This is a genomic window from Capnocytophaga sp. H4358 (assembly GCF_002302515.1).
GTDB lineage: Bacteria > Bacteroidota > Bacteroidia > Flavobacteriales > Flavobacteriaceae > Capnocytophaga > Capnocytophaga canis.
Genome location: NZ_CP022380.1, coordinates 1,925,686 through 1,983,356, shown reverse-complemented (window position 1 = coordinate 1,983,356; position 57,671 = coordinate 1,925,686). Strand labels below are relative to the sequence as shown.

At 35.4% G+C, this 57,671-nt stretch carries 47 protein-coding genes, 3 tRNA genes and 2 pseudogenes (2 of these 52 only partly in view); 27 read left to right on the top strand and 25 right to left on the bottom strand.

Features of this window, described 5'->3' with window-relative positions; translation table 11 throughout:
- The 3 genes from CGC49_RS08410 to CGC49_RS08400 form a co-directional block, all read left to right on the top strand.
- Positions 1-675 carry the 3' portion of a Gfo/Idh/MocA family oxidoreductase gene (locus CGC49_RS08410; protein WP_095912368.1) on the top strand. The gene continues 363 nt to the left of window position 1, outside the view, so the window shows 675 of its 1,038 coding nt (coding positions 364-1,038); its start codon lies off the left edge, out of view; its stop codon occupies positions 673-675.
- Between the two features lie 197 nt (positions 676-872).
- Positions 873-1,697, top strand: coding sequence for a thymidylate synthase (locus CGC49_RS08405; protein WP_042345479.1), 825 nt, complete (start codon positions 873-875; stop codon positions 1,695-1,697).
- A 43-nt stretch (positions 1,698-1,740) separates the two neighbouring features.
- Positions 1,741-4,956: an exodeoxyribonuclease V subunit beta gene (locus CGC49_RS08400; RefSeq protein ID WP_095912367.1), complete on the top strand. Its 3,216-nt coding sequence runs from the start codon at positions 1,741-1,743 to the stop codon at positions 4,954-4,956.
- Positions 4,957-4,969: 13 nt separating this feature from the next.
- Here the strand turns inward: CGC49_RS08400 and ftsY are convergent, their stop codons facing one another.
- The 4 genes from ftsY to CGC49_RS08380 form a co-directional block, all read right to left on the bottom strand.
- On the bottom strand, positions 4,970-5,926 hold the full coding sequence (ftsY, locus tag CGC49_RS08395; protein ID WP_042010304.1) for a signal recognition particle-docking protein FtsY: 957 nt from the start codon (positions 5,924-5,926) through the stop codon (positions 4,970-4,972).
- Between the two features lie 362 nt (positions 5,927-6,288).
- Positions 6,289-7,050, bottom strand: a complete 762-nt coding sequence (locus CGC49_RS08390; RefSeq protein ID WP_095912366.1) for a polysaccharide deacetylase family protein — start codon at positions 7,048-7,050, stop codon at positions 6,289-6,291.
- A gap of 20 nt (positions 7,051-7,070) precedes the next feature.
- Entirely contained in the window at positions 7,071-7,781 is a 711-nt protein-coding gene (locus CGC49_RS08385; protein WP_095912365.1) for a glycosyltransferase, read from the bottom strand.
- Positions 7,782-7,786: 5 nt separating this feature from the next.
- Positions 7,787-8,950: a glycosyltransferase family 87 protein gene (locus CGC49_RS08380; protein ID WP_095912364.1), complete on the bottom strand. Its 1,164-nt coding sequence runs from the start codon at positions 8,948-8,950 to the stop codon at positions 7,787-7,789.
- Positions 8,951-9,068: 118 nt separating this feature from the next.
- On the opposite strand from CGC49_RS08380, the gene CGC49_RS08375 reads away from it, so the two are divergent.
- From CGC49_RS08375 to CGC49_RS08355, 5 genes are all read left to right on the top strand, one after another.
- A complete protein-coding gene (locus tag CGC49_RS08375; protein WP_095912363.1) occupies positions 9,069-11,558 on the top strand; it encodes a zinc-dependent metalloprotease in 2,490 nt (829 codons plus the stop codon).
- Between the two features lie 143 nt (positions 11,559-11,701).
- Complete coding sequence (locus CGC49_RS08370) at positions 11,702-12,316, top strand: outer membrane beta-barrel protein (protein ID WP_095894089.1); 615 nt, start codon at positions 11,702-11,704, stop codon at positions 12,314-12,316.
- Between the two features lie 17 nt (positions 12,317-12,333).
- The gene (locus CGC49_RS08365; protein WP_095912362.1) at positions 12,334-12,942 is read left to right on the top strand and encodes a hypothetical protein; all 609 of its coding nucleotides are present in this window, start codon (positions 12,334-12,336) and stop codon (positions 12,940-12,942) included.
- A 120-nt stretch (positions 12,943-13,062) separates the two neighbouring features.
- Positions 13,063-14,880 (top strand): GNAT family N-acyltransferase, encoded by a 1,818-nt coding sequence (locus tag CGC49_RS08360; protein ID WP_095912361.1) that lies wholly within the window; start codon positions 13,063-13,065, stop codon positions 14,878-14,880.
- Positions 14,881-14,890: 10 nt separating this feature from the next.
- Positions 14,891-16,267, top strand: coding sequence for a leucine-rich repeat domain-containing protein (locus CGC49_RS08355; protein WP_095894087.1), 1,377 nt, complete (start codon positions 14,891-14,893; stop codon positions 16,265-16,267).
- A gap of 47 nt (positions 16,268-16,314) precedes the next feature.
- On the opposite strand, the gene CGC49_RS08350 is transcribed toward CGC49_RS08355, so the two are convergent.
- From CGC49_RS08350 to CGC49_RS08340, 3 genes are all read right to left on the bottom strand, one after another.
- A complete protein-coding gene (locus tag CGC49_RS08350) occupies positions 16,315-16,854 on the bottom strand; it encodes a hypothetical protein (protein WP_157909024.1) in 540 nt (179 codons plus the stop codon).
- A 303-nt stretch (positions 16,855-17,157) separates the two neighbouring features.
- Complete coding sequence (locus tag CGC49_RS08345) at positions 17,158-19,563, bottom strand: prolyl oligopeptidase family serine peptidase (protein WP_095912737.1); 2,406 nt, start codon at positions 19,561-19,563, stop codon at positions 17,158-17,160.
- Between the two features lie 8 nt (positions 19,564-19,571).
- Positions 19,572-20,750 (bottom strand): aminopeptidase C, encoded by a 1,179-nt coding sequence (locus tag CGC49_RS08340; protein ID WP_095894085.1) that lies wholly within the window; start codon positions 20,748-20,750, stop codon positions 19,572-19,574.
- Between the two features lie 309 nt (positions 20,751-21,059).
- On the opposite strand from CGC49_RS08340, the gene htpG reads away from it, so the two are divergent.
- On the top strand, positions 21,060-22,943 hold the full coding sequence (gene htpG, locus CGC49_RS08335) for a molecular chaperone HtpG (RefSeq protein ID WP_095912359.1): 1,884 nt from the start codon (positions 21,060-21,062) through the stop codon (positions 22,941-22,943).
- 460 nt (positions 22,944-23,403) lie between these two features.
- On the opposite strand, the gene CGC49_RS08330 is transcribed toward htpG, so the two are convergent.
- The 5 genes from CGC49_RS08330 to CGC49_RS08310 form a co-directional block, all read right to left on the bottom strand.
- Positions 23,404-24,000: a DUF2911 domain-containing protein gene (locus tag CGC49_RS08330; RefSeq protein WP_231559960.1), complete on the bottom strand. Its 597-nt coding sequence runs from the start codon at positions 23,998-24,000 to the stop codon at positions 23,404-23,406.
- Between the two features lie 36 nt (positions 24,001-24,036).
- Positions 24,037-24,744, bottom strand: a complete 708-nt coding sequence (locus CGC49_RS08325) for a porin family protein (RefSeq protein WP_042010191.1) — start codon at positions 24,742-24,744, stop codon at positions 24,037-24,039.
- Between the two features lie 11 nt (positions 24,745-24,755).
- Positions 24,756-25,493: a bifunctional demethylmenaquinone methyltransferase/2-methoxy-6-polyprenyl-1,4-benzoquinol methylase UbiE gene (gene ubiE / locus CGC49_RS08320; protein WP_042010190.1), complete on the bottom strand. Its 738-nt coding sequence runs from the start codon at positions 25,491-25,493 to the stop codon at positions 24,756-24,758.
- Positions 25,494-25,836: 343 nt separating this feature from the next.
- Positions 25,837-26,442, bottom strand: a complete 606-nt coding sequence (locus tag CGC49_RS08315) for a hypothetical protein (RefSeq protein WP_095912358.1) — start codon at positions 26,440-26,442, stop codon at positions 25,837-25,839.
- A gap of 243 nt (positions 26,443-26,685) precedes the next feature.
- Positions 26,686-29,220 carry a putative LPS assembly protein LptD gene (locus CGC49_RS08310; RefSeq protein ID WP_369801120.1) on the bottom strand — a complete coding sequence of 845 codons (2,535 nt, stop codon included), beginning with the start codon at positions 29,218-29,220 and terminating at the stop codon, positions 26,686-26,688.
- 309 nt (positions 29,221-29,529) lie between these two features.
- Between CGC49_RS08310 and CGC49_RS08305 the strand changes: the two genes are divergently transcribed.
- Positions 29,530-30,048, top strand: coding sequence for a hypothetical protein (locus tag CGC49_RS08305; RefSeq protein ID WP_095894081.1), 519 nt, complete (start codon positions 29,530-29,532; stop codon positions 30,046-30,048).
- A 170-nt stretch (positions 30,049-30,218) separates the two neighbouring features.
- Here the strand turns inward: CGC49_RS08305 and CGC49_RS08300 are convergent, their stop codons facing one another.
- A complete protein-coding gene (locus CGC49_RS08300) occupies positions 30,219-31,466 on the bottom strand; it encodes a TMEM43 family protein (RefSeq protein WP_095912357.1) in 1,248 nt (415 codons plus the stop codon).
- Between the two features lie 143 nt (positions 31,467-31,609).
- Here CGC49_RS08300 and CGC49_RS08295 point away from each other — a divergent pair, with 143 nt between their 5' ends.
- On the top strand, positions 31,610-31,849 hold the full coding sequence (locus tag CGC49_RS08295) for a hypothetical protein (RefSeq protein WP_095912356.1): 240 nt from the start codon (positions 31,610-31,612) through the stop codon (positions 31,847-31,849).
- A 100-nt stretch (positions 31,850-31,949) separates the two neighbouring features.
- Here CGC49_RS08295 and CGC49_RS11220 read toward each other — a convergent pair whose 3' ends face one another.
- Positions 31,950-32,135 carry a hypothetical protein gene (locus CGC49_RS11220; RefSeq protein WP_157909023.1) on the bottom strand — a complete coding sequence of 62 codons (186 nt, stop codon included), beginning with the start codon at positions 32,133-32,135 and terminating at the stop codon, positions 31,950-31,952.
- Between the two features lie 80 nt (positions 32,136-32,215).
- On the opposite strand from CGC49_RS11220, the gene CGC49_RS11215 reads away from it, so the two are divergent.
- Both CGC49_RS11215 and CGC49_RS08290 read left to right on the top strand, forming a co-directional pair.
- Positions 32,216-32,392, top strand: a complete 177-nt coding sequence (locus CGC49_RS11215; RefSeq protein ID WP_157909022.1) for a hypothetical protein — start codon at positions 32,216-32,218, stop codon at positions 32,390-32,392.
- Between the two features lie 16 nt (positions 32,393-32,408).
- On the top strand, positions 32,409-32,681 hold the full coding sequence (locus CGC49_RS08290) for a hypothetical protein (RefSeq protein ID WP_095894078.1): 273 nt from the start codon (positions 32,409-32,411) through the stop codon (positions 32,679-32,681).
- Positions 32,682-32,956: 275 nt separating this feature from the next.
- On the opposite strand, the gene CGC49_RS08285 is transcribed toward CGC49_RS08290, so the two are convergent.
- The 3 genes from CGC49_RS08285 to CGC49_RS08275 form a co-directional block, all read right to left on the bottom strand.
- Positions 32,957-33,030 (bottom strand) — tRNA-Arg (locus CGC49_RS08285).
- A 61-nt stretch (positions 33,031-33,091) separates the two neighbouring features.
- Positions 33,092-33,166: transfer RNA gene (locus tag CGC49_RS08280), tRNA-Pro, on the bottom strand.
- A 22-nt stretch (positions 33,167-33,188) separates the two neighbouring features.
- Positions 33,189-33,272, bottom strand: a tRNA-Ser gene (locus CGC49_RS08275).
- A gap of 207 nt (positions 33,273-33,479) precedes the next feature.
- Between CGC49_RS08275 and CGC49_RS08270 the strand changes: the two genes are divergently transcribed.
- Positions 33,480-34,571 carry a CapA family protein gene (locus CGC49_RS08270; RefSeq protein WP_042347523.1) on the top strand — a complete coding sequence of 364 codons (1,092 nt, stop codon included), beginning with the start codon at positions 33,480-33,482 and terminating at the stop codon, positions 34,569-34,571.
- A gap of 217 nt (positions 34,572-34,788) precedes the next feature.
- On the opposite strand, the gene yajC is transcribed toward CGC49_RS08270, so the two are convergent.
- The 3 genes from yajC to CGC49_RS08255 all read right to left on the bottom strand — a co-directional run bounded on the left by yajC (position 34,789) and on the right by CGC49_RS08255 (position 36,668).
- Entirely contained in the window at positions 34,789-35,082 is a 294-nt protein-coding gene (gene yajC, locus CGC49_RS08265) for a preprotein translocase subunit YajC (protein WP_042007899.1), read from the bottom strand.
- A 31-nt stretch (positions 35,083-35,113) separates the two neighbouring features.
- Positions 35,114-36,058: a transcription antitermination factor NusB gene (gene nusB / locus CGC49_RS08260; protein WP_095894077.1), complete on the bottom strand. Its 945-nt coding sequence runs from the start codon at positions 36,056-36,058 to the stop codon at positions 35,114-35,116.
- Positions 36,059-36,287: 229 nt separating this feature from the next.
- Positions 36,288-36,668, bottom strand: coding sequence for a DUF1573 domain-containing protein (locus CGC49_RS08255; RefSeq protein ID WP_042007894.1), 381 nt, complete (start codon positions 36,666-36,668; stop codon positions 36,288-36,290).
- A gap of 260 nt (positions 36,669-36,928) precedes the next feature.
- Here CGC49_RS08255 and CGC49_RS08250 point away from each other — a divergent pair, with 260 nt between their 5' ends.
- The 3 genes from CGC49_RS08250 to CGC49_RS08240 all read left to right on the top strand — a co-directional run bounded on the left by CGC49_RS08250 (position 36,929) and on the right by CGC49_RS08240 (position 44,111).
- Complete coding sequence (locus CGC49_RS08250) at positions 36,929-39,559, top strand: valine--tRNA ligase (RefSeq protein WP_095912355.1); 2,631 nt, start codon at positions 36,929-36,931, stop codon at positions 39,557-39,559.
- Positions 39,560-39,896: 337 nt separating this feature from the next.
- Positions 39,897-42,953, top strand: a complete 3,057-nt coding sequence (locus tag CGC49_RS08245; protein WP_232745171.1) for a type ISP restriction/modification enzyme — start codon at positions 39,897-39,899, stop codon at positions 42,951-42,953.
- Positions 42,954-43,385: 432 nt separating this feature from the next.
- Entirely contained in the window at positions 43,386-44,111 is a 726-nt protein-coding gene (locus CGC49_RS08240) for a DUF6261 family protein (protein ID WP_095912354.1), read from the top strand.
- 130 nt (positions 44,112-44,241) lie between these two features.
- Here CGC49_RS08240 and CGC49_RS08235 read toward each other — a convergent pair whose 3' ends face one another.
- A complete protein-coding gene (locus CGC49_RS08235; RefSeq protein ID WP_095912353.1) occupies positions 44,242-44,970 on the bottom strand; it encodes a biotin--[acetyl-CoA-carboxylase] ligase in 729 nt (242 codons plus the stop codon).
- Positions 44,971-45,057: 87 nt separating this feature from the next.
- Positions 45,058-46,035, bottom strand: coding sequence for a pyruvate dehydrogenase complex E1 component subunit beta (locus tag CGC49_RS08230; protein WP_042007884.1), 978 nt, complete (start codon positions 46,033-46,035; stop codon positions 45,058-45,060).
- 299 nt (positions 46,036-46,334) lie between these two features.
- Between CGC49_RS08230 and hemC the strand changes: the two genes are divergently transcribed.
- The 8 genes and pseudogenes from hemC to CGC49_RS08190 all read left to right on the top strand — a co-directional run bounded on the left by hemC (position 46,335) and on the right by CGC49_RS08190 (position 52,628).
- On the top strand, positions 46,335-47,252 hold the full coding sequence (hemC, locus tag CGC49_RS08225) for a hydroxymethylbilane synthase (protein WP_095912352.1): 918 nt from the start codon (positions 46,335-46,337) through the stop codon (positions 47,250-47,252).
- 33 nt (positions 47,253-47,285) lie between these two features.
- Positions 47,286-48,317, top strand: a complete 1,032-nt coding sequence (locus tag CGC49_RS08220) for a hypothetical protein (RefSeq protein ID WP_095912351.1) — start codon at positions 47,286-47,288, stop codon at positions 48,315-48,317.
- Between the two features lie 84 nt (positions 48,318-48,401).
- Positions 48,402-48,635 carry a 50S ribosomal protein L28 gene (gene rpmB / locus CGC49_RS08215; RefSeq protein ID WP_042007881.1) on the top strand — a complete coding sequence of 78 codons (234 nt, stop codon included), beginning with the start codon at positions 48,402-48,404 and terminating at the stop codon, positions 48,633-48,635.
- 36 nt (positions 48,636-48,671) lie between these two features.
- Positions 48,672-48,854 carry a 50S ribosomal protein L33 gene (gene rpmG / locus CGC49_RS08210; protein WP_042007879.1) on the top strand — a complete coding sequence of 61 codons (183 nt, stop codon included), beginning with the start codon at positions 48,672-48,674 and terminating at the stop codon, positions 48,852-48,854.
- Positions 48,855-48,863: 9 nt separating this feature from the next.
- Positions 48,864-49,016: a DUF4295 domain-containing protein gene (locus CGC49_RS08205; RefSeq protein ID WP_064504531.1), complete on the top strand. Its 153-nt coding sequence runs from the start codon at positions 48,864-48,866 to the stop codon at positions 49,014-49,016.
- A 215-nt stretch (positions 49,017-49,231) separates the two neighbouring features.
- Positions 49,232-50,176: a ribosome small subunit-dependent GTPase A gene (gene rsgA, locus CGC49_RS08200; RefSeq protein WP_042007877.1), complete on the top strand. Its 945-nt coding sequence runs from the start codon at positions 49,232-49,234 to the stop codon at positions 50,174-50,176.
- Positions 50,177-50,665: 489 nt separating this feature from the next.
- Complete coding sequence (locus CGC49_RS08195; protein WP_095912350.1) at positions 50,666-51,319, top strand: IS1 family transposase; 654 nt, start codon at positions 50,666-50,668, stop codon at positions 51,317-51,319.
- 107 nt (positions 51,320-51,426) lie between these two features.
- Positions 51,427-52,628, top strand: a pseudogene (locus CGC49_RS08190) (IS256 family transposase).
- Positions 52,629-53,218: 590 nt separating this feature from the next.
- Here CGC49_RS08190 and CGC49_RS08185 read toward each other — a convergent pair.
- The 3 genes and pseudogenes from CGC49_RS08185 to CGC49_RS08175 all read right to left on the bottom strand — a co-directional run.
- Positions 53,219-54,202: a BF3164 family lipoprotein gene (locus CGC49_RS08185; RefSeq protein WP_095912349.1), complete on the bottom strand. Its 984-nt coding sequence runs from the start codon at positions 54,200-54,202 to the stop codon at positions 53,219-53,221.
- Positions 54,203-54,545: 343 nt separating this feature from the next.
- Positions 54,546-55,607, bottom strand: coding sequence for a 6-bladed beta-propeller (locus tag CGC49_RS08180; RefSeq protein ID WP_095912348.1), 1,062 nt, complete (start codon positions 55,605-55,607; stop codon positions 54,546-54,548).
- A 139-nt stretch (positions 55,608-55,746) separates the two neighbouring features.
- A pseudogene (locus CGC49_RS08175) lies at positions 55,747-55,998 on the bottom strand (NVEALA domain-containing protein); the annotation flags it as partial.
- 544 nt (positions 55,999-56,542) lie between these two features.
- On the opposite strand from CGC49_RS08175, the gene CGC49_RS08170 reads away from it, so the two are divergent.
- Positions 56,543-57,400, top strand: coding sequence for a hypothetical protein (locus CGC49_RS08170; RefSeq protein ID WP_042007871.1), 858 nt, complete (start codon positions 56,543-56,545; stop codon positions 57,398-57,400).
- Positions 57,393-57,671 carry the start of a peptidylprolyl isomerase gene (locus tag CGC49_RS08165; protein ID WP_095912346.1) on the top strand. Its footprint extends 1,089 nt past the window's final position, so the window shows 279 of its 1,368 coding nt (coding positions 1-279); its start codon is at positions 57,393-57,395; its stop codon lies off the right edge, out of view. Before CGC49_RS08170 ends, CGC49_RS08165 begins: the two co-directional genes overlap by 8 nt.

Below are 57,671 nucleotides of genomic sequence, written 5' to 3'. Positions count from 1 at the left end.
CAAAACAGGCGTTATGATGGAGATTATCTTAAGGTTAAAGAAATTATTGAAAGTGGAGCTTTAGGAACCATTAAAGAAGTAGAAATCCGATTCGATCGTTTTCGCACCTCAATCAGTGAAAAAAATCATAAAGAAGCTCCCATAGCAGGAGCAGGAGCTCTGCATGATTTGGGAACTCATCTTATTGATCAAGCATTGCAACTATTTGGTTATCCAAAGTTTATATATGCTGATTTAGGATTCCTACGCGAAAAAACACAAACGAATGATTATTTTGAACTCATTCTATTTTATGAAAACGAACTTCGTGTACGCCTAAAATCTTCAACCATATCAAAGGAAAAAGGCTGGGAATATATCGTACACGGTGATCGAGGCAGTTTTTTACAACAACGATTTGACGCTCAAGAGGATATGCTTTCAAAGGGAATTACTCCAACTACCGAAAATTGGCTTCCTAAAGTGCAATATCCGAACGGCATATTACACACCTCTACCGTTTACGAGCAGACCGTAGCTCAACACGGAAACTACATGGATTTTTATCAAAATGTATATGAATCAATGGTTTATGGAAAATCAAATCCTGTTCCTGCTAACCAAGCTGTGCAAACCATGTCTCTGATTGACAAGGCTATTGAAAGTTTTTCTCAAGGAAGGAAAATATCGCTATAGAGATGATTCTATAACATATTCGTTTTAGATGTTAAAAATCATGAACAACCGTTGATGATAACCATTGAGAGGCTTAGCGAAATTGAAAGCCTCTGTTTCGATAAAATAGTATTAATATAACTTTTAAAAACCTCTCGCTATGAAGTGGTTTTTTGTATCTTTGCGGTTCTAAATTTTCTATTTATAAAATTAATAAAATGCAACAATATCACGATTTATTACGACATATTTTAGAACACGGACATAAAAAAGAAGACCGCACTGGAACGGGAACCATTAGCGTATTCGGCTACCAAATGCGGTTCGATTTAAGCAAGGGATTTCCCGTTGTTACCACCAAAAAACTACATTTAAAATCTATCATTCACGAGCTTCTTTGGTTTTTAAAAGGCGATACCAATATTAAGTATTTATCTGACAATGGTGTTCGCATCTGGAACGAGTGGGCTGATGAAAATGGTGACTTAGGTCCTGTGTATGGACATCAGTGGCGTAACTGGAACAACGAAGATATTGACCAAATTAAGCAAGTAATCGAAACCATCAAGAAAAACCCTGATAGTCGTCGTATTATTGTGGCGGCTTGGAATCCTTCTGTATTGCCCGACACTTCAAAATCCTTTTGTGAGAATGTTGCCAACGGAAAGGCCGCTTTACCTCCGTGCCACGCCTTTTTTCAATTCTATGTGGCAGACGGAAAACTTTCCTGTCAGCTTTATCAACGTAGTGCTGACGTGTTTTTAGGAGTACCTTTCAACATAGCTTCGTATGCCTTATTAACAATAATGGTAGCTCAAGTTTGTAAACTGGAAGTTGGCGAGTTTGTACACACTTTTGGAGATGTTCACATTTATAACAATCATCTTGAACAAGTAAAATTACAACTGAGTCGTGAGCCACGTCCTTTACCCATAATGAAGCTCAATCCAGAGGTAACCGACTTATTTTCTTTTAAATATGAAGACTTTACACTAGAAGGTTACGACCCTTATCCTGCCATAAAAGGAGAAGTTTCGGTGTAGATACTTAACAATCAATACATAAACCATTTCAAAAAACATAGCGATGCAATCTTCATATACCATTTACAATGCCTCGGCGGGTTCTGGAAAAACTTATGGTTTGGTAAAGGCCTATTTGAAAATCATTTTAAGCGATGAAAAAATAGACTCTTTTCGTCGCTTATTGGCTATCACATTTACCAATAAAGCTGTTTTTGAAATGAAGGATCGGGTAATTGAAATGCTTACCGAATTTTCAGATATAAAAAGCCTTACCGAAGCTAATTCGATGTTTGAAGAGCTTAGGCAAGAATTGAAAATTGCTCCCGAGAAATTGCGTTCGCGTTCCGAGTCTGTCTTGAAACACATACTCCATAATTATGCTGCTTTCAACATCAGCACTATTGATGGATTCAATCATCAATTGATACGTAACTTTGCCTTCGATTTACAATTAAATCAATTTTTTGAGGTACAGTTAGATCAAAAAACCATACTGCGTACGGCGGTTGACAATCTGATGAACAGGGCTGGAGAAGATGCTGAAATTACCCAATTACTTATTGATTTTTCAGAAGACAAAATGAAAGAAGACAAGAATTGGGACACCACCAAAGAACTACTGGAAGTAGCAGAGATGCTCACCAAAGAAAATCACTACACAGCTCTTAAAGAACTGAAAGAGAAGACACTATCTGACTTCATAGCTCTAAAAAAAATACTACAACAAAAACTATCACAAAGCATAGAAACCATACGGCAAATCACCACTGATTTTTTTACACTATTGAATGAAAACGATTTAGATGAAAATATTTTCTCTGGAAAATACATGTTTAACTTTTTCAAAAAAATACAAAACGATCCTAAAAGGGAACCTGTTTGGGGTGCAAACTGGCAATTAAATTTGGAAACAAAACCTTTATACGCTGAATCAAATAAGAAAGGATTAAATACAGCTCTAATTGACAGCCTACAACCTGAATTTGTACGACAGTTCAAAACTGTACAACAACAATTTGGAGAATATAATTTTGTAAAAAATGCACTGCAGTATGTAGTTCCTTTGGCTTTGCTAAATCGTATTCAAAATGAAATAGAATTAATTAAACAGGAAGAAAATATTCTTCCGATTTGGGAGTTTAACTCGGTGATTTCCAACGAAATTACAAAACAAACTATTCCATTTATCTATGAGCGTATTGGTGAGCGTTTCCAGCACTATTTTATTGACGAGTTTCAAGATACATCAGAATTGCAGTGGAATAACCTTAAAGAGTTGATATCCAATGTAGTATCAAGCGAAGATATGAATCAACAACAAGGCTCTGTATTGTTAGTGGGAGATGCCAAACAATCAATTTATCGATGGCGAGGAAGTAAAGCTGAGCAATTTATGGATTTATATCTCAATAAAAAACAGCCTTTTACGATAGGGGGGATTGTCGTAAATTTAGAGGAAAATTACCGAAGTTTAGAAACTATTATTGATTTCAATAATAAATTCTTCAAATTTACTTCCACCTTTTTTGAGTCTGAAGAATATCAAAATTTGTATGCTAATGCCACCCAAAATTACCCCGAATACAAAAGAAATAATCAAAATTTCCCTATTGGATATGTAGATATTCGATTTGTAGATGTTGAACAAGAGGAAGAAAACTACGAAGAGGAAAATATAGCCGATGAATTGGGATATACTCCAAGAGAACTGACTTATTGCAAAGAGGTTTGGGAAACAGTCAAACATGCCAATGAATCGGGAGCCAAAGACGAAGATATCACTATTTTAGTTCGTAAAAAGCGTGAGGGATTGGCATTAGCCTCCTATCTTTCTGCACAAGGAAAAAAAATTATTTCTCCTGATTCCCTTTTGTTGAAAAATGTGCCATCAATTCGTTTTCTGATTTCGCTACTACGAGCAGTACAAAATCCTGATAGCAAAGAGTTAAAAATCAATATGTTATTCGATTTTATCAGTGTAAAAAATACAGCTGATGTACACAACTTCATTACCGAATATATTGACCAACCTATCGATTCTTTTTTTGAAAAATATGGCTTTTCATTGGCTCAATTCAATGGTTATTCCCTTTACGAAGGTATGGCATTAGCAGTCAATCGTTTTGATTTAGCTAACGATTCAGATGCTTACATAGCGAGTTTCCTGGACATCATTTTTGAGTTTAAAAACACCAACAAAGGTGGAATTTCCGATTTTCTTTTGTACTGGGAAGAAAATCAAGACGCTTTAAGTATTAGTTCTCCGGAAGGATTAGATGCTATTTCGATAATGACGGTGCATAAAAGTAAAGGATTATCAGCTCCGGTGATTATCTATGCCTTTGCCGATAGCGAGTTAGTGGATACGAAAAAAGACACGCTTTGGTATCCAGTAGATGCGGAAAATTTTGGTGGTTTTTCACATTTGTTAGTGCGATTCAATAAAGGAATAATCAATTTTGAAACTCAAAGCCAAGAGATTATCAATCAACATAACGAACAAAATAAATTAGACCAAATCAATGTGCTGTATGTGGCAATGACTCGCCCTGAATCCTTCCTTTATGTGATAACAGCTTTACCAGAATCACCTAAAAAGCAAACCTATGGTACACTTCTAAAGGAATTTGCTGGATTACACATTTCCCTTCTGAACCAAAACGAGAAAATACAATGTAACGTTAATGAAAATCAGTCGCATTACACCTTCGGCAGCCCTATTTTCCCACAAAGAAAAAAACTAAAGCAAATTGGCTCAGATGGCTTCATTAAATTTCAGAAGGATTGGAAAACTCCTAACTATAAAATTGCTACTGGAGCTTCTCTTTTGTGGGATACTACTCGAAAAGAGGCTATTGAGCGAGGAAATCTGATGCATAAACTATTAGCCGAAATCAAATATAAGAGTGATATTCAAAAAGTATTAGAAAAAAACCTACAAAATGGTACTATTTCACAAGTTCAACATGAATTGATTGAGAAGCAATTGATTGAGTTGTTACAACGAAAAGAAATACAACCCTATTTCACAGACAGATACAACTACTACATTGAAAGAGAGTTTGTCGATTCTAATGGTAACTATTTCCGTCCAGATCGCATTGCCTATTCTACCGAAGAAAAAATTGCTGTTATCATTGATTATAAGACAGGAAAACCTAATGAAAAAGACGTACAACAGATGTCCTATTATGCCAATAATTTATCCCTGTTAGGCTGGAACATCACCCAAAAGATATTGGTTTATTTGAACACGAGTGAAATCATTTTTGGATAAAGTTACACCTTTCTTAATCTTTAAAAAACGAATCTACGAATTCGTATTTATTGAAGACCTGCAAATGTTCTATGCCTTCCCCTACTCCAATGTACTTCACCGGAATTTGGAATTCGTCTGAAATTCCGATGACTACACCTCCTTTAGCGGTTCCATCTAATTTGGTAACAGCCAAAGCCGACACTTCGGTTGCTTTGGTAAATTGCTTGGCTTGTTCAAAAGCGTTTTGTCCTGTTGAGCCATCCAAAACAAGTAATACATCGTGTGGAGCGTCAGCAATGACTTTTTGCATTACTCGCTTCACTTTAGTCAATTCATTCATCAGATTGATTTTGTTGTGCAAACGTCCGGCCGTATCAATTATAACAACATCAACATCTTGTGCTACAGCCGATGCTAAAGTATCGTAAGCTACAGAAGCTGGGTCACTTCCTGTTTGTTGCTTAACAATTGGCACACCGACTCTGTCTGCCCACACTTGTAATTGGTCAATGGCGGCTGCACGAAATGTGTCTGCTGCACCAAGCATAACTTTATATCCTTTCTTCTTAAATTGATATGCCAACTTACCAATGGTAGTGGTTTTCCCCGCACCGTTGACCCCAACAACCATCATGACATACGGTTTTTTATCCACAGGAATAACAAAATCAGTATCTTCACCGCTGTTAGTCCCTGATAAAAGTCCAGCGATTTCTTCTCGAAGAATTCTATTCAACTCATTAGTTCCTAGGTATTTATCACGAGCTACTCGTTTTTCAATCCGTTCGATAACTTTCAAAGTGGTACTTACGCCGAGATCACTGCTAACTAAAACTCCTTCAAGCTCATCCAGCACATCGTCATCTACTTTGGATTTACCTGCAATTGCCCGACCTAATTTGTCAAAAAAACTTACTTTTGACTTTTCTAGTCCTTTATCAAGAGTTTCTTTTTTTTCCGAAGAAAATATTTTCTTAAAAAAATTCATTGCCATGGACTTCCTGTTTCTAGTTAAATTTTATTGCTTAATATTGTTGTTTTATCATACAAATCAGAATCAAACCCCTATTTTTTCACAGAATTTGCTAAATGTATGAAAGCTACATTCCTTATTTTGGGTGCTAAAATACGGAATAAATTGAAATGTAAAAATTTCTTAGTAATGTATTTCAAATCAAGAAATAAGACAAATCTGCATATCTGTCAAACACATTTTCTGATTTGGACTTTCCTCTCGTATAACTAACTGACATACAACATACATTCACTTCAAAAAAATGGAAATGATTAAAATACTCATATTGTACCTCAAAGAGTGTTCTGCAAAGTTATAAAATTATTTTGAAAATTTTATTTCAAATCTTGGTATAATCCAGTTTTCCAATTATTTTGATGGATGAATTTTAGTAGTTTTTCAAATCGGGAAATCATTTTTTCGCCTGAATTTCGCATTACATAATTCGGAAAATTAAATTCTTTCTGATGCAAATTGGTAAATTCCCAAGGATGAAAATACAATGTAGCGTAATTTCTGTACTTCATCGTTCTTTTTAAAAGAAAATGGTAAAACCACTGCGGAAAGTTGTGAAAAGAAAGCCAAAAAAGAGGAATACGAAATAGCGGACTCACAGCGGCAGGAATTTGCAGAAGTCCTTTTTCAATAAAAATGCGTTTTGATACGTGTAATTTATTGTATCTACCCGGTAGAATGGTCGGGTTTACGGACGAATTATAAATATATCCTGCTTTTTTCACCTCGTTTGCCTCTATTTCTGCCATTCTCGGCATACGAAGTCCTTTTATTTCAGTTTGAAATTGTTTTTCTAAGGCTTCTTTGGACATTTTGAGATGAGAAATTTCAAAATTAGAATGATAATAGGTGTGTGAAGCCAATTCGTGTCCTTCCATCAAAAGACGTTCTATTAAATCAGGACAATTCTGTGCAAAAACAACCGTTGAAAAAAATGTAGCCTTGGCGTTGTATTTTTTTAAAAGGTCTAAAATGGCGATTGTTCCTTCACGTGATATGGCTATTTGTCTTTGGAAATCAATGTTGTAGCCATATTCTTTTGGCATATCAAATTCTTCGATGTCGAATGAAAGATAAATCATTGTTTAAATTTTATTTTGTTTTATGAAACCAAAATCTTGAATAAACTCTTAATTTCTTTTGCTATCGTATTTGTTGAAAAATCTGTAAATTCGATGTTTTCATTTGGAGTTACGATGATTTCACCTATTTTTTTATTGTGTTTGATTAGTTTTAAAAGAAACTCGAAGTCCATAATGAATGAATTACATTCGGTACACAATAAAATAGAGGTTGCATCTCTTTTCATTGCTTTTAAACCCGCTTGTGAGTCGGTTATTTTACCTTTGGAAAGTATCCAAATTATTTTTTTGACTCCTTGCGAAATTATTTTTCGTTTCCAAGGCAATTTTTTGTTGTATGACTCATCTCTTTTAGCTATACAAATGTCATTATCGCTTTTTTGGAGGTTTTCAATAATGCTGTATAAAGCATTTCTTCCGAATGGGAAATCAATATCGTAAAACACCACCAAAGGAGCTGTACTTTGCTTGATTCCTTCCTTAATGGCTCCTCCTTTTCCTCGATTTTGCTCCAAATTTAGAAAATTCACGCAGTGAGGAAAATCGCTGAGCAGGGCTATTATATAACTTTTGTAATTATCCTTGGTTGAGCCATCATTTACCAGAGTGATTGAGAAGTTTTGCAATCGATTTTCTCGCAATAAAGCTGTAATATTTTCTCGCAATAACTCAAAAATATGATTCGCCGTATTGTAAAACGGAATCACAATATCAATTTGTTTGTTCTGCATCGTTTTTAGTTTTTAGGTTCGAGCATTTCGATGGTTTTGTATTCAAAAAAACACATTTCCCAAATCATTACTAACCAAACAATTGCTACAGGAATTGCCCGTAGCGAATATTTAATAATATAAGGTTCTTTTAGGGGTTTAAATATGTCTGTAGGTGAGAGTGATGCTAGTATTGTAAGGGACAAAAGGCTTATTTTTAACCATTTGTTTTGGTTCGGACTTGCTACAAACCATATTCCAATACCTACATAAGCTATTATATAAGTACTATTTTCTGTTCCTGTGCTAAACAGACATAAAAACATACTTACAGAGGCTAAAAACATCAACCGAAAATCTTTATTTTCATACTGATTAAAACGTAAATAAGGCAACGTGAATAGTACTAATCCGGTTACAATTACCACTAAATTATTATTAAAAACCCCCGTTCGTTGCAGAAATCCTAATAAGGATAGATTTTGAAGGTTGTATTGTAAAGCATTCATATTCGAATTGTTCTTGACTGCCAATCGTTCAAACCATTCTTGATACTGAGAGATAACATATTGCGGTGAGGAATAAAGCATTGGTAAACAAAATAAAATTACCAACCAAAGTAGTCCCGACCCTATGAATCGTATCTTATCTTTTGAAAAGAAGAAAAAAGCAAGTCCTACAATGCCATAAATTTTTGTTAGAATCCCTATAACAATCAGCAATGTAGCCCAATGGCTTTTCCCTTTTTCTATGAAAACAAATGCTCCTACTAAAATGGCTATTATACTGATATTGAATTGTTGCATTGCTGCTGCGGTATATAAATCGTGAGCTGCAATAAGTAATATTCCTATTATTTGCCATTGTTTCAAAGGCAGTTGACGTATCGCCCAATACAGAAAGAGTACGTTGCTCATAATCCAAAGTGAACAACCTAACCAATTAGGCAAAACAGCGAACGGAGCAATTATAGCGCTAAACAAAATTCCATAATGATTTACATCAAAGTACTCTGTTGGATATTCAGCGTAAAGCGATAGTTTTCCAATGGTGTGACGGAAGACTCCTTCAAAAATCAAATAGTTATTATACTTCCCTCGTATAAAAACATTCTGAATTACGGTAGCAAGAGCCAAACCGAACCACAGCAATGTAACGAAGCGAAAATCTCTAAACAACCGTAGCATCATTTTTTTTTGCAAATATAACTATTTCTGTGAAAAAAGTAATTTATTTTGAAAAACAACGCACATAGGTCTCGTAAAATCATTATCTTTGCCCTTATTGATTTTTATTTATCTAAATTATATGCGTAAATTAACATTATACTTTTCGACATTGCTTTTATTACTCTCTGTAAATGAAGTAAATGCACAGCTTTTCAAAAGCAAGAAGAAAAAAGCCCAAATTGAGGCTGAGGCAAAGAAAAAAGCCGAAGCCGCCAAACCTAAGGGATTTGATGCTATTATCCCAAAAACGGCAAAAACTACACAAGGATTGTTTACCATTCATAAGGTAAACGACAAGTATTTTTATCAGATTCCCGATTCGCTTTTAGGGAAAGAAATGCTGATGGTTACTCGTATTTCCAAAACAGCAACGGGCATCGGTTTTGGAGGAGAAGAAGCTAACAATCAAGTAATTAGATGGGAAAAGAAAGATAAAAAAATATTGGTGAGAATGGTCTCACACAGCATCATTGCTAATGATAGTTTGCCTATTTATGAGGCAGTTATCAACTCGAACGTCGAACCTATTTTAGCCAGTTTCGATATTAAAACACGAGGAAAAGACAGCATTTCATCAGTGATTGAAGTCAATGAGCTTTTTGACAAAGACACCAAACCTTTTGGACTTTCGGAACGCTATCGAAAACAATACAAAATTGGCGGAATAGACACTAAACGAAGTTTTATCGAGCGAATAAAAACATTCCCAAAAAATATTGAAGTGCGTAGTATAAAAACGTACAACGCTTCTGAGCCACCTGCTTATACCAGTCGCATTGCGGGAATTATCACTGTGGAAATCAACAATTCAATGATTTTACTTCCTGAAAATCCTATGAAACGCAGGTATTTCGATGAGCGTGTAGGTTGGTTTACAACCAGTCAAACCGATTACGGACTTCCTGTACAAAGAACAAAATCAGTAACTTATCTTGACAGATGGCGATTAGAGGTAAAAGATGAAGACATCGAAAAATTCAAACGAGGTGAACTTGTTGAACCTAAAAAACCTATCGTTTATTACATCGACCGAGCTACACCCAAAGAGTGGGCTCCGTACATAAAACAAGGTATCGAAGATTGGCAAAAAGCCTTTGAGGCTGCGGGATTCAAAAATGCCATCATCGCGAAAGACCCGCCAACAAAAGAAGAAGACCCTGATTGGGATCCTGACGATATGCGATACTCGGTGGTGCGTTATTTGGCGTCACCTATACCGAATGCTAACGGTCCGCATATTAGCGACCCACGCACGGGTGAAATTTTAAATGCCAATATCAACTGGTATCATAACGTAATGACGCTGCTTCGCAATTGGTTTTTTGTACAAACGGCAGCCATCAATCCTGATGCTCAAAAACCGGAATTTAAAACCGAAATTATGGGACGTTTGATTCGATTTGTGTCTTCACACGAAGTGGGTCACACTCTCGGATTGCCTCATAATATGGGAAGTAGCCACGCTTATCCTGTAGATTCGTTGCGTTCGGCTTCTTTCACCAAAAAACACGGAACAGCTCCTTCCATTATGGATTATGCCCGATTTAACTACATCGCTCAACCTGAGGATAAAGGCGTGGCTTTAATGCCTGAAATCGGGATTTATGACAAATATGCCATCGCTTGGGGATATCGCCCTATTTTGGATAAATCTGCAGAAGAAGAGAAAGAAACGCTGAATCAGTGGATTTTAAAACACGCTGGCGACCCGCTTTACCGCTTTGGGCATCAGCAAATGGGGCACATCGTTGACCCAAGTTCACAATCGGAAGATTTAGGAAACGATGCGATGAAAGCAAGTGCCTACGGAATTGCTAACCTTAAACGTATCGTGCCAAATTTGATAAAATGGACAACCAAAGAAGGAGAAACGTATGAGGATTTAAAAAGCCTTTACGGTCAGGTTTTAGGGCAATATCGTCTTTATATCGGACACGTTTCGGCTAACGTTGGAGGTGTTTATGAATATTACAAAACCGCTGACCAATCGGGCGAAGTGTATGTTTATGTTCCAAAAGATATTCAAAAAAGAGCCGTTCAATTCCTTAATAAAGAGGTATTTAAAACACCATCTTGGCTCATTGATAATGCCATCATCAAACGTATTGAATATGCAGGAACATTGGAACGTATTAAAAATACACAAGCTATTGGTTTATCACATTTGTTAGACATTGCACGATTACACAGAGTAATTGAAAATGAAGCTCTTAATGAAGATAAAGCATACAAAATTACCGAATTGATGAGTGACATCCGCAAGGGTGTATGGACAGAACTCACAACAGGAGCAAAAATTGATGCTTACCGCAGAAATTTACAACGTTCACACGTGGAAATTTTAGGAAAAATATTGCTCGAAACCAAAGCATTGCCTCCTGCTCCACCTAGTCCGTATTTTAAAGGAACGAGTGCTAATGCTCACACCTCAGACATTAAGGCGGCTGTTCGTGCCGAACTTTCACAAATTCGCACGATGGCTCGTTCAGCTTCTTCCTCAGATGCTATGACTCAAAACCACTTGAAAGACATCGTTGCTCGTATTGACAAGCTATTTGATACGAAATAAAATCTTTTCATTTTTTTCAAAAGGAATTATTAATCTCTAAAAAATTGGATTAATAATTCCTTTTTTTCTCTCATAAAATATGAATAATTAACCCAATAGAATACTTTTTCTTACATTTGCATTGTCAATTATTTAGATTTATTATGAATAAATTATTCAAATCTATAAAAAAAGTAGTAGTACCATTGTTTGTACTACTAAACATAAGTTTTCTATTTGCACAAGATAAGGATAATAAAATCCATTGGGGGATTAAAGGAGGTTTGAATTATTCAAGGTTAGCAGCCGTTTACCCTTTGCAAGATGGCCTTCAGGGTAAAGACGATATTTTCTTTGGAGGATTTGCGACCGTAAAAACATCTTTACCTGCTGTCAATTCATTTCTTTTTGAGCTAACTTACTCAGGTCAAGGAGTTTATTATGAAGATATGATTGAAAATCGATACATACATTACAACCTACCTCACCTCTCGATTGGTTACAAAGCTCGTTTCAAACTTCACGAACATATTTTCTATCAATTAGGATTTTCTACCGATTTCTTGTTACGAAAAAATGATATCACTTCGGAATTTCAAAATTTTGACACTACAGTTTCGCTATTCGGATTTGAATTTATCTTCAGCAAAAAAATAAGTGTTTTCTTAGATGGGAAAATAGGTCTCCGACGATCAAATATTAAAAATGATATTATTCCCTTTGAACGTAATGTAACGAATCGTGTGGTTCGTTTTGGAGTTTGCTACTACATTAAATAACTAAATATAAGTTAATTATGAAAAATATATTCTGTGTATTATTTTTCTTTCCGTTTGTGCTAATTGCTCAACAAGATAACAGCACACTGCGTTGGGGAGTTGAAGGAGGTCTAAATTTATCCATTTTTCGTAGTCAGACAGAAAATTTCCACAGTAGCACTGGGGTCAAACCTGATATGTACATGGGGTTTTTCGCTATCAATCAATTTCTGGAGGAGACCGATCTAAAACTTAGTGCTTCTTATTCTCGACAGGGGAGTTATATTCAGGAACAAAATACTACTAAACACACTATAACAATTGATTATATATCTTTCGGGAACGTATGGAAAGTAGGAGTATGGCGTAGTATTTACTTAGATGTGGGCTTAGTTCTTGACGTAGTAATCAATAATCCGTCAGTTCCTTTTCTGAATAGTAGTAACCTAAAAGGAAAAATTGGAGGAACATTTTTCTTAACAGATAAAATAGCGTTAGAACTCAGCGTCAAAGAATCGTTTTCAGGTATCCATAACCATCTTATGAAACAAATTCCTCCTTTTGATGGTTATATGAGCAATAGAGTTTTTCAGTTTGGCTTGATCTATTTTTTCAAACCCTATGAGCAAAAAGCTATCTTTAAATAGGTTGTCTAGAAAGGAAATCTTAAAGAAAAAGTCTGGCTTAATAAGTTTTTAACCTCATAACAATAGGTATTTCAAATATTTTTATATCTTTGTAGTTTGTGTACAAATTAAGCATAGCGTATGGGACTTGTAAATGCGAAAGAGGTTGCCAAGGCACTCAACATTGATAAATATGGCTTTGTAGGTACTTTTGCAGGGTGGTTACTGATGAAAATCCTTCGGTTATCAAAACTGAATAGGATTTATGATCGTAATAAACATTTGCAAGGAATTGATTTTTTAAATCGGCTATTGGATGAATTTGAAGTTCAGTATGACATGCCAGATGAAGATTTGCAAAACATTCCTAAAGAAGGAGCTTTCATAACTATATCCAATCATCCACTGGGAGCCATGGATGGAGTGTTGCTTTTGAAATTATTAGGAGAGAAACGCCCAGATTTTAAGGTAATGGCGAATTTTCTGTTGCAACGCATTGAGCCTCTGTCAAACTATGTAATGCCTGTAAATCCGTTTGAAAATCGTAAAGATGTAAAATCCAGCGTTTTAGGATTTAAACAATCGATTCAACATCTCAAAGAAGGAAAGCCTTTGGGTATATTTCCTGCTGGAGAAGTGTCTACTCAAAAAGAAGGTAAATTTATCGTTGATAAACAGTGGGAAGAAGTAGCTATGCGTTTGGCAAAAAAGGCACAAGTGCCTATCATCCCAATTTATTTCCATGCGAAAAACAGTAAATTGTTTTATTCACTCGCCAAAATCGACGATTCGCTTCGTACGGCAAAACTTCCGTCTGAAATGTTGAGCCAACGAAAAAGACCTATTCACGTACGGATTGGGAAGCCTATATCGGTAAAGACTCAAAACGAGCATACTGATTTAGAATCTTATACTGATTTTTTGCGTAAAAAAACCTATCTATTGGCGAATACATTTGACAAAACTAAGAAAAAGAATCCGCTTACATCCGTATTAAATAAGTCCAATAAATCGGCAGAAGCCCCTGAAGAAATAATAGAACCTATTGATATTCAATTGATTGAAAAAGAAATTTCTCTTATTACTGAAAAAGATCTACGACTTTTCAAGAGTAACAATTATGAGGTTTTTCTGGCTCCGTATGAAGACATTCCAAATATTATGACCGAAATTGGAAGGCTTCGCGAAGTTACCTTTCGAGAGGTTGGGGAAGGAACTAATGCATGTATTGACATCGACGATTTTGATGTTTACTATCACCATATGTTTTTATGGGATGCCGATGCTAAAAAGATTGCAGGAGCCTACCGAATGGGATTAGGTGCATACATATTCCCTAAATATGGAATTGATGGTTTTTACACTCATAATTTATTTCGTTTTGAACCTGAACTTTACGATATGATGAGTAAAACCATTGAAATGGGACGTGCTTTTGTCATTTCTGAATATCAACAGCGTCCGATGCCTTTGTTTTTACTGTGGAAAGGAATTGCTCACACAACGCTCCGCTATCCTGAACACCACTATTTGTTAGGAGGAGTGAGTATCAGTAATCAGTTCTCAAATTTCTCAAAATCACTCATGATTGAGTTCATGAAATCGAATTACTACGACCCTTATATCGCTCAGTATGTACGACCTAAAAAAGAATTTAAGGTTAAACTCAAAGATGCTGATAAGGATTTTATTTTCGACGAAACCAAGGCAGACCTAAATAAGTTTGACAAAATTATTGATGAATTGGAACCTGGAACATTGCGTTTGCCCGTACTTATCAAAAAATATATCAAACAAAATGCCCGTGTTGTAGCCTTCAACGTTGACCCAAAATTCAATAATGCCATAGACGGGCTAATGTATATCCGAATTGCAGATCTGCCTGAAAGCACCATGAAGCCTGTGATTGAAGAGTTTCAGATTGAAATTGAAGCAAAATTGAAAGAAAATATAACATAAAAAATTTAAAATGAGGGTTTTAAAGCACATTTTTACACTCTGTTTATCCTTTATCTCAATTGACAGTATCGCTCAATCTGAGAAGGAAATACTTGTCATTGAAAATAATATCTTAAAAAAATGTGATTGTGAAAAAATCCCTGCCAATGGACATGTAGTGATACCTTATTTCGTGAAAACCATTGCAAAAGAAGCTTTTAAAGGCTGTCACCGATTAAAATCTATTGAAATTCCAAATACGGTTGAAATTGTTGAGGAAAGAGCTTTTTTTGATTGTTATAACCTAAATAAAATAGACTTATCTCGAGTTTTTGAAATCAAAAAAAGTGCTTTTGCATATTGCACCAATTTGACTGAAATTACCTTAGGGGATGGATTGAAGTCTATTGAAGATAATGCCTTTGAATCATGTTTCAAATTACAGAGTATCACACTTCCCAACTCATTGACCACTTTGGGAAACGAGGCTTTTTCGCAATGTAAGGAACTCGCAAATGTAACTCTTTCAGAAAATCTCATACACCTTCCTTTTAAGGTTTTTTACGAATGTAAAAGTCTAAAAATAATTGAAATACCTAAAAAAACACTCCACATTAGAGCCAGTGCATTTGCTTTTTGCGAATCGTTGACTTCAGTTTATTTTTTGGGGAATTTAGAAAGTATTGGTAATGATGCTTTTGAACATTGTGTGTCACTCAAAGAGATAGAACTCCCTGATTCTGTGGTACATCTCGGAGCAAGTGCTTTCTTCAATTGCTCGGCATTAGAGTGGATAGGATTACCTGCCTACCTTACTCAAATTAAAAATGACACTTTTTCAGGATGTAATAGCTTGAAAGAGATACATTTCCCTTCGGGTATAGAAAAAATAGGAATGCATGCTTTTCGGAATTGTAGTAGTTTGATTTCCTTGGACTTGCCTATATCTCTAACAGATATTTTATTTGGTGCGTTTAATGAATGTACAAGTTTAAAAATTATAAAATTTGCTGAGAATGTGAATTATATAGGTATTTTTGCCTTTGCCAATTGTGTGAGTTTGGAAAAAGTAGAGCTACCCAAATCTGTTGTAAAAATTGAAGATAGAGTTTTTTACGATTGTAAGAACTTAGCTTCCGTAAAACTATCGAGTCACACAAATAGCATCGGTGTTCAGGCGTTCAGTGGATGTGAAAAGCTAAAAAAAATAGATCTTCCTGCTACGTTAAACTACATAGGTGTGGAAGCTTTTCGCAATTGTAGTTCGTTGGAAGAAATTATCTGTCGAGCAAGTACGCCTCCACAGGTAAATCTATCGTTGGGATATAAGGGTGTAGTAATTGTTCCAAAAAAAAGTCAAGAAGCCTATCTACAAGATGATATTTGGAAGCAAATGATTATCAAATAGTTGATTTTGATAAATCCCTATATACTTCATTATATGAATAAACCTATTTACAACGAAACAGAAATTCCCGCATAAGGCATAAATCCAGAAGCAAAAACACTTGAATCTTTATTGTAAAGTAAGTTATATCTCATCCCCAGTTCTGCATAGGCTTTTCCTCCTATCTGATGACGATATCCCACACTCACAAACAAGGCATTTTCACTCCTTTTAGCAATATTTTCTGTGATTTTCACTTTTGTCGAAGACATCAAATGTTGATAGGATGTTCCAAAAACAAATCCTTGATAAACATAACTTAAGTAAGGTCCCACACCAAGAGTCCGCATACTAACACTTTTGGTGTTACGAAACGTATAACTTACACTTGCGCTTAATTCTAAATTTTCGATAATTCTATAACCCACACGTGGGGCAATTTGAATATCTAATCTTTCAGAATCAATATTAGCTCCAATGTTTCCACCAATAATCCATTTTCCATCGGAATTGAAAGTTGATGAACTTGACTTTTGAGGAAGTAAAATATTCTGAGAATATCCCATTCCCATGATAAATATACCGAACAAGAAAAATATACTTCTCATAAAGCAAATGCTTTTAGGTTTAATAACACAAATGTATATATTTTTATTGAACAAACATCATTTCAATAAATTTTTAACAATGGTATACAAAAATAAAAATTGCCTAAAAAATTGTTTCTAAGTTATAACAAATCTACATTCGTGATTTGTCGCTAAAAATCAGCTGGTTGCAAAGCGACTATAAACCCTGAAGTTCATACTGATTATAGCGGATTTAATTCAAAACAATATCTTTTAGGCAATTTTACAGAAAACACTTATTGTTTACAAGTCAGAATAAGTATTTTTTCTTTTCAGCAAAAACTACTTTTTAGCTTTCAGATGTTTTTCTAAAAATTGATCTTGTTCCCAAAGGGTGTGCAATATGCTTTCTTTTGCTTGATATCCATGGCTTTCTAATGGCAGAAGTACCATACGTACTGGAGCTCCCAAGTTTTTAAGAGCTTGGAAATAACGTTCCGTTTGGAAAGTAAACGTTCCTGCATTGTTGTCTGCTGCACCATGAATTAACAAAAGAGGTTTTTTCATTTTGTGAGCGTTCATGAAGGGAGACATGGTGTTATACACCTCAGGAGCATCCCAATAATTTCGTTGCTCTGATTGAAAACCAAAAGGAGTCAGCGTACGGTTATAGGCTCCGCTTCGAGCTATTCCACAAACGAATAAATCAGAGTGTGTGAGTAAATTAGCCGTCATAAACGCTCCGTAAGAGTGTCCTCCCACAGCGACTCTTTTTCTGTCGATATAACCTAATTTATCCAATGCATCAATAGCAGCTTCTCCATTGGCTACTAACTGCTCAATAAAGGTGTCATTAGGTTCTTGCTTATCTTCACCTACAATCGGGAAAGCAGCATCATCCAATACGGCATACCCCTTTGTGACCCAATATATAAAGGAACCATAGTAAGGATACGTAAACTCATTAGGGTTTGCCGTACTTTGCCCTGCCGTGCTTTTACTTTTGTATTCACGCGGATACGCCCAGATGAGTAAAGGCAATTTTTCTTTCTTTTTGAAATCATAATTTTTAGGAAGATACAATGTACCACTCAAAGCAACTCCGTCTTTGCGTGTGTAGTTAATAACTTCTTTATGAATTCCTTTCAAGGATTCAAACGGATTTTTGAAGAAAGTAAGCTGTGTAGTTTTCCCTTTTTTATAATTCTTTACGAAATAATTTGGGTAATCCGTTGCCGATTGTAAACTTACCAACATATCTCCTTTTTTGACATCCAACACCTCAATAATATTCTCTTTTTGATTTTTTAGTTTCGAGGTATACAGTCGATTTTTTTTCAACGTTTTCAAATCTAATTCATCAAGGAAAGGAAATTGCCCCTCTTTGGTATGTCCTGCTCCTAACCAATAAGTTTTCCCATTTTGAATTTGAAGAACATATCTGTTCCATTGATTTTTAATAGTTTGAGGAGAACCCGGATCATTGTAAACATCCTGATAATTTCGATCAATAATAACCTTTTGTGTGTTATTTTTTAAATTTAATAATATTGCTTTTTGGTTACGGGTATCGTACCAAAGTTCATACACTAAAGTATTTTCTTCATCGCCCCAAATAATGGAATTGAAACGCTGTTTTAGTTTTATCAAAGAAACAGGTGATTGATTGAAAGGAGCTTCCCACTGAAAAACTTCATCGCGGAACTCAGCCTTTTGGTTTTGGTCTCCTCCGTCCAGAGCCTCAACAAAAAACAGCGTGTGTGGCTTATCAGAACGCCAACTCATAGAACGTTTTCCTTTATGGGTCGACGAAAATCCTTTTGGCATATTTTCAATCAAAGGCAAACTATTTACCAGTGCAACTTCTTTTCCTTGAACATCATAAACTTTTGATTCTCTGGGGAAACGATTAAATGGCACAATGTATGAAAACGGTTTTTTAAGCTCGGTTATCATTAAATAGTTCCCATCGGGAGAGAAACTTTCTGAAAGATACATTCCTGCACCTTTAAAAAGGCTTTCTTTTCCATTTAAATCTATCTTTTTCAATTCCGAAGTAACCAAAACTTCAAAATTAAACTCATCAATTTTATTTTTCAACAAATCTTGATATGTTCTGTTTTGTGAAACTTGTCCCGTTCCCACTGATACAATAGGTCCTTTGGGAACGCTTTTAGCTTCGCTCTGTAATGCAGGACGGTTGGTTACCAAAGTTCTTACAAGTAAAAAGGAACCGTCGGGCGACCATGTGTAAGGCATTCCGAAATTAGCATTTAGCAAGTTGCTACTCAATCGTTTTGCTGTAGCCGTTTCCAAGTCAAGTACCCACAACTCTAAACCTTTATCAGTTGTGTGTGTAAAGGACATTTTTTTCTCATCAGGAGAAAACCCTAAATAAGCGATTTTAGCGTTTTCAGGTAGATTTTTCACCTGTTGAGTTTGTTTGTTTCCTACTTTTTGTACTTTTAAATTATTGATGTAAGTCAGGTTACTTGAAGCATTTATATTTGGATTCATTCGTAGACCTCCTAAACGAATTTCCTCTTGATTAAGTTCCTCCAAGTTTCGGTAAGTAGACCGATAGCTAAAAACCATCCACGTACGTTGGCTATTCATCATCACTGATGGAGCCCTTTCAAAATCAGCTAATTGCAAAATCTCCTCTGACGGTTTCTGATATGTCAGATTCTCTTGTGCTGTTAAATAACTCATTGATGAAACGAGTATAAGTGATAAAATTTTTCTCATATATTTAATTATTTTTTCCAATTCTTTAAGATGTCCGCAGGAACACCGTCTTTATGTAGCATAATAGCAGTAGTTTTGTAGGTTACAAATGCTTTGGTAACATACAAATATCCTTGATGGTCGTTGTTCACTCCCCATGAATTTTTTACGATGTAGTACTCCCTCCCGTTTTGATCTTTGGCAAGTCCAACGATGTGCATTGCGTGGTCATCCGTAGTTTCGTAATTATCGAATGCTTTTTGACGCATTTCCGCAGTGATAGTTCTTTCCTGAGTTGGCGGAGCGTTAAACAACATTTTTTGTTCATCTAAAGTCATTTGATCCAAATCTTTTTCAGGAACAAAAGCTACACCATTTCTCCAACTGAAATAACGCTCACTCACATCCGATGCCCATGCTACAGTAAATCCTTTTTTTAAGGCGTTGTCTATAACTTTAACAAAATCAGCCATTTGAACGTTATAAGCCTGATCGAAGCTCCAGTTATCAGGCACAGCCATTAGCACATTTTTATATTTAGGTTGATCCTCATACGAAATCATCTCCACATAATGATCAGGATTGATACCTACCACCTCTTTAGCAAAGGTCTGTGGGGTGTACTTCTTACCTGCATGTAAGAATGTTTCAGGAACCTGACCCAAATAAGCATCAATCGCTACAGTAAAGGCTTTTTCCCAATTGGGTGTCAATTTTTTGATTTTTTCACGCTTAACGAGTCCCTCTAAAAATCCTTTGAGCACAGCCTGCATTTCGGAAAAGTCATTGCGTGAAGTTCCGTAGTTCAATCCTGAGTAAATATATTGAGGTACAGCTCCATATTTTGCATACATGTTGATAATGTCGTGCAATTCACCTCCGTCACCATAATCCAAATTACCATGAAAACGAACATATTGCTTTGCTTTTTCGATATACGTATTTCTTGCGGTATAAATTTCAGCCAAATCTACTGGCTTTTTACCCATACGACTCATTTCACTTTCTAAAAATGAAGCTCCAGCGTAGCTCCAACATGTACCGCTACTGCCTTGGTCTTTCACTTCCATACGTTCTAAATTAATCACAGGTGTAAACTTAAATCCTGCATTTTCACTTTGATTCCCTGCCACGGCTCGAATCAGATTGTCTTGTGCCGTTGCTCCAAAAAATGAACCCACAGCAAAAAATAACGCTATTTTTTTCATTTTGATTATATAATTTTAGATGATTATTTTTAACCCTACAAACGTAAGAGTTTATTTTGGAAAATCAAAGAATTTGAAAGAAATGATTACAAATAGTAATGGAATTTAAGCGTTTCGTTTCCATTGTATTGAAGGCTTAATAATCTCTCTTTACTATTGAGAATAGACACTTTAACACATCACATAGCGGACATTTTGTCAGTAATTTTGTTTTGGTATTTTTTTTGCCAAAGCAATTTTCGTAAGTCAAAAATCGTTCGATTTTTTGAGCTTTTTTAATCTTTTAATCATTAAATTATCTCATAAGAAATGAAAGGAAATATTAATGTTTCGGTGGAAAATATTTTTCCGCTCATCAAGAAATTTTTATACAGCGACCACGAAATTTTCCTTCGGGAACTCATCTCTAACGCTACCGATGCTACGCTGAAATTAAAACACTTAACTCAAATTGGCGAAGCAAAAGTGGAGTACGGAAGTCCTATCATCGAAGTAAAGATTGATAAGGAAAATAAAACCTTACATATCATCGACCAAGGTATTGGGATGTCGGGCGAAGAGGTGGAAAAGTATATCAATCAGATTGCTTTTTCAGGAGCAGAAGAATTTTTAGAAAAATACAAAGACACTGCCAAAGATGCAGGTGTAATTGGGCATTTCGGGCTTGGGTTTTACTCCGCTTTTATGGTGGCTTCAAAGGTGGAAATCATTACCAAATCGTACACCGATGCCCCAGCCGTTAAATGGACGTGCGATGGGTCGCCCCAGTACACGCTTGAACCTGCCGAAAAGTCAGCAAGAGGTACGGAAATCATTTTGCATATCGCCGAAGATTCTACCGAGTTTTTGGAGGAATATCGCATTGAGGAATTACTGCGTAAGTACAACAAATTTATGCCTATTCCTATTAAATTCGGAACCAAACAAGTACCGCTTCCTCGTCCTGAAAATGCCGATGAAAATTACAAAACCGAATATCAAACGGTTGACAATATCGTAAATAACCCAAATCCGGCGTGGACAAAACAACCTGTCGATTTGCAAGACGAGGACTATAAAAACTTCTATCGTGAACTTTATCCGATGCAGTTTGACGACCCCTTGTTTCACATTCACCTAAATGTGGATTATCCGTTCAATTTAACGGGAATTTTGTATTTTCCAAAACTATCAATGGATATGCAAATCCAAAAAGACCGCATTCAGTTGTATCAAAATCAGGTTTTTGTAACGGATAATGTGGAGGGAATTGTTCCAGAATTTTTGACAATGCTTAAAGGAGTTATCGATTCGCCAGATATTCCGCTCAACGTGTCGCGTTCGTACTTACAAGCCGATGGCAACGTTAAAAAAATCGCAAATTATATTACTCGAAAGGTTTCTGATAAATTAAAATCGCTTTTCAATAACAATCGAGAAGATTTTCAATCGAAATGGAACGATATTAAAATCGTTTTGGAATACGGGATGCTTTCCGAGCCGAAATTCTACGAAAAAGCAGGCGATTTTATGCTTTATCCTACGGTGGACGACCAATTTTATACGCTTTCGGAACTAAAAGAAGCCATCAAAGACCAACAAACCGACAAAAATGGCAAATTGGTGGTGCTTTACGCTCAGAATAAAGAGGTGCAACACGCCGCCATTGAGGAAGCCAAAGAAAAAGGCTATCAGGTGTTGTTGTTGGATTCGCCTATCGTGTCGCATTTAATTCAGAAGTTGGAACACGATAACGAAAACCTAACCTTTGCACGGGTGGATTCAGCTCCAATTTCCAAACTGATTCAAAAAGAGGACACTACAATTTCTAAATTTTCGGAAGAAGAAAAAACATCGCTTAAAGAAAGCATCGAAAAAAGCATTCCGAGTGAAGGTTTTGTGGTGCAATTGGAAGATTTGGACAGCGATAGTACACCTTTTAGCATCAATCAGCCTGAATTTATGCGTCGTATGAAAGAAATGAGTGCTACGGGCGGTGGCGGAATGTTCGGAATGGGGAATTTCCCCGAAATGTATCATTTGGTGGTGAACACAAATTCGCCTTTGGCAACTTCGATTCTCAACACGGCGGACGAAACTGAAAAACAGCACCTTATCAAACAAGCCTTTGATTTAGCGAGGCTTTCACAAGGACTTTTAAAAGGAAAAGAACTCACCGATTTTGTCAAACGCAATTTTCAGGAATTGAAATAATGTTGTTTTTTCCATAACTATAGAAAAGCGATGCACGAAAATAGTGTATCGCTTTTCTTTTTGCCCTACATAGGAGGCTCAAAAAAAAATCTGTAAAAGAGCCAATTAGTATCAAAAGACACTTTCTATATTCATACTTTTACAAAGAAATTCACATATTTAAACAGAGAAAATCGTTTCCTCTACTTTCTAAGAAGAATATAGACTCAAGATAAGGAAGGGAAACTCTTTGTCTTTGAAAAACAAATTAGAAAACCACAAAAGTCTTTAAAATACTTTTCACATATCAATTTTAGGTATATTCCACCACATACTTTAGGTAGCACTTCATCTTAGACAAAAAAGAATAACTTAGTTCCTAGAGGCATAACAAGTGCAGCATTTTTGGCATAATATCTATTTTATATATGATAATCAATTAGATATAACAACTTTACTTCATAAAAAAAGCGGATGCTAATCATCCGCCCATATCTCGTTCTACTTGCTTTATTTCTTTCAAAAATTCAATAATCTTATTTACTTCATCAATTTTATCAGCTTCAATCGGAATTTGAATTTTACTGTATTCCCACTTGATAACTAAGTTAATTTTAGTTTCACTAATTCCCTCAAAAGTAATTTCCAAAGATTCTTGTAGCTCTTTTAGTTTTTCTACAGGAACTTTAATTTCAATAGCATTCTCATTAGGATCGTAACTATAAGCTCCCCACGCATCTGCATCGTAGTTAAGCACTACTGTCCACTCTTTTTCCTCTGGAGTAATAAAAATGGCATATCGTCCCACCTTAGTGGCCTTTCCCCCAAAAAGTACATTCTGCTGAAAGGTAATATTGGTAGCCTCATTAGCTCCTACTCGCCATACTTTCCCGAACGGAACTAACTCCCCAAACACTTTACGCCCTCGAACGCTGGGGCGTCCATAATCCACAGAAATTTTGGTAACTGAAAATTGCTGGGAAACCACTTGACGCGGACTTGCCATGGGATACTTAAAATCTTGTGAGTATCCAAAAAAAACACTGAAAATCAGCGATATAAACATTATTCTTTTCATCTCATTATGCATTAATTACTTTTTAATAAGCAAAATCTATTCCAAAGTAAGATTAATCAAGAAACCTCTTGACTTCAATCCATTTAAATTTTTCGTCCAAGGGCTGTCTGGTTTATGGTCAGGAACTAATTCGTTTCTAACTGAAAAAAGCCCTCTGATAGATGGGGATAGTCTGAAAAAAGGAGTATATATGTCCAATCCAAAACCAAGTTCATAGAAAAAAACGTTTGTTTTGGTTCGGAAAACCAAGTCATAATTATCAATCGTCAAATTTTGATTGCTACTCAGGTTGATAGTCATAGAACCCCCTGCTGTGACATAAGGTTTAAAATTGTACCAACGTTCAGCACTAAATTTGACCAATAAAGGGATATAAATATACGTAGATTTTACATCTCGCAAATAGTCCCTCTTTTCGGTCATATTGTAAAAATAAATTTCTTTTCGGTTATAGACCAATCCTGGTTCAAGGCGCAGGTCAATATATTTCATCAATCGTGCAGAACCCGTTAGTCCTACGTTAAAACCGAACATTTTGTGGGTTTGAACTTCCAACAGCGAAGTGTTGGTGTACTGAAGATCTCTATAATCAAATTTTAAATCAAACATATTTCCCCCGAAATAATAGCCCCATTGCAAAGGTTTCTCATCAAAATTCTCCAAATTAGTCAACGGAGATTTGAGTTGTCCAAAGGCAATAAGAATATTAAAAAGGAAAAACAATAAGAAGATTCTCTTTTTCATATTATAAAATGCTATTTAGATTTATTCCCTACATAAATGGTAGCAACTCCACCGAGAGTTTTGGGGTAGTATTTTGTGTTAGCAAAACCAATTTTTTCCAAGATAGTTTTAAACTTTTTCCCATAAGGAAATGCAGAAGCAGATTTAGACAAATAGGTGTAGGCGGAACGATCTTTCGAGAAAACTTTTCCGATAAGAGGCATAACAAATTTAGTGTAAGCAAAATACCCTTGTCGGAACGGAAATTTCTCAGGAACAGAGGTTTCCAAAACAACCAAGCGTCCACCAGGACGAATTACGCGGAAAATTTCAGAAAGCCCTTTCTCTAAATTCTCAAAATTACGTACACCAAAAGCTACTGTTACAGCGTCAAAATAATTATCCGCAAAAGGTAAATTTTCACTATCTCCCAGAATCAACTCTACGCGATTGGATAACTGTTTTTTTGCAATTTTTTCACGTCCTACGGTAAGCATTCCTTCTGAAATATCTAGGCCTACAACTTTCACACCGTCAATCTCAGTTAAAGCAATTGCCAAATCTCCTGTACCCGTTGCTACGTCCAATACTTTTTGAGGACGCAACTCAGCTACTTTTTCAACAACAAATTTCCGCCATTTGATGTCTGAACCCCAAGAAATCACACGGTTAAGACCATCGTAAGTTCCTGAAATAGAGTCAAACATCTGTGCCACTTGTTTCTTTTTCCCATCGGTGGAATTTTTGTAAGGAGTAATTTTATCAGACATATATCATCTCTTTTTCAAAATAAATTGCAAAGATAAAGAAACTCCCTAAAAAACAATATGATAAATGTCTTTTTACGAAAATAATAACATTTAAACCAAAAAAATACTTCGCCAAAACACGACTTTTTGGCGAAGTACATTCTCATATTGCGTTCTAAATAAACAGTTTAAATATTTCTAACTGTTTTTAAATCAATTGTATACATCAGCAGTAGTTTTATTTTTGTAAAATCTTAAGTCTTTCTTGAGAGTTTTTACACTCCGATTTTAAAGATTTTTTCTATTCTTAAAAGCTAATCAACTTACTGAAATTAAATATTTTACTATTAAAATGTAACAGGTGCTATTTCCTGTTTTTAGAAATAAAAAGCTGAAGACTACTTTCTTTGGTAGATAGTGTTTTTGGCAATTTTCTTCCATTAAGTAGCATATAACAATGAGCTTTGGAATCAGGACTGATTATTTTGTAAAGATCAAAAATATCATTTGAGGATATAAAATTTGAATGAAAGGTGTATTTCGGATTTAACTCAAAAGCTTCTTTTCTGTTCTCAAGCAGGAATGTTCTAAATCCATCTTCTTTTCTCACGTAGAATAACATTTTATCAACATCGGAATAGTCAATATTATCTGCATCTGATTTAGCGTAAATCACAATAGAAACCAAGTTGTCATTATTGATTTCGGACAAATCAGAATGGTTAAAAGTAATAGTGTCCGAAAGAATAAAATCGTGAAGGTTATCACAATATAAAGTGTTGAACGATAACAAAGAGAAATCACCAGAAACAGGGTAGCTAGTTATGTTTACCTTTTTCTGTAAAAGAGCTATTTCTTTTTTTTCGCCAGACTCGGTTGTTTGACGTTTCCGAGTTTCGTGGCAACCCATTAAGATAAATGTTGCTGTAACGTAAAACAACATTTTTGTGTAAAATTTAGCTGTTTTCATGGTAACATTTTTTAATTAGGTTAATAAACTCATTTAAATTTCACTCGCAAGATACAAAAAAAAACGACATAAGCAAATATTTTCGCGAAAAAATAAGACTAAGTGCATAGAAACACTATTTTTTAGAGCTATTATAATTAAACCACATAGAAACATAGTTTTTTTCTATGTCTCTATGTGGTTCTTAACTTAATTTGCTGGAAACTTTGTTTTTCTGTAAATATTTAAGATTGAAAAAAGTGATTACCTCAACAAACGGTCAGGTTCTTTATTTTTATCAATTTTCAGATCCGAAAGCATACTGGCTTTAATTCCGATGAAGAAATACCACGAATTGTACTGACCTATAGGGGTAAACTGAAAACTCATTCTAAAGCTATTCAAATCACGTTCAAAACGGAATTGGGTGTATGTAATTCCCTTATTAACAAAATCATATCCACTTGAAATTCCCACTTGCAATTTGGGTGAAAGCTCCACATTTCCTGAAAACATAAGTGAGTTGTTAGAAATACGTCTTTCACGTGACATATTTGAATACGAAAGTGAATAAGCTATGTTCAAATCCCAAGGGATACGAGCATGATAAAATTTCGTTTTTTTATCCTCAGGTTCTTCTTTTTTTTCTTCCACTTGATTGTCGTTCACAGGTCGTGATGAACCAAACAAATCGTCGGAACGTCCTCCCGAAGCTCTGTTATCAGTTGTTTTTTTATCAGATTTATTTCTATTTGAAAATGAATAGTTTGTAGATATGTTTGCGTTAGTTAATCGGAAAAGACTTCCTCCATTGTTAATATTAAAAGTTTCCAATTGTCTTCCATTCGCATCAATAGCGTATGGATTGAATGTAGCTCCAAAATTTAATGGCAATTTTCCATTGAAAAGAGTTGTTCCTCCAGTCATGGTAACGGGACTAAATTGTTTTGTAATAACGTTATAGTTCGTATTGAAATTCAAACTATTGAGCAATGAAATCTTTTTAGGTTCAACCTCCGTACTATCTTTGGATCGCACTTTTGCTTCTAAAGTATTGCTTAACGATAACCCGATGGATTGCGATTCATTAAGTCCTGGGGTTCCGTAAATACCTCCTTCAAAACGAGTGTATTGAGAAACTTTGCCAAAAGCATCTGAAATATAATTTTCGTAGTACTGATCGAATGCAGGTGTATAACCATAGCTCATTGAAGGACGCATTACGTGTCGAATCGCTTGAATTTTTCTGTCTTTTTTAAACTGAAATGTACCATAGACCGTAGTACCCAAACTCGCTCCCATATTGTAGGTCAAAAAACGGTCAAAGCCATTAATGGTGTCCATACCACTCCTACCCGAAGCTGCGTTGAAATCTGTTCTGCGGATAGTTTTAAACTGCCAAGTTTCGTTCAAGGAGGAATTTAACCCTAAAGTTATATACTTAAACAACTTAGTGGTGGTACTCACTGGTATAGAATGTCTAAATCCGTTTTTAGCTTCACTGAACATTTGCTTTGAGAAAAACAAACTATCGGTTGTTGAAAAACGGTTATCTCCTTGCGAAGAGTATTGAAAATTTAAATTTTTAAGCAATCCTTTTTTACTTTCACCTTGTTTAGCAAATGGATAAATACGTTCCATACTCAAACGAAGTGCGGGGAGGGTCATCTCAATACTTTGTGTATTCGTATTCTGAGAATGTGATGCCGTTAAGGACAGATTCATCGAGGGATAGGATGGAAATGTTTTTGAATAAGATACTGATGAGGATAAGGTATTATTCAACACATTAGGCGAATTAATCTGATTATATGAGTTTTGATAAAAACGACTACTTCCCAAGTTTACAGAAGCTGAAAAATTTGAGTTTGGATTCGATTTTGAATCTTTCGAATGCGTCCATTGGATGTTGTAAAACATTGAATTGCTGTAATCAGGCAAACCTCGAATACTGTATATCTGATTCTCATAACTGAAATTAAAGTTTCCAGAAAATTTGTAACGCTTCTTATACGTTGATTGAGCTTTGAACCCATAACTTCCATTGGTGAAATAATCTCCCGTTACAGCCAAATCAAAATAGTCACTAATGACAAAGTAATATCCTCCATTTTGAATGAAATAACCTCTGTTATTTGCCTCTCCGAAAGTTGGGAAAATAAGTCCCGATGAACGTCCCGATACCATTGGATAGTACGCAAATGGGATTGCTAAAGGTGTGGGGATATCTACTATGTACATATTGCTCAATCCTGCAACCACTTTTTTTCCAGGGACAAATTTTGCTTTTCGTACTTTGATGTAGTAATCAGGATCATCCAAATCTTCTGCAGTGGTAATGATGGCATTTTGCATGAAGTAAGTAGAATCATTCTCCTTTTTAATGATTTGACCTTTGATGTTATTTTCATCTTGTTTGGTGTATGCATTACGGATAATGGCTCGTTGGGTTTTGTAGTTAAACCGAATGGAATCGGGTTCTATAATGTCATCACCTTGCTTAAAAACAGGATGTTGCACCAATTCTCCAACTGAATCCTTAATACGACCTGCGTATACCTCTGCCAAATCATATTTGATATTGGTTATCCCTGAAGTGATGTCAATATCGGTGTATTGCACTTGTGTTTCATTGTAAAGAATGATGCTATTTTTAGTCTTATTGAAAACAATACTATCCTTTGCTTTATATCTGACTACATCCTCTAAAATACTTTTAGATTTCTTTGACATACTGTCTTTTGACAGGGAATCCTTTGGCAGGGTATCTTTAGTTCGCTTCAGCGAATCCAACAAGATTCGTCTGTTTTGATTAGTAGTGTCTTTTAGAAGTCGGTTAGCTTTCTTGAGCGTGTCTATGATTGAAAACGTTTGGAAATAGGCGTAGCCCGTTTTCTTTGAAGCAAACGAGCTAGTGTACCAACAACACGTGCTGATAAACAACAAACTAATCAGTAAAACTATCTGCCGTCGACGTTTTTGCAAAGCAATACATTTTTAGGGGTCAAACTTACGGATTTTTTCCAAGATCTGAAAGAAAAATTTTAGAATTGCAAAATTAGTTAGTACCTTTGTGCTTTGTCAAAATATTAATTCATTGTTTACTTTATGGAAAATTCTTTGTTTACTTTTTTACTGTTTTGCATTCCTGCATTAATTGTTGGCGGAATTGCATATTACTTTTTCTACCTACATATAAAAAACGAGGAAAAACGCCGTCTTTTCTTACTTCAAAAGGAAAATCAGAAAATTTCATTACCTTTACGACTACAAGCATATGAACGAATGACGTTATTCTTGGAGCGTATAAGTCCACAACAACTATTATTGCGAATACCAGCTAGAAATCTTCCAAAAAAAGAATATGAAACATTATTGGTTCATTCAATTGACGAAGAGTTTGAGCATAATTTGGCACAACAAATTTATCTCAGTGAAAATTTATGGAATATCATCCGTGCAGCAAAAATGGCTACTATTCAAATCATCCGTAAAGCTACACACGATGAAGAATTGGAGGACTCCAAAGCTATGACAGAATTTATTTTCAAAGAATTTATCAATAAGCCTACACCTTCGTCAAATGCGTTAAGTCATCTAAAAAACGAAGTGAGAGAAATTTTGTAGAATAATTCTCTCTCCATCAATCAATTAAGAAAAAGACTGTCCGAAAAGGTGCATTTTAAAACAAGAGCCATTTATAAATCATTAATTATCAGGCATTTATTTTTTTGATTGAAAAATTAAACTTTTCGGATAGTCTTTTATTATTTTTAAACGTTACTTTTAACTTCAATCTAAACTTGTTTTAATGGAGGTTCCTTAGATTTTCTGCGTTTCAATAACACGAAAATTCCAATAATGATAAGAATCAGCAAAATTGCAATAACGGGTCGGTAGAAGAGCCAAGCCGTAGCGATAACAATCAAAGACCAAGCTATCCCAACAACACCTGTTACAACATAGACTCCTTTCTCAACAATATTTCCAAGAAACGGAACGACTTTAAACAGCATGGAAACAAATCCAAACATTGTCCTGATAGCTGTAATTATCAATATCGCTCCCAACATGCGAAGTCCCCACGTCATTTCTTCGTTATCCGCATGAGCAGCTTCAAACATCTGCTGTGCTGAAACCTCTCCTTTTGCTACTTCCACAACTGTTCTGCCATTACTAGCTTTGTACATTTCAAATGAATTCCCTTTCACACTAGCCAACAACGAAATCACTGTAGGTTCCGTTTTTTCTACGGTAACCCTCACATCACCAACACCTGGTTTGTTGAACGATTTACCAATGTAAAGAACATTATCATTCACATGTGTCATTTTCGGTTTTTCTTGCTCTTCATCGTTGTCAGAAGGCTCTATTGATTTTCGAACTCGTTTTTTGGCAGACAATCTGACCTTTTCGGCCTCCTTTTCTAAAATTTCATTTTGTTCTTTTGAAAGATTTATCTTGGCAGGAGTACTATTTTGAATCAATTGTAGAATAAACTCAGGCAATTTGTAAGCTCCGAAATGAACGTTAGTGTTCAAAATCTCCTTATCGGGCAACTCTGCCAGGACAAAATTCTCATTCCGATACTCAGGATCGTGAAAATCCAGAGAATTTATTGGAGAACTCGACCATTCTTTTTTGTAGTGATATGTTGTTATTGTTTCCTCGCTCCCTCCCATATTCTGTACGGTCTCTGTCTCTGAGTACTCTACCCATTGATAGTATTCCACCTTACGACTCAATCCAATAGCTAATTCTCTAACCCCTAACATATTGTCGTAAATAGAATCTTGAGGAGAAGCGAATCCTGAGGCATGAATAAATTTACCTTCAAACTCTGGATTAATCGTATTAATATCCACAAGAGCAACCACTTCTGCAGCAGCTTCATTGAGGGCTTTTTTAGTTTTTACATAATTACCCTCATTCCAAAATAAAGTAAAAGTACCGGCAACAAGTAATACCAATCCTACGATAATGTTTTTTAAGGAATTACCCAAACGCCGCCCATAACCTGTCCTGGTCGTTTCTGTGTAAGCCATTTTAATTATATTTAAGTTGTTCTTTCTTATTATTTCTCCACAAAGGTAATTTAATTACATCGAAAGAACAACTTTCTTAACAATAAAAAGAATTTCTCCATCGTATTCACAAAGGTAGCCTGTTTTCAGACCTCAGATGATGGATGTTAAAATCTGTTTTCTACGGCGATATAGAGAATTTAATCAATCGAATGTCAAGCGTAACAGCAACTTTCAATCTGTCGCCTATTGATTTTGCTCAGTTCGACCTGTATAGCACAATCTACGTCAAGCAGTTAGGAAGCCTATTCATGCCTATATCAGTAACCTATACCGCAGGAGAATTTGCTACGGTGGAAATGCTTAGAATAAGCCCCGATGAAAAAATAACAATTGTGAGTTAACAATTACGAATTTCAAATTTCAAATTACGTAATTCGTAATTATCGTAATTCGTAATTGTTAATTGTCCACTAACTGTTATACGCTAATCACTAACCTTTTTTATAAATCACGAGGGTCTTTATTTATGATTACGTAGTAAAAACAAACGATAAGAGAGAAAAGTAGATAAAAAAAAGACACAATCATAAAAGGCAATGAAAGTACTATCCAAGTCTCAAAGTCTATAAAGTATAGCAGTGAAAACCAAAATACGGTAAAGAGTAATAACCAATGTCGCTTTTTCATAACATGAAATTTTTACATCACAAAGATACAAAAAAATATGGCAATAAATAATAAATATTGTCGGCACGGGACAGGTACTGATGATGGTACAGGGTGTAATTCCATCCACTCCTATTAATGAGCATGATGTTTTTGAAGCTCTGAAAGAATGCAGTTTTCAGTACAAACTTGTAAGTTTCCAGCATATTACCGATGATCAAGAATTGATTTCCTATGGTTATCGTTGGATTTTATGGAAAAAAGAGGTAAATTTGTAAGGTAAAAGTTTGGGTTATGAATAATATTTTAAATAGTTTAGGTAATTTTTTCCTTTGGATATTTGCTATATGCATAGGTGTACTTGCAGGAGTTGTTTGGTTTATGTCTGAATATTGGTATATCGCTCTTGGAGTGGCTGTTATTATCTGTTTTTTATCGATATTGGTTCCTACTGATGGAAAGAACGAACAGATAAAGAAATGGGAACGTGAAGAACGTGAAAAGCTAAAACAACTAAGAATGAGACGAAGAGAAGAGAATAAATGGAAAAAATATTTGCGTAATTAAAGCCTAACTTTACTTGTCCTTTCGTAAAATCGGATTGATATGGAAAAATTCCATATCAATCCGATTTTTTTATGGCACAAAATACCATTACCACAAAAGGCGCTTTTAATTATTAACGACAAACAAAAAAGACTCCATTATAACGAAAATTGAATAATAAAAGCTAAAGTAGCTTCTAAAAGTAAAATATGGAGACTTTACGTTTTACTTTCGTGTTTAAATAAAATCGAAAAAAAAATAACCCGCTGTAGAACAGCGGGTTATTTTAAAATCTGTGATCACGGCAGGATTCGAACCTGCGACCGTCTGCTTAGAAGGCAGATGCTCTATCCAGCTGAGCTACGTGACCGCTCTAACCAAAAAATATATTTCAAAAATGCTATGACATTAATGAAATATATTCTAAGCTGTCGGGGCGGCAGGATTCGAACCTGCGACCTCCTGGTCCCAAACCAGGCGCGATGACCGGACTACGCTACGCCCCGTAAAATTATTTAAAAATTGATGCGGAGAGACTGGGACTCGAACCCAGGCATCGGTTACCCGATGACAGATTAGCAATCTGCTCCGTTACCACTCCGGCACCTCTCCTCACTTATTGTTATGAACGTCTTTATTTCTGTTTTGCGAGTGCAAATATATAATCTTTTTTTTTTTTACGCAAATATATTTCAAACTTTTTAAAAAAAATATCTTACGTCATTGATTATCAAATTAAAAAAAATATACATGATAAAATGTCTTACAAGATGTTACTTTAAATATATTTTTTTATCTTTGTGAAAAATCACCTTAACAATGAAAAGAAAACTTTTTTTAATCTTTTTACTACATTTTTTCGCAATAAAGGCACAGGAATCAAATAACTCCGTCTCACTGTTGTTTATGGGCGACATCATGGGACACAGCCCTCAAATTGAAGGAGCGTATGACAACGAAAAAAAAGCATATGATTATATTCCTGTGTTTGAAAAAGTTAAACATATTTTTCAAAAGCACGATTTTGTTATCGGGAATTTAGAAGTTACTCTAGCTGGGAAACCTTTTAAAGGGTATCCACAATTTTCATCACCTGATGAACTCGCTGTAGCTTGTAAAGAAAGTGGTATCGGAGTATTGGTTACTGCAAACAATCACTCCTGTGACCGAGGTAAACAGGGGATTATTAGAACGTTGGACGTATTAGATTCTCTGCAAATTGCACACACGGGAACGTTTCGTAATCAAGAGGAGTTTGAAAAGAACAACCTGCTCGTACTGTCTAAAAACCACATCACCATAGGGATTCTGAACTATACATATGGCACTAACGGACTGCCAATTCCTAAGCCTACTGTCGTAAATTTGATTGATTTAGAAAAAATGAAAGTTGACATTCAAAAAGCTAAAGAACAGGTGTTGGATCAGCTAATTGTAGTGATCCATTGGGGAGTCGAATATCAACAAATTCAGCATAAAGAACAGGAAAAAATAGCTGATTTTTTGTTTAACAATGGTGTAGACATCATCATTGGTGGGCATCCACATGTGTTACAACCGATGCACTACTATCCAAAAAACGCATTACACAACGGGCGTTTACTCGTTTATTCCTTAGGAAATTTCGTGTCGAATCAGCGGAAACCAAATACTGACGGTGGAGCTATGTTTGAACTAACATTGCTCAAAGACGAACAAGGTACACATATCGTGGATTCAGGATATCACTTGGTATGGGTAAACCGAAGTCCAAAAGAAAATAAAAAGTATTTATACGAAGTCCTACCTTGTAGGGAATATGAAAACGCTAATTTCAAGGATTTAGATGTGAAAGCGATTGAATCTATGAAAACTTTTATCCAGAATTCAAGAGATTTATTCAAACGTAATACATTTATAGAAGAGAAATAAGAGAATAACTAAACAAGCGTTTTCCCTATTACCAAAGTAAATAAAGACAGAAGGTGGCAGAGGTTTGTTTTGTATGATTCAGAATAGGTTTTTTATTAGAGTAAAAAAGGAAAAGAAATGACATAAGTACATATGAATCAATTATATACAAAAAAAGTTTCAGATAACAATACTTTTAAGGGTTGTTATCTGAAACTTCTGTTTTTGAAATATTTACTTACTTGGCTTCAGTTGAAGGAGTTGCGTTTGCCTTTTTTGACATTTCCAAGGAAATAGCGGAACGTTCAAATTTTATTTTTCCCGCCAAGGTTTCGATAACACAGCTATCATCGGTCAATTCAACGATTTTTCCGTGCATCCCTCCTTTGGTAACAACTTTATCGCCTTTTTTCATGTCTTGAATAAACTTTCTTTCTTGTTTTTGTCGGTTCATCTGTGGGCGAATCATCAAAAAATAGACAACCGCAAGCATCAGAACAGGAATTAATAAATTAGAAAAATTAGGATCCATTGTATATAAATTTTAAAATTATTACTTTTTCTTACAGAAGCCCTCTGCCAACCTTTTTCAACTCTTTTTTCTCATCAAATTCTTTGGCTAAACTATCCAAAATACCATTGATAAAGATGTTACTTTTATCTGTTGAGTATTCTTTAGCAATCTCAAGATACTCATTTAATGTTACTTTTACAGGGATTGTTGGGAATCTTAAAAACTCACAAATTGCCATTTTGATGATGATATTATCCAATTTGGCAACTCGCTCTTTATCCCAATTCTGAGTTTTATCATCAATGTAATTTTGGTATTTTTCATCGTTCAACACTACTTTTTTCAATAAATCTTGAGCAAAAAGTTTATCATCATCATTCTTATAAAGCTTCGGAACGAAATATTTTTCACTCTCATTCCCCTTAACTCCTTTCAATAATTTAAGAATAAAGGTATTAACTATTGGGAAATCGTCTGTCCATGTCAGGTTAAAATCATTGATATACTCATACAATTTATCCTCACAGGCGATTATCTCCTTAAATATATTGATTAAGAACTCCTTATCTTTATCGAAATTCGTGGTTTTCTCGGCCATGTACTCATTATAGCACTTACTTTCGAGAATCTTCTTGTAGATAATTTTAACGTATTCGGAATCTAAATCCCATCGATTCATACGAGCGTTATCAATAGTTTCATCCAACAATTCATTGCTCACAATCATTGTTAGTAGTCTATTATCAATAAACTTTCTATTTGGATTTTTCTCGGCGGCGGTTGCTAAATATTTTCTTTGAGCTATCTCAATCTGCTGAGATGCCATTTTGTGAAGTTCTTTAAACAGTGCAAAAGTCAGCAAATAAAGATTGTACATATCTTCGGTGCTACGCTGCAAAAACTTTACCTCTTTGTCTAAATTTTGACTTTGACTTAGCTCCATCGCATAAATGGATTGCATTACTTTTACTCTGACATGTCTTCTTGTGAGCATAACTTTAAGAACTATGATAATGGTATTGTAAAATAAAAATATATATCGTTAAATCGGCGGCAAAAATAGGGTAAAAAAATGAAACTATCACAAAAAAAGGAAATTTAATCAGATCTTTTTAATGAAATTAAAAAACTACCCAAAAAAGAATGTCTTACAAAATTAATTCCTTAACGGAATTAAACACCCTTTCTTGGATAGTTTCAACAAATGTTTTTATAGGAAAAGCCTATTGTTGTACAGTTCCTTTGATTCGCAAAGCCACAACTGGTTTTGTTTTAGCGTTTGAAGTTATAGTAACTGTTTTGCTGATTGGGCCAACACGATTTGTGTCATATTTCACCTCAATTTTCCCTTTTTCTCCTGGCATAATTGGCTTTCCTTTAGGGAAAGAAGGGACTGTACATCCACAACTTGAAGTAGCGTTAGCAATCACTAAAGGAGCTTTTCCTGTATTTGTAAATTCAAAAACACGCACTCCGTCGCTTCCAGCTTTGATTGTTCCGTAGTCAATTTCTTCCGCTGTGAAAGTGATTTCAGCTGTTGCCTCTTGTGCATAAGTTACAAGACCAAACGTAGCTACGAATAAAAATGTTAAAAACTTTTTCATGGTACAAAAAATTAAAATAATTAGTTATCTATATCATTGTTATTATCAATAAACATGCCAAGGTTTGTATTTTTCGGTTAAAAGTTTAATAAACCATAGTTAATAGAACGCTAAATATGACACTTAGAACACCTCAAACATATTCATTAAAAACGTGGGGCAAAGATAAAAATTTTCTTTAAATAAACAATTATGTTTTATATTTGCACTCAGATTTTGTAACACTCAATATTAACACTTAAAATAAAGAAAGTATCTTCATGGAAATCCCTTCAAAATATTTACCCAATTCGGTAGAAGCCAAATGGTACGAATACTGGATGAAACACAATTTCTTCCACTCAACTCCCGATGAAAGAACACCTTACACCATTGTAATTCCCCCGCCAAACGTTACGGGAATTTTGCATATGGGGCATATGCTCAATAACACAATTCAAGATGTACTTATCCGCCGTGCAAGGCTAAAAGGCTTCAATGCTTGTTGGGTGCCGGGTACCGACCACGCTTCCATTGCAACGGAAGCCAAAGTAGTTGCCCGCCTGAAAGAACAAGGCATCAATAAAGCCGACCTTTCCCGTGAGGAATTCCTAAAACACGCTTGGGATTGGACGCATCAGTATGGGGGCGTTATCCTTGAGCAGCTCAAAAAACTCGGTTGTTCGTGCGATTGGGACAGAACCAAATTCACCCTTGATGATGACCTTTATGCTTCGGTTATAAAAGTGTTTATCGATTTATACAATAAAGGATACATCTACCGCGGATACCGAATGGTCAATTGGGACCCCGAAGCCAAAACCACACTTTCGGATGAAGAGGTTATTTATAAAGAACAAAACGGAAAACTTTTCTACCTGAAATACAAAATAGAAGGTTCAGAGGAATATCTTTTGGTAGCTACCACGCGTCCTGAAACAATTTTTGGAGATATTGCCGTTTGTATCAATCCCAACGATGAGCGTTACAAACATCTGAAAGGCAAAAAAGTAATTGTGCCGATTGTTAATCGTGTTGTGCCTATTATCGAAGACGAATACGTGGATATTGAGTTTGGAACAGGAGCTTTGAAAATCACTCCGGCTCACGACAAAAACGATTACGAAATCGGCGAACGCCATAAACTCGAAATCATCGATGCCTTTACCGACGATGCCAAACTGAATCATCACGGATTGCATTACGAAGGAAAAGACCGATTTGTGGTTCGCAAAGAGATAGTTAAAGAACTCGAAGCAAAAGATTTATTGCTGAAAACGGAAGATTACCTTAATAAAGTCGGCACATCGGAACGTACAGGGGCTGTTATCGAACAACGCCCTCTCGACCAATGGTTTTTGAAGATGGAAGATTTGGTAAAACCTGCCATCAGCGGAGTTTTGGAAAGTGAAGAAATCAATTTCTTCCCAAAAAGATATGAAAATACCTATCGCCATTGGATGGAAAACATCCGTGATTGGAACATTTCGCGTCAGCTTTGGTGGGGGCAACGCATTCCAGCGTATTACTACGGAGATAAAAAAGAATTTGTGGTCGCCGAGAATAAGGAAAAAGCATTGGAACTGGCAAAGGAAAAATCTAACAACTATTCCCTAACAACTAATGACTTAAAGCAAGACGAAGACGCTCTCGATACGTGGTTCTCTTCTTGGTTGTGGCCAATGAGTGTTTTTGGCGGAATTTTAGACCCTGAAAACGAAGAATACAATTATTATTATCCTACCAATGATTTGGTTACAGGTCCTGATATTATTTTCTTTTGGGTGGCGAGAATGATTATGGCAGGGTACGAATTCAAAGGGAAAAAACCTTTTACCAATGTCTATTTCACGGGGATTGTTCGCGACAAACAGGGACGAAAAATGTCCAAACAATTAGGTAATTCGCCCGATGCATTGAAATTGATTGATGACTTTGGTGCGGACGGCGTTCGTGTAGGACTTTTATTGTCGTCCGCAGCAGGAAATGACTTACTTTTCGATGAGGCTCTTTGTCAACAAGGTAGCGGATTTGCCAACAAGATTTGGAATGCCTTCCGACTCGTAAAAGGTTGGGAAATTTCCGAAGCTAATCAGCCTGAAAACAACCGAATTGCCATCGAATGGTACAGAAATAAGTTCCAAAAGGTACTTGCCGAAACCGAAGACGATTTTGCAAAATACAGAATCTCCGATGCCTTGATGAAAATCTACAAATTGGTGTGGGACGACTTCTGTTCGTGGCTCTTGGAGATGGTAAAACCTGCTTACGGTCAGCCGATTGACCAAAAAACGTTTGCGGAAATTATCGCCATTTTTGAGGATAACCTCAAATTGTTGCATCCGTTTATGCCTTTCATCACGGAGGAAATCTGGCAACATATCACCGAACGAAAACCTGAGGAGGCTCTGGTAGTGGCAAAATATCCTCAAATAACTTCGTTCGATGAGCAGATTTTAGCCGAATTTGATACCGCTGCCGAAGTAATTTCGGGCATCAGAACCGTGCGAAAAGAGAAAAACATTCCGTTTAAGGAGGAAATGCCACTTTCGGTACTCAACAACGAACAAACGGCAACGACTTTCGATGTGATTATCGCCAAATTGGGCAACTTGTCCAAACTGAAATACGTTAGCCAAAAGGTAGAGGGAGCGATTTCGTTCCGAGTGAAGTCCAACGAGTATTTTATCCCGATGCAGGGCAACATCAATGTAGAGGAAGAAATGAAAAAACTCGAAGAGGAACTCAAATATACGCAAGGCTTTTTGGCTTCGGTGGAGAAAAAACTCTCCAACGAGAAATTTGTCAGCTCCGCTCCCGAAAAAGTGGTGGAAATGGAACGCAAAAAACAAGCCGACGCACTGGCGAAGATAGAAACCATTCAGGAAAGCCTTAAAAACCTGCGCGGATAAGGAAAAGGAAAAAGTGTAAAGGATAAATAGCAATGTAGGGGCGTATCGCATACGCCCTTTTTCAGGTGTAGCAAATAATAGGTACGAAACATATTTCGCCCGTTGCGTGAAAACATATCGTAATAAACGAAAGACTTTTTCCCATTATATAAAAACAAAGGTTTGTGGGCGTATCACATACGCCCCTACATTACTAACAAATGGGGCAAGCAAAATGTATTTTACCGCTCCATACATAGAAATAAAAAGTTAAAAGATGAGCATTAACCAATATGTAGAGAATTTAAATAAAAAATATGCCTTAGGAAACACCACCTAACACACCTTTCGAGGCGATTTGGCAACGCTTATTCAAGAGCTTGTACCGAATATTTTGGCAACCAACGAACCCAAACGACAAGCCTGTGGCGCCCCCGATTATATTCTGACAAAAAACTCCTTACCCATTGGTTTTATCGAAGCCAAAGACATAGGCGATAAGGATTTACCGGGCGAAAACCGCAACAAAGAACAATTTGACCGATATAAAACTTCGCTCGAAAACATCATTTTTACCGATTATCTCTCTTTCTATTTCTACCGAAATCAACAATGCGTAGCTCAAATAGCAATTGCTCAAATTGTTAATGGAAAAATAAAGCCTATCACTGATAATTTTTCAGAGTTTGAACAGCTTTTGCGTAACTTCTGTTCTTACAATATAGAGAATATTAAAACAGCATCACAACTGGCTGAATTGATGGCTCGCAAAGCAAAACTTTTAGCACAAGCTATTGAACAAGCTCTACTTCAAGATAAGGAAAATAAAGAAGAAAGCTCACTATATGACCAATTTAAAGCCTTTAAGGAAATACTCATTCACGATATTTCTGAGAAGAACTTCGCCGATGTTTATGCACAAACCATTACCTACGGGCTTTTTACTGCTCGGTATCACGACCCTACACTGCCTACATTTTCCCGAATAGAAGCCTATAATTTACTACCCAAAAGCAATCCGTTTTTGAAAAAATTGTTTGGTTACTTGGCAGGGCTTGAAGTAGATAAACGTATTGAATGGATTGTTGATGATTTGATTCAGGTTTTTTTGGCGTGCGATGTTACTACAATGCTCAACACCTATGACTACAAACAATACAAAGACCCCATAGTGCATTTCTATGAAGATTTTTTGGAAAAGTATGACCCCGCTCAGCGTAAAGCAATGGGCGTATGGTACACCCCAATACCCGTTGTTAATTTTATGGTACAAGCTCTTGACCACATTCTTAAAAAACATTTTAACCTACCCAAAGGGCTTGCCGACAACTCAAAAGTAAAGGTAAATATTAAACGAACAAGCAAAGACGAAGGAGGATATGACCAAATAGAGAAAGAATTTCACCGCGTACAACTGCTTGACCCTGCCACTGGTACAGGAACGTTTTTGGCACAAGTAGTTGATTATATCCACCAAAAAATGCAAACCCAACAAGGTATGTGGCAAGGCTACGTACAAGACCACCTACTCCCACGCATTAACGGATTTGAAATACTAATGGCTTCTTATGCCATTGCCCATTTAAAATTAGACCTGCTTTTACAGAAAACAGGGTTTAAATACAGCGACAACCAACGCCTACAAGTGTATTTGACCAATAGTTTGGAAGAACCCCAAGATGACCGCCATACCCCTTTTGCCAAATGGCTCTCCGACGAAGCAAACGAAGCCAACCATATAAAACGGGAAACCCCCGTAATGTGCGTACTGGGAAATCCGCCGTATGCAATTAGTAGTAATAACAAGGGAAAATGGATTGAAAATCTTGTGGCAGATTACAAAAAAGAACTTAATGAAAAAAGTTTCAATTCGCTTTCTGATGATTACGTAAAATTTATCCGCTATGGAGAAAAGTTTATAGAAAAAAATGGAGCGGGTGTACTTGCTTATATTTCTAATAATAGCTTTTTAGACGGAATTGTTTTCCGCCGTATGCGAGAAAAACTCCTTAAAACTTTTGATTCTATTTATATCATAGACCTACACGGCAACAGCAAGAAAAAAGAAACCGCTCCCGATGGCAGTAAAGACGAAAACGTATTTAACATTATGCAGGGAGTATCTATCAATCTGTTTGTAAAACATAACCCATATTCCGACAAAAAAGAAAAGCCCTTAGCCAACGTTTTTCATTATGACCTATGGGGGAAACGAGCCGAAAAATTTGCTTTTTTAGAAGAAAACTCTTTGGAAACCATTTCTTGGACTTCCTTACAGATGAAAGCTCCCAATTACTTCTTTGTCCCAAAAGATTTTTCTCTGCAAGAAGAATACAACAAAGGTTTTTCGGTTACTGAACTTTTTAATAAGTATATTAGTGGAATTCAAACGGGAAGAGATAACCTTTTTATTGATAGAGATAAGAAAATTTTATCTAAAAGAATTCAAAGATTATTAACTAATGATTTTGAAGAAGAATTTGTTAAAAAGTATAATATAAAAGATTCAAGTGGATATAATTTATTAGATAGAATTAAAAAAGGTGAATATTCAATTGATAAAATCACGAAATATCAATATCGTCCTTTTGACGAATCGTATATTTACTACGATAATAAGTTGGTTAAAAGGGCTTTTTTTTCTATAATGAAACATTTCATTAAAGGAGAAAATATCGGAATGCTCATTCCACGTCAAGCTATTACAGAAAAGTTTGGTTTTTTTATTTGTAATAACATTTGTGATATAAATTATACAGGGACAGCAGGACAATTTGGAGCAGGTCTTGTCTTCCCACTTTATTTATTTCCTGAAAATAATGACCCTTTACAATTTGAAACCGAGCGTGTAGCCAACTTTAACAAAGCGGTTGTACAAAAAATAGAAGCCTCACTATCGGATATAACCAAAGGAAAACCATTACAACCCCTACAACTGTTTGATTATGTGTATGCCGTGTTACATCACCCTACCTATCGCGAGCGTTATAAAGAATTTTTAAAGATTGATTTCCCAAAAATTCCGTATCCAAACGCTGAAACTTTTGTGCAAATGGTAAGTTTAGGAAAACAATTGCGTGAACTTCATCTGCTCGAAAGTTCTTGCCTTGACAATCCCATAGTAACATATCCAATAGCTGGAGACAATTGCATCGAAAAGCCATACATTACAAACGTTTCGCCATCGGAGGCTACCTCATTGCGTGTGTATATTAACGATACACAATATTTTGATAATGTGCCACTTTCGGCTTGGGAATTTTACATCGGGGGCTACCAACCTGCACAAAAGTGGCTCAAAGACCGCAAAGGACACGTTTTGGATTTTGATGACATTTTGCATTATCAAAAAATGATACTTGCTCTTGAAAAAACTGCTGAGCTAATGACTAAAATTGACCAAATAGCCATATAATTTTTAAACTCTGTCAAAGTTTTTAAGATTTTGGTAAAATTAGGACTTTCGACTTTACTCAAGTGTAAAAAACGTACGTTCTTAGCTTTCGGGCAAATACCCTAAGTTAAAAAACAGACGTTGGGAAGTTTAGAGTAAATGCCCAAAGCGAGAAAACAAGCGTTGTGAACCTTCGGGCAAATGCCCAAAACCAAAAAACACGTGTTAGGAGGTTTTGGGCAAATACTCAAAAGAAAAAAATAAATGCTCTGAACCTTCGGGCAAATGCTCAAAGCGAGAAAACAAGCGTTCTGAATATTTGGGCATTTGTACTAAGTACTATTTGCAAAAGCAAAAAATCAAATGTAAAAAATCTTCTTGAAATAAATTAATAAGTAAATTTATTTGTTACCTTTGTGGAAATTAAATTTTTAATTCTAAAACACTTACACTATGAACAAATTACATTCACACGTTCGCACTACCGAAATCGATGATGTTTCTGACTTACTTTTGGTGTTGTATCGCAAAGAAACTGCCTTGCAGGAAGAGGCTTTTTTGAAATCCACTTTTGCCGAAATCGAAACGCTTTCCCACGAAATTACCGAAGCTATCAAACGCGATGTGTCGCTCTCCAAACAGGAAGAAGCCGACTTGCGTAGGGATAATTTGGTGCGGTCACTCAATGCGGCATTGCTCGGTTATTGTGCCTTGCCTATCCCTCAATTGAAAGAAAACGGTGAGAAATTGTTCGCTGTTTTCTCCAAATATGGGGTGAAAATCACGAAAGAGGCGTACGCTGTCGAATCATCGCTTATTGAATCGTTGTTAAAGGATTTGTCTGCCCCTGAGTTGGAGTCGGCAATTGCGTCGCTTCAGGGGATAAAAGAAATCATTTCGCAACTTCGCACCGCACAAACTTCCTTCACTCAAATCCGTGCCGAGTACGAAAAAAGTATTTCCGAGCAGAAAAATACTCCTTCTGCCTCATCACTGAAAAAACCGCTACTCGAAGCCATCAATGGGAAACTCATTCCGTATCTCATCGCAATGAAAATCGCTAACCCTACGCAATATAGTTCCCTTGCCAACGCTGTGGAACAAGTAATTGACACGACCAATACCACTATAAAACGAAGAAACAATCAGGGAAAAGGAGATAGTGAAACTAAAAAGTAAAAGGAAAAAGACAAGTTATCTCAGTGAAATAAATGCCTAAAAGGGAGAAAAATATATTTCGTAACTTTAGGCATTTTTCTTAAGCAACACGTTGTATAAATCTAAATTATGAAGCAAATGAAAAAACGGACTAATATAACAACTGTACTTCTTTGAGTGAAAAATGTTTTTCACCCTCTTCGGTTTCAACTACCAACTCTCCAGATGGCAATACCCTACGGACGATACCCGAAAAATCACTTCCCTGTTGCGGACGAAATGCCGAAACTTCGTTTAATCGAAACAAATGGCTTCTGTACGCTGGGTACAACTCCTGAAAAGAGAAGTCTATCTGAGAAAACGTTTGCTGTAAATTAACTACAATTTTATTTATAATTTCCTCTATATCAAAACTCTTACCTGTTTCATTTTTCAATGAACTAGCTTTCGGAAGTCCTTCAAAATTAGTTTGGTTCACATTCAATCCAATACCTATGATACTTTTTTCTATTTTACCACCACGTATGATGTTTTCAATAAGTACGCCTCCAATTTTGTATTTATTCGATAGAATATCATTCGGCCATTTGATGTGTAAATTCGGAACACCTAAAGATTTTAGTGTAGTTACAATGGCAATTGATGTAAGCATGTTCAAAACAAAATATCGTTCCAAATCGAAATTTTCATGTATGTATAACACGCTAAAGGTCAAATTCTTGTAGGGTTCAGCCATCCATTTGGCTCCATACTGCCCGACTCCCTGCGTTTGATTCAGAGTCCAAACAGTCAAAAAATTAGACAATCCCTCTCCCGAATTGACCATTTTTTTCAAGAAAACATTTGTCGAATCCACGGAAGCTAACTTGATAATCTTCATAGTAATACAACCAAAAAAAATCTTTGTAAGGAACTCTTACAAAGATTTTTAAGTAACTTAAAATTTAATTTATTATGAGAAAAAGTTTTATTTATACATTACTTTATGTACTGCCTTCACCACATCGTTTGCATTCGGCAACCATTCTTTCAACAAAGCAGGTGAATAAGGGGCGGGAGCATCAGCCGTTGTGATTCGCTGAATAGGAGCGTCTAAGAAATCAAACACATTTTCTTGCACTTGGTAAGTAATTTCTGAAGCTACACTCGCGAAAGGCCAAGCTTCTTCCAAAATCACCAAGCGATTGGTTTTTTTCACAGAATTAAAGATAGCCTCTTTATCCATTGGACGTACGGTACGCAAATCAATAATTTCACATTCAATGCCTTCTTTTGCCAAAATATCGGCTGCAACAAACGCCTCTTTAATAATTTTCCCGAAAGAAACGATAGTTACATCTTTCCCTTCTCGTTTTACATCAGCAACACCTAATGGCAATACATACTCACCTTCAGGAACTTCACCTTTATCTCCGTACATTTGCTCTGACTCCATAAAAATCACTGGGTCGTTATCACGGATAGCAGCTTTCAACAAACCTTTGGCATCATAGGGCGTTGAAGGCACAACTACTTTCAGTCCTGGAGTGTTTGCAAACCAATTTTCAAACGCCTGTGAGTGCGTTGCTCCTAATTGTCCTGCAGAAGCCGTTGGCCCACGAAAAACAATCGGGATATTGAATTGACCGCCCGACATCTGGCGCATTTTAGCAGCGTTATTGATAATTTGGTCTATAGCCACCAACGAGAAGTTAAAAGTCATAAACTCCACTATGGGTCTATTTCCATTCATGGCCGCTCCCACGGAAATCCCAGCAAAACCAGCCTCCGCAATTGGAGTATCAATAACACGCTTGGGGCCAAACTCATCTAACATTCCTTTTGATGCTTTATAAGCTCCATTATATTCGGCAACCTCTTCCCCCATTAAGTAAATTGATTCATCGCGACGCATTTCCTCGCTCATCGCCTCACAAATAGCTTCTCTGAATTGTATTGTTCTCATTTTTATATGAATATTTAACCATAGTTGTGAAAGGCACAAAAATACACATATTTATTGAATTTTACATCGATGTTTATTTTTTTTTCGAATTTATATTTTTAATAAAAACGCCAATAATTGACTATCAACGATTTAAATATTTATTCATAATATTACTTTTGACACTTAAGTCTTCTTTTTTTGAGCACAAAGTTTTCAAGCAGACAAACCTTATTTTCATGTAAAGAGGCACTCTATCAAAATGTGATGATTATCCCAAAAGTTTTATTATTTTTGTCAGCAAAATTAGAACCATTGTAATGAGCAAAAAAATACGGATAGGGAGTCGAGACAGCGAACTTGCTCTGTGGCAAGCACGTTTAGTAGAAAACAAACTAAACGCCTTAAACTATGAAACTGAGATTGTTGCTGTAAAATCAGAGGGAGATTTAATATTAGACAAACCTCTGTATGAAATGGGAATCACAGGTATTTTTACGAAAACCTTAGATATAGCCATGTTAAAAAAGCAGGTCGACATTGCAGTACATAGCATGAAAGATGTGCCGACCGCACTCCCCAAAGGAATTGTACAAAAAGCAGTATTGAAACGTGCTAATGTACATGATATTTTGGTTTTTAAAGAAAATACATTGTTTTTAGAAAATCCCGAAGCTACAATTGCCACGGGCAGTTTACGCCGTAAGGCACAGTGGTTACATCGCTTCCCTACACATGAAGTAGTAAACCTACGCGGAAATGTAAACACTCGATTACAAAAATTGAATGACAACAATTGGAACGGAGCTATTTTTGCTTCTGCAGGATTGGAACGTATTGACAAAAAACCTGAAAATCACATCGTTTTGGATTGGATGATTCCCGCCCCTGCACAAGGAGCTATGGTGGTAGTTGTCAACGAAGACGATTCTTTTTCATGCGAAGCAGTTGCCAAATTAAATGATCGAGAAACCGATATTTGCACCCACATCGAACGACAATTTTTACGCGTTTTAGAAGGCGGATGTACCGCTCCCATAGGAGCTTTTGCTCATTTTGAAGGAAACAAAATCATGTTTCAAGGAGCGTTGTTTTCATTGGACGGCAAACAAAAAATCAGCGTTTCAAAAGCCATATCAGAAACTGATTTCCACGAATTTGGAAAACAATGTGCTGAAGAAATACTCAGTAAAGGGGGAGCTGAGATAATAAAAAACATTACGCTAAAGAACAAGTAGAGCATTACAATCACGGAATATTAAACCTTACAAATGAAAAGATTTTTATATGCTATATGTTGTATGATTTTGATAAGTTGTCAAAATCAAAACAATGACTTACAAGGAATTGAAATCAAAGAAAGACACACGTTTTCTTTGGAGGGAAAAAGTGTCCGAGCTATGGTTCTCTTGGATAAAAATATTGGGTTTGCAGGTTCAGGGGGTGTGTTGGGTTTCATAAACACCCAAAACCTCACGATGGAAAAAACGGATTTTTTAGATGTAGAGTATCGTTCGGTAGCAGCTACGACAAATGATTTTTATATGCTTTCGGTAGGTAGCCCTGCAATGCTTTTCAGCACACAATCGGATGGCTTCAAAAAAATGTATGAAGAAACTCATGAGAAAGCTTTCTACGACAGTATGTTATTCCTTGACAATCAGTTTGGAATTGCGGTTGGTGACCCCACTGATGATTGCATGTCTGTACTCACAACCCACGATGGAGGAAAAACATGGCAAAAAAAATCATGTGATCAAGCTCCAAAATTAGCAGTAGGAGAGGCTTTATTTGCCGCAAGTAATTCCAATATCGCCAATGTAGAGAACCTGATTTGGGTAATTACCGGAGGTTCAAAGAGTCGTATATTTTCATCGGAAGACAAGGGAGTCACTTGGAAATCAACAAACCTGCCGATTGTACAGGGAAACCCCTCACAGGGAGCCTTTTCGGTAAGCTTTTACGACAAAAATAATGGAATTGTAATGGGAGGAGATTATAAAAATCCAACATTAAAAGCAAAAAGTGGAGCTGTTACCACGGATGGCGGAAAAACGTGGCAAGTAATTGACGAAACTTCCTCTCCTGGGTACATAAGTTGTGTGCGATATATCCCAAACAGTGAAGGTAAGGGACTTGTAGCTACTTCATCCAGCAACGGAATTTGGTCGTCAGTCGATAGCGGGAAAACTTGGGAAAAAATATCAGAAAAAGGATATCACAGTCTGTTATTCGTTGATGAAAACACTTTGGTGGCTTCAGGGAATGAAGAAATCACCCTATTCAAGTACAAAAAATATTGAAAATAATTTGGCAGATTAAAAAAAAGTCCGTTAATTTGCACCCTGATTTTAATAGTAAGGACAATACAATAATAATAGAGAAAAATGGCAAGAGTTTGTGAACTAACAGGAAAAAAAGCATTGGTGGGGAATAATGTATCTCACGCAATGAACAAAACAAAACGTAAATTCAACGTAAATTTAAGAACAAAACGTTTTTACATTCCTGAAGAGGATCGTTGGATTACATTGAAAGTGTCAACATCTGCTATCAAAACCATCAACAAAAAAGGGATTTCAGCAGTTTTAAGAGAAGTAGAACGTAACGGATACATTTAATAGTGTGTCGTTTTAACATATAAAACATACAGTACAATGGCTAAAAAAGGTAATAGAATACAGGTAATTATGGAATGTACAGAGCATAAAGAGTCAGGTATGCCAGGTACGTCTCGTTACATTACAACAAAGAATAAGAAAAACACACCTGATAGATTAGAACTTAAAAAATTCAATCCTATCTTGAAAAGAGTAACTGTTCATAAAGAAATTAAATAATAAGGGGTTATGGCAAAGAAAACAGTAGCAACATTACAGGGAAAATCAAAAAAATTAACTAAAGCCATTAAAATGGTAAAATCTCCTAAGACAGGTGCTTACACTTTCGTTGAAAGCGTCATGGCTCCTGAGTTGGTTGACGATTTTTTAAAGAAAAAATAATTATTTTCTCTATTTATCATAATGAAAGCTGTCGTGAGACGGCTTTTTTTATTTTATATATTTGGTCATAATATAATACAGCAAACAAAACAACAGTAGTTCACAAAATTTGAAAACTGTAGGATTTGTAGAAAAAGTAAGTTATCAAGAATATATGTAAAACTAAAATATAATCCTTATTTTTGTCAGCAAAAAATACAGTAAGTAGATTAAAAATGAATGGAGTTGTTTATAAATCAACAGGTAGTTGGTATTCAGTGAAAGCAGAGGACGGTGTATTTTACCAATGTCGTATCAAAGGGAGATTCCGTATTAAAGATATCAAAAACACAAATCCCATCGCGGTTGGCGATAGCGTTAGTTTTGAACTTGAAAAATCGGGTAACGGCGTTATTTTCGACATCCATGAACGAAAAAACTACATCATCCGTAAATCTGTAAACCTGTCTAAACAAACACATATCATCGCATCCAATATTGACATTGCTTTTTTGGTGGTAACCCTAAATAATCCTCCTACTCTCACCGCTTTTATTGACCGATTTTTGGTTACAGCAGAAGCATATAGCATACGTACAATATTGCTATTCAATAAGATAGACACTTACACCCCAGAAGAACTTGACGAAGTAAAATATTTAGCAGCCACTTACCGACAAATAGGCTATGAATGCCTTGGAATTTCGGCAATTACTCATAAAAACATCGACAAACTCAAGGAGTTAATGCAAAATAATACCTGTGTGATTTCAGGACATTCAGGGGTAGGAAAAAGTACACTCATCAATGCCATTGCACCCGAACTAAATTTGAAAACGGCAGCTCTTTCGGTGCAATTTCAGCAAGGACAACATACTACCACATTTGCTCAAATGTACGATTTGGATTTTGGAGGAAGAATCATTGACACTCCTGGCATCAAGGGATTTGGAATGGTTGACATTGAAAAAGAAGAACTTACAGATTATTTTCCTGAGTTTTTCAGATTAAAATCGGAATGCAAATTCAATAACTGTTTACATATTGATGAACCTAAATGTGCTGTGAAAACTGCTCTGGAAAAAGACCTAATCTCATGGTCTCGCTACAAAAATTATCTACAGATACTCAAAGGAGAAGAAGAACACTATCGCACTGATGAGGGAGAGGAGGAGTCTTAACACTACCCTTTCTCCTACTCTTCTCTACTAAAAACCTTTTTATATCATACAGCTATTATTTTGCTTAATTTTCCTAAAAAAAGTTGTGAAGCTTCATTATTTTTGGTAATTTCGGGCAAGATATTCTATCTTTTTAAACGAAAAATATTATTATTTTCACTCATAACAGTGATAATCAGTATAGTAAAATTAGAAAATTATCAAAATACTTGCTACTTTGTTTTCAAAAAGTCAAGGCAATTCAATATATAAAAGTTATGGTTTTAAAACGTATCCTATTTTCTGCAATATTTCTTTAAATATTTACATTGACATTTTTATATCTTAGTGACATTTTTTATAGTAGAACGTTAATTAGCCTGTTTATTATTGTTTATCTTGGGATATATTTGTATTTATGGTGGTTTAATAAGAGAAAAGGGTCGTGTTTTAAAAAGTATGATGGTATAAAAATTTGACAATCAGGGAATAAAGTTGTATTTTTGTTGAATGCTAATAACAATTACACTCCATTGCCCCAATTGTCAATGCACAAAGATAGTCAAAAATGGGAATAAAAAGAACAAAAAACAAAACTATCTTTGCAAAACCTGTAAACGCCAATTTATCGGCGATCATAATCTGACCTACAAAGGTTGGGCTTCGCATATTGCTGCGAAAATTCTCTTGCTTTTGGCAAGAAATGTAGGTATTCGTGATATTGCTGAAATTGAAAAAGTTAGCATCAAAAAAGTGCTTTCGGTTTTGGTAAATTTCAATCGAGAAATCAAACCCAAACAAAACAAATACAAATCGTTACAAGTTGATGAACTTTGGACTTTTGTGGGAAAAAAGAAAAATAAAAAGTGGTTGATTTATGCTTATTCTGCTGAAACAAAGGAAATTGTAGCGTGGGTATGGGGCAAACGAAACATAAAAACAGCCCAAAAACTTCGTGAGAAATTGAAGAAATTGGGTGTTAGTTTTGATGAGATTTGTACAGATAATTGGGAAGCTTTTGCGTCTGTTTTTCAAGAATATACACATAAAGTAGGTAAAAAATACACTACTGATATTGAAGGAAACAACACACTTTTGAGACATCGGATACGCCGAGCGGTGAGGAAAACTTGTTGTTTTTCAAAAAAGAGGAGTATCCCATAATCTGTGTAAGTTGAAAAGTTATTCTGAAATTTTTTGAGCCCTTAAAAGCTCAAAAAAAATTTCGGAAATAACTTTTTAACTATTTTTGACCCATAATTTAAACAGATATGATTAACAAGGAAGAATTGCTCAACAGCAAAGAATTTTACAAGTCATTTAAGACTGCTGAGGACTTGACAGGTTTCTTTAAAGAACTCCACAAAAAAGCGGTGGAACATATGCTCAATGCCGAACTCGACGTTCACTTGGACAACGAAAAACACGACAAAACTAAAGATGGAAATTATCGTAACGGACACACTTCCAAGAAGATAAAAACTTCCTTTGGCGAAGAACAAATCCAAGTTCCTAGGGATAGAGACGGTAGTTTTAACCCAATGTTAGTCCCTAAACGCAAGAACGTTATCGATGGTTTGGAAAACATCATCGTATCGTTCTATGCCAAAGGAATGAGCGTGAGCGACATCGAAGAACAAATCCAAGAAATGTACGGCTTTGAAGTATCAACTTCCACAATATCAAGGATTACCAATGCGGTTACCAATGAAATGGTCGCTTGGCAGAACCGCCCGTTGGACGAGCTGTATCTGATTGTTTGGATGGACGGCATCGTTTTTAAAGTTCGTGAGAACTCAAAAGTTGTCAACAAAACCATTTACCTTGCTGTGGGCTTGAATCGAGAGGGAAAAAAGGAAGTTTTAGGAATGTGGCTCGGAAAGAATGAAAGTTCCGCCTTTTGGATGAGCGTTCTCACTGATTTAAAGGCTCGTGGAGTGGAAGATATTCTCATTACTGCCACCGATAATTTAAACGGATTTACGCAAACCATTCGCACGGTTTTTCCCCAATCACAAACGCAAATATGTGTGGTTCATCAGATTAGGAATGCTTGTAAGTATGTGGTTTACAAAGACAGAAAAGAATTTACAGCCGATATGAAACACATTTATACTGCCCCTAACAAGGAAGCTGCCAAGGTTGCTTTGGAGATTTTGCCCAAAAATGGGAGTCAAAATACGGCTATGCTATCAAATCTTGGTATGACAATTGGGACGAATTGACCGTATTTTTCGATTTTCCGTTAGAGATAAGAAAAATTATTTACACAACCAATCTTATTGAGAATCTGAATGGTAAGATTCGGAAATACACCAAAAACAAGCTGTCTTTCCCAACAGACGAAGCTGTGCAAAAGTCCGTTTTCTTGGCTTTGAGAGAAGCTACCAAAAAGTGGAGTATGCCTATCCAAAATTGGGGGATTGTCTTGAACCAATTTATGCTTATATTTGCACAAAGACTCAAACTATAAAAACTTAACCCCAACTTTTTAACTTACACACTTAGAGGGATAGTGTCCAAAAAAGTTTGAAAACCATATAAAAGCCTTTGAAATTGTGTTTTTCTACATCAATTTTGGGTGGATTTGAGTATCATACTTTGGGAAACACTACCGAGAAAAGAAATGTATATATCTCTAATAGCAATATTCTATCTATCTTGGTTGGCAACCAGATGAATGTTTCTCTGACTGTCTATTTTCTTATATCATCATACTTTTTACAGCACAGCCAAATTTTCTTATATGTTGGAGTAGACTTATCATAAAAAACTGAAAATAAGTCAGTTATATTTCCAAAAGTCATATCGCAATACCATATTTTAACAATTTATAACACACAGTTCTTCATGTCATTGTGACTATTTGTTTCTATTTTTTAAATAATTCACTATTACTCCTATGCCTTTTTTCTTCCATTTTCCTCATCCTTTCGAACAAGGATGGAAACATTCACTTTAAATTGGTCACACAAAATTATCATATCTCTGTGAGCATCTAATATTGTGGTCTTAAATGAGTAAAAACTATTGAAAATCAAATATTTTTTGATTTCTCAGATACTAACGAGGTAATTTCACTTTGTATAAGGTATTTACATCTGTTTCTTTTAGCGATGTTGCAACCATCATTTTTTCATCGGGGGTTACAGCAAATGAAATAACGGGTATATTGAACTTAAATTGTTCCAATAAATTCCCTTCCCAATCAAACACCATTAGCTCGGGGCGAAACTTATCCATGTGCTTCATCACATTTTCCTTAGTGCTATTCACCCAAAGCACGTAAATAAATGATTCTGTGCTATATACTTCTGCAAAATAAAGCCGTTTATCGTCAGTTTGTTCTATACTAACAGCCCCTTTATGAAGTACTTTCCCTTGAAAATCGTAGATTTTAAACTCTGGTTTATGTTGATAAAATTGTGCTACACGCTGGTTATTTTTATTCACACTCAAAATGGAGGATAGCAAATACGGCTCCTGAATTTCCTCTGGTTTAGGACTTATTTTTTCGCCAAAATCGGTTATTTTTCGATCTTTAAAGTCATATTTATGAATATCTGATTGATTTTCTTTGTATGAATAGGGTAAGAAAATGAAACTATCATTGGAAAGTTTCTTGGCTTTATTGAAAACAGATTCTTCGGAAATTATGTGTTGCTTATCCTTTCCGACTGCGGTAGTATCACCCAACTGATAGGTTACAAAACTTCTCATGTCCAACATAGAAAGCTCATTACCTTCAAGTTCAAAAGATTCTTGAATGACCATGTTCAAATCGTTAGGTCCTTGTCCTATATTTCCAAAAGAATAAAGATATTTTAATTCAGGTGAGAAAACATTAAACATTTGCTCATGAACATTATTGAAAACAATCACATACTTCTCATTGGCAATTACTTTGGAAGGTCGAAACAACTCTTTGGGCGTTTCGACAGATTCCATAATAAGAGGAGACGGAGATTTTGGTTCAATTTCGTTTTTTTGATTACTTGAGCAAGAAAAAAGAGCAAGTGTTACAAAGAGAATAGTATAAAATTTCATATTTAGTATATTTATGGGATACTCCCCGTTTAACCTATATTTTGTACAAATTATTTCGATATTTTATTTTATTGATTCTGTCAAACTCAATAATTATTATTTTAAGTGAAATCCATTAGAATTGTACATATCTAAAAAAGAGTGAATCAACTCTATTACCAAAGATAAAACAAGTCGATTCACCTTTGATGTACCTTACTTTACTTTAATATTATTAAAATGACTTTTGATCAAGTCTCTAAGTTAGCTAATGCCAAATCACTAAGCGTTGCGTTACTATTATTCACACTTCTGCTTATTCCGTAGCCCGCAACCAAAGCTACAACTGCTGTGGCAATTACGCTTAAAAATTTAATTTATAAACTTTCATTCGTGCTTGTTCATCTTCATTTGAATTATCTACTTCTAAAAGATATGTATCACTTCGAAACAGAGCATACCTATGCGTACCTCTATTTTTACTTTCTTTAATAGCCTTTATGTTTTCAACATTTGGACGTCTAAAATCACACAAATAGTATTTATCAAATCGTTGATCGGTTTCCATTTTCCTCTTTTGAAAATCAATAATATATTTACCTATTTCGGATTTGATATAAAAGTTATCACCCACTTTTAAAAGATTGTCTACAATACTATTCTCAGCCATGTAGGTTAAAACACCTTGTGGGTCTGTATTAAACATAGAATGTGCATCTTGAACTTTTTTTACAATAAATTCATCGTCTTCAAAAAAAGCATCCTTACTTAGAGAAAATGTTTTTAAATCTAGGTGATAAAGAGATAATTCACTTGGTTTGGTAAAATAAAGATTTCCTCCCTCTACAATCATGTTAGGTTTAGAAGCTACTGATAAAAGGAGTAAATCCTCATCAGTCAACTCTCCTTGAATAGATTTTATAATTTTATCTTCTTTTAGTGAATAAATTTCAATTATTGCATCTTTCTGTCCGTCACTTTTATAAAAACACACACTATTTTCATCTAAAAGTTTAAAGTTTTTTATAGCTTTTCTATAATTAAGATTTTCTCTAATAAATCTTCCTTTTCTGTCATATTCAATTAGTTTAAGAGTACTTGAACACCAAATATAAATAGACTCATTGTAAATATTTATTAATGTAGGGGTTACATATTCTCCAGGTCCTTGTCCCGTTTTATTGAAAACATTTAGCTGCTCCCCTGTTACGGTGTACTCTATGATATTATTATCGGCAAGTACAAAAAAAGAAGAATTGTCATAAAAGCTAAAATCCTTAATGTTACCTACCAAATTAATATTTTCTTGTAGGTTACATACATGTTCTTTCGTATCTTTTTTTTCTTGTGTAATAACCGTGATTTTCTTATTTTTTTCTTGGCAAGATAGAAGAAGTAGGAGAAATAATGGAATTATGTGTCTCATAAAGTTTTTTTATGTAATTAATTTCACTTAGCTGTTCGTAACTATTTTATGTTTATCTTTCGCAATCGAAATCTATATGTGAATCAGATTAAAGAGCACAATAACTTGTAAATTAATAAGACATTGTGCTCTATTAGATTTATTTACTACTACATTTATAGCATCCTCCTGTCGTACAAGTCATTTTTGGAAAAGAAACATTCCCTCCTATTTCTACAGTTACATGCCAAATAGGATCACTAAGTTTTGCTAATCCTCCACAACCCTCTTCATCAGCCAACGCTTCCAAATTAGCTAATGTCAAATCACTAAGTGCTGCGTTACTATTATTCACACCTCTGCTTATTCCGTAGCCCGCAACCAAAGCTACAACTGCTGTGGCAATTACGCCTTTTAAGAATTTGTTTAAGCAAAAGTAAACAACAAAACGAAATAAAACAAAAAAAAATGTAAATTTGTTTTGTTATTTTTTTAAGAATACGCTCCATCTTTAGTTTTGCCCGTGCAAGAGTAATTAGATACCCAAATGAACCACGCTTTTCACGCTATATACTATTCGGGTACTACCCCCCAATAACGCGAATCTCCAGAGTTTTCCAAATGGTCTACTCCCATAAATTCACTCCCGTCCGAAGGTTTCTAATTTTCAGATGAGAGTGAATTTACTTTTTAGGTTAAATCTAAGACATAAGTATATAGTTTTTTTTCAAAAATTCTACGCTTTCCATTATCCACATCTCTAAAAAGCATCAATAATTACACGAAATCCATAGTTTATATTGGTATTAAATCATCATATTCAAAACAAAAATGACTGAAAATAAACAAATTAAGTATTTTAATATACTTTTATATTTCAGAATAATTATTAAATCAAAAAAAAACATTAAATTGCAACCCTTTTACGGTGCTTCCTATTTTTTAGGGATATATTTATGAAGATAAAAAAATACATATGGCTGTTTTTGGGTATTTTTATAGTTGTTTCCTGCGATTATTTCGTAAAGGAAAAACCCAAACACGCTATTGCTCGTGTAGGAGATGTATATCTCTATAAAGATGAGATAAAATCCATCATGCCAATAGATTACACTAAGGAAGACAGTATAAACATCGTCCAAAAATACATCAATAGTTGGGCAATAAAGGAATTGATGCTTTCCAATGCTGAACGTAATATTTCTGATGATGAAAAAGCAGATTTTGAACGTTTGGTAAATGATTATAGAGCGGATCTATATCTGAATTCATACAAACAAGGATTGATTAACAGCAGCATCGACACTTTAATCAAGGAGGAAGATTTACAATTTTTCTACGAGGCTAACAAGGAAACTTTTTTACTCAATGAATCTCTGATCAAGTTGCGTTATATACATTTATCATCGGCCGAAAAACAAAAAAGAGTATCTGCTTTAGAAGAAAAATTAAAGCGTTTTAACGCCGAAGACCGTCACGAACTGGATTCGATAGGTTTACAATTCAATTCAATATATTTAGGTGATTCGATCTGGGTAAAAACGGAAAGTGTAGTAAAAAAACTTCCTTTTTTAGAGGAAAAATTAAAAGAAAATAGAATTTTCTTCACCAACCATAAAGATTCTACGGGAGTATATCTGGTACAGGTACGCGATGTGCTACGAAAAAACGAACAGGCTCCAATGGAATATGTAAAACCAACATTACGCCAAATCATATTGAATCAGAGAAAATTAGAGTTCGTAAAAGAACTTGAAGCAGACATAATAAATAGAGGAATTAAGAAAAAACAATTTGAAATTATTTATGAATAGAAAAATCATAACCGCTATCGGAATGCTATTTTTTGCATGTGGACTTTTTGCTCAAAATGAAGAAATTACATCTTCTCAAAAGCGAATCAAGGTAGAAGGCGTTGCAGCTGTTGTGGGTGATTATTTGATTTTAGAATCGGACATAGACAAAGCTTTTGCTGAACTACAACAGCAGGAGGTGGACATCAAAAACATCACGCGTTGCGAATTGCTTGGCAAATTAATGGAGGATCGTTTGTTCGCTCACCAAGCTGTACAAGATAGTATTCCT

Coding starts and splice junctions, on each gene's coding strand:
- nusB (WP_095894077.1), bottom strand. CDS start 36,058: ATGCTCACAAGAAGACATGTCAGAGTAAAAGTAATGCAATCCATTTAT.
- CGC49_RS08370 (WP_095894089.1), top strand. CDS start 11,702: ATGAATAAATTATTCAAATCTATAAAAAAAGTAGTAGTACCATTGTTT.
- CGC49_RS08360 (WP_095912361.1), top strand. CDS start 13,063: ATGGGACTTGTAAATGCGAAAGAGGTTGCCAAGGCACTCAACATTGAT.
- CGC49_RS08385 (WP_095912365.1), bottom strand. CDS start 7,781: ATGCAGAACAAACAAATTGATATTGTGATTCCGTTTTACAATACGGCG.
- CGC49_RS11215 (WP_157909022.1), top strand. CDS start 32,216: ATGATGGTACAGGGTGTAATTCCATCCACTCCTATTAATGAGCATGAT.
- CGC49_RS08400 (WP_095912367.1), top strand. CDS start 1,741: ATGCAATCTTCATATACCATTTACAATGCCTCGGCGGGTTCTGGAAAA.
- CGC49_RS11220 (WP_157909023.1), bottom strand. CDS start 32,135: ATGAAAAAGCGACATTGGTTATTACTCTTTACCGTATTTTGGTTTTCA.
- ubiE (WP_042010190.1), bottom strand. CDS start 25,493: ATGTCTGATAAAATTACTCCTTACAAAAATTCCACCGATGGGAAAAAG.
- CGC49_RS08300 (WP_095912357.1), bottom strand. CDS start 31,466: ATGGCTTACACAGAAACGACCAGGACAGGTTATGGGCGGCGTTTGGGT.
- CGC49_RS08330 (WP_231559960.1), bottom strand. CDS start 24,000: ATGAAAAGAATAATGTTTATATCGCTGATTTTCAGTGTTTTTTTTGGA.
- CGC49_RS08390 (WP_095912366.1), bottom strand. CDS start 7,050: ATGATTTATCTTTCATTCGACATCGAAGAATTTGATATGCCAAAAGAA.
- hemC (WP_095912352.1), top strand. CDS start 46,335: ATGAGCAAAAAAATACGGATAGGGAGTCGAGACAGCGAACTTGCTCTG.
- CGC49_RS08235 (WP_095912353.1), bottom strand. CDS start 44,970: ATGAAGATTATCAAGTTAGCTTCCGTGGATTCGACAAATGTTTTCTTG.
- CGC49_RS08380 (WP_095912364.1), bottom strand. CDS start 8,950: ATGATGCTACGGTTGTTTAGAGATTTTCGCTTCGTTACATTGCTGTGG.
- CGC49_RS08290 (WP_095894078.1), top strand. CDS start 32,409: ATGAATAATATTTTAAATAGTTTAGGTAATTTTTTCCTTTGGATATTT.
- CGC49_RS08220 (WP_095912351.1), top strand. CDS start 47,286: ATGAAAAGATTTTTATATGCTATATGTTGTATGATTTTGATAAGTTGT.
- CGC49_RS08375 (WP_095912363.1), top strand. CDS start 9,069: ATGCGTAAATTAACATTATACTTTTCGACATTGCTTTTATTACTCTCT.
- rpmG (WP_042007879.1), top strand. CDS start 48,672: ATGGCTAAAAAAGGTAATAGAATACAGGTAATTATGGAATGTACAGAG.
- CGC49_RS08355 (WP_095894087.1), top strand. CDS start 14,891: ATGAGGGTTTTAAAGCACATTTTTACACTCTGTTTATCCTTTATCTCA.
- CGC49_RS08230 (WP_042007884.1), bottom strand. CDS start 46,035: ATGAGAACAATACAATTCAGAGAAGCTATTTGTGAGGCGATGAGCGAG.
- htpG (WP_095912359.1), top strand. CDS start 21,060: ATGAAAGGAAATATTAATGTTTCGGTGGAAAATATTTTTCCGCTCATC.
- CGC49_RS08295 (WP_095912356.1), top strand. CDS start 31,610: ATGTTAAAATCTGTTTTCTACGGCGATATAGAGAATTTAATCAATCGA.
- rsgA (WP_042007877.1), top strand. CDS start 49,232: ATGAATGGAGTTGTTTATAAATCAACAGGTAGTTGGTATTCAGTGAAA.
- CGC49_RS08350 (WP_157909024.1), bottom strand. CDS start 16,854: ATGAGAAGTATATTTTTCTTGTTCGGTATATTTATCATGGGAATGGGA.
- CGC49_RS08240 (WP_095912354.1), top strand. CDS start 43,386: ATGAACAAATTACATTCACACGTTCGCACTACCGAAATCGATGATGTT.
- CGC49_RS08195 (WP_095912350.1), top strand. CDS start 50,666: ATGCTAATAACAATTACACTCCATTGCCCCAATTGTCAATGCACAAAG.
- ftsY (WP_042010304.1), bottom strand. CDS start 5,926: ATGAATTTTTTTAAGAAAATATTTTCTTCGGAAAAAAAAGAAACTCTT.
- CGC49_RS08255 (WP_042007894.1), bottom strand. CDS start 36,668: ATGAAAAAGTTTTTAACATTTTTATTCGTAGCTACGTTTGGTCTTGTA.
- CGC49_RS08340 (WP_095894085.1), bottom strand. CDS start 20,750: ATGAAAAAAATAGCGTTATTTTTTGCTGTGGGTTCATTTTTTGGAGCA.
- CGC49_RS08405 (WP_042345479.1), top strand. CDS start 873: ATGCAACAATATCACGATTTATTACGACATATTTTAGAACACGGACAT.
- CGC49_RS08180 (WP_095912348.1), bottom strand. CDS start 55,607: ATGAGACACATAATTCCATTATTTCTCCTACTTCTTCTATCTTGCCAA.
- CGC49_RS08315 (WP_095912358.1), bottom strand. CDS start 26,442: ATGAAAACAGCTAAATTTTACACAAAAATGTTGTTTTACGTTACAGCA.
- rpmB (WP_042007881.1), top strand. CDS start 48,402: ATGGCAAGAGTTTGTGAACTAACAGGAAAAAAAGCATTGGTGGGGAAT.
- CGC49_RS08325 (WP_042010191.1), bottom strand. CDS start 24,744: ATGAAAAAGAGAATCTTCTTATTGTTTTTCCTTTTTAATATTCTTATT.
- CGC49_RS08305 (WP_095894081.1), top strand. CDS start 29,530: ATGGAAAATTCTTTGTTTACTTTTTTACTGTTTTGCATTCCTGCATTA.
- CGC49_RS08345 (WP_095912737.1), bottom strand. CDS start 19,563: ATGAGAAAAATTTTATCACTTATACTCGTTTCATCAATGAGTTATTTA.
- CGC49_RS08250 (WP_095912355.1), top strand. CDS start 36,929: ATGGAAATCCCTTCAAAATATTTACCCAATTCGGTAGAAGCCAAATGG.
- CGC49_RS08170 (WP_042007871.1), top strand. CDS start 56,543: ATGAAGATAAAAAAATACATATGGCTGTTTTTGGGTATTTTTATAGTT.
- yajC (WP_042007899.1), bottom strand. CDS start 35,082: ATGGATCCTAATTTTTCTAATTTATTAATTCCTGTTCTGATGCTTGCG.
- CGC49_RS08270 (WP_042347523.1), top strand. CDS start 33,480: ATGAAAAGAAAACTTTTTTTAATCTTTTTACTACATTTTTTCGCAATA.
- CGC49_RS08185 (WP_095912349.1), bottom strand. CDS start 54,202: ATGAAATTTTATACTATTCTCTTTGTAACACTTGCTCTTTTTTCTTGC.
- CGC49_RS08205 (WP_064504531.1), top strand. CDS start 48,864: ATGGCAAAGAAAACAGTAGCAACATTACAGGGAAAATCAAAAAAATTA.
- CGC49_RS08365 (WP_095912362.1), top strand. CDS start 12,334: ATGAAAAATATATTCTGTGTATTATTTTTCTTTCCGTTTGTGCTAATT.